This window comes from Streptococcus sp. 3167, assembly GCF_013277175.1.
Taxonomy (GTDB): Bacteria; Bacillota; Bacilli; order Lactobacillales; family Streptococcaceae; genus Streptococcus; species Streptococcus pseudopneumoniae.
In genome coordinates this window covers 1-48,971 of record NZ_VMML01000055.1, presented here as the reverse complement: position 1 = coordinate 48,971, position 48,971 = coordinate 1, and the positions used below count along the sequence as shown (strand labels likewise).

Genomic DNA, 48,971 nt, shown 5'->3' with positions numbered 1-48,971 from the left:
GCTTGATTACGACTAAATAGAAAGGCTTCAAAATAGATTACACCAACCGCAGGCTCAGGCTTGCGGTTTTTTTATTTTACAAAAACACACATTTTGAACGATTAGAAAGCAAAATCACAATCCTATTGTTCAAAAAAGCGTTTACATGAAGAATATGGAGAGGAAATCGTGGTGTATTATTGTCAAAAACGGTGTTTTGTTAAAAATAAAAAACAGTGACCGAAATCACTGCTTATCAGTTGTAGCAAATTCATAAAGTTTTTCCGCTGTGAGAAGTGCCATTTTGTCCATGCTTGTTTTTCCTTTTCTGAGATCAGAAACAGTAGTCCATGGAACTCCAGCACCTTGCGAAATAGTAGATGTAGACATCGAACTGTCTAGCAATTCTTGAATAACTTTTCTCATCTTATTTGTCCTTTTTGTTTTTTAGATAAATATATACATTGATTGCAATTATAAAAATAGCTATTGCGCTGACCATTGCATTTCCTCTTTTCATTTGATAAAATAGAGGTGTGAGGGGCTTTCGCCCCAACCTCTTAGCGTTTACCTTTTTCTTTGACGGGATTTCGGTTTACGCTTTTTGTTTTGCCTTGCGACCGTTATTGCGGTCACTAGACTTGCGATAGCAGTTACCGTTTCAGGAATATTGTCTATTGCCTTTTCAAGTAACCTAAGCCAATCTTCTTTGTTCAATTTCATCACCCCCTTTCCTTATCTTGATTATATTATATCACGGCATACCGAGAAAGTCAAGAGTTTTGATGAAGTTTTTTAAAAAAACAGGGGGCAAAAAAGGGGCAAAAGTGTCGTAAATCTCTGTAAAATGATGTAAAAACATTTATTTAAAAGCTCAAAATATAGCTATTTTAAAAGGTATTGTAAGATATAGTAAAACGATGTAAAGGTATTTGTAAAAGCCGATGAATTATAAAACCACGCATCCTATGTGACTCGTGGTTCTTTTTTATAAACTAGTAGAGTGTTTTGGTTGTACTTTTTGCTCAGGGTCGATGTAGTTGATAGCATTATTGACAGCAGTTGGAGCTTCTCCGAGACCTGTCGCAATCAAGTCAATTTTTCCGTCATAGTAGCAGCAGTCACCGATAGCATAGATACCTGCTTGGCTAGATTCTTGTTTGCTGTTGACAATAATCTTGTAACGATTGAGGTCGAGACCCCAGTTTTTAAGGTTACCGACAGAAGATTTGAAGCCATAGTTGACAAAGAGGTGGTCTAGGTCAATCGTTTCGGTTTCATCAGATTTGACTTTTGTGATTTCAAGTTTATCGAGCGTTTTTCCATCTCCAAGGAGTTGGCTAGGGACGAATGGTGTCTTGATGGTCACAGATGATTCCTGTAAGGCTTGGACACTGTGTTCCAAAGCACGGAAATTATCTCTGCGGTGGACAAGGGTAGTTGGTGTGATTTTTTCAAAAGCCAAAGCCCAATCCACAGCCGAGTCTCCTCCACCAAGAATGGTCACTTTCTTACCAGCATATTGCTGGATGTTGGAAACGTGGTAGTGGATATTTTCATAGCCCTCAACGCCTTCTAGTTCCAGCGGACGTGGTTTGAAGGCACCGCCACCCATAGCGATGATAACTGTTTTAGTCAGGTGACTTCCTTTAGAAGTTGTGATGGCAAATTCTTCTTGTTTTTCAATCTCAAGAACCGTTTCGTTGAGATGAATAGGGGTATCAAAGCTGTTTAGCTGTTCAATCAATCGGTTAGTCAACTCTTCTCCAGTCAGGTTTGGGAAGCCTGGTACGTCTAGGATTTCTTTTTCAGGGTAGAGAATAGCAGGTTGTCCACCTAGCTGGGGAAGAGAGTCAATGATTTGAACCTTGGCTTGACGTAGGTGGGCGTAAAAGGCCGCAAAAAGCCCGACAGGACCACCACCCACAATGGTAATATCATAGAGTTGAGACATAGTTTCTCCTTTGTTTTTTCTAGTCAGTTTATTTTATCATATTTTTGTTCAATGTAAAATGGACTAGGATAGGGAAAAAAATGCCAGAAAATGGTATAATAGGATGAAAGTGTTTTGATAGGGAGGATATCAGGGATGAATTTTCAACAATTATCCAATCTGCAATATTGGACCAGTTTGTTTGCAAGTCCATGGACGATAGCTATCAATCTAATTGATATTTTGATTGTTGCTTATATTTTATACCATTTTACAAAAGCTATTGCAGGAACCAAGATTATGATTTTGGTACGTGGAGTTTTGGTGTTTATTTTAGCTCAAATCCTTGCAAATATGATTGGCTTGACTACGATTTCTTGGTTAATCAATCAAATTATTACTTATGGGGTTATTGCGGCGGTTGTTATCTTCTCTCCAGAGATTCGGACTGGTTTGGAACGTTTGGGAAGAGCGACAGATTTCTTTTCCAATGCCCCTATTAGTGCTGAGGAACAGATGATTCGTGCCTTTGTTAAGTCTGTTGAATACATGAGTCCTCGTAAAATCGGGGCCTTGGTTGCTATTCAGCGTGTACGTACCTTGCAGGAGTATATTTCGACAGGAATTCCCTTGGATGCTAAGATTTCTGCAGAACTTCTCATTAACATTTTTATTCCCAACACTCCCCTACATGATGGTGCGGTGATTATCAAAGAAGAACGTATTGCTGTGACGTCTGCCTATCTGCCCTTGACAAAAAACACAGGGATTTCCAAGGAATTTGGGACCAGACACCGGGCGGCTATCGGTTTATCAGAAGTCTCAGATGCCTTGACTTTTGTCGTATCAGAGGAAACGGGAGGAATTTCGATAACCTATAATGGAAGCTTTAAGCACAACCTAACACTTGATGAATTTGAAACAGAATTACGTGAAATCTTACTTCCAAAAGAGGAAGCGGGTCTTAGTTTTAAAGAACGATTGCTAGGAGGATGGAAACATGAAAAAAAATAGTTTATATATCATATCCTCACTCTTTTTTGCTTGTGTCTTATTTGTCTATGCTACGGCGACGAATTTTCAAAACAGTACCAGTGCTAGGCAGGTAAAAACGGAAACCTATACGAATACAGTAACAAATGTTCCTATTGACATACGCTATAATAGTGATGAGTATTTTATTAGCGGTTTTGCTTCAGAAGTCTCAGTGGTCTTGACTGGTGCAAATCGCCTATCGCTAGCTAGTGAAATGCAAGAAAGCACACGTAAATTCAAGGTTACTGCTGACCTAACAGATGCCAGTGTTGGAACGATTGAAGTTCCTTTGAGCATTGAAGATTTACCCAATGGGCTGACCGCTGTGGCGACTCCGCAAAAAATTACAGTCAAGATTGGGAAGAAGGCTCAGAAGGATAAGGTAAAGGTTGTACCAGAGATTGACCCTAGTCAAATTGATAGTCGGGTACAGATTGAAAATGTCACGGTGTCAGATGAAGAAGTGTCGATTACGAGTGATCAAGAGACATTGGATAGAATTGATAAGATTATCGCTGTCTTGCCAACTAGCGAACACATAACAGGTAATTACAGTGGTTCAGTACCTTTGCAGGCAATCGACCGCAATGGTGTTGTCTTACCGACAGTTATCACTCCCTTTGATACAACAATGAAGGTAACTACAAAACCAGCAGCACCAAGTTCAAGCACATCAAATTCAACTACAAGCAGTTCATCGGAGACATCTTCGTCAACGAAAGCAACTAGTTCAAAAACGAATTAAAAATAGAAAAAGGATTTTATAAAAATGGGTAAATATTTTGGGACTGATGGAGTCCGTGGAGAAGCTAATGTGGAACTTACTCCAGAATTAGCTTTTAAGCTAGGACGTTTTGGAGGCTATGTTCTTAGTCAACATGAAACGGAAGCACCGAAAGTCTTTATAGGACGTGACACACGTATTTCAGGGGAAATGCTAGAATCTGCCTTGGTAGCTGGTCTTCTATCTGTAGGAATTCACGTATACAAACTAGGTGTTCTGGCGACACCAGCAGTAGCTTACTTGGTAAAAACTGAGGGAGCAAGCGCCGGTGTCATGATTTCTGCTAGCCACAACCCAGCCCTTGATAATGGAATCAAGTTCTTTGGCGGTGATGGCTTCAAACTAGATGACGAAAAAGAAGCAGAAATTGAAGCCTTGCTAGATGCTGCGGAAGACACTCTTCCTCGTCCAAGTGCAGAAGGCTTGGGAACCTTGGTAGATTATCCAGAAGGCTTGCGTAAGTATGAAGGCTACCTTGTTTCAACTGGAACTCCTCTTGAAGGAATGAAGGTTGCCTTGGATACAGCTAATGGTGCAGCTTCTACAAGTGCCCGTCAAATCTTTGCAGACCTTGGTGCTCAGTTGACTGTTATAGGGGAAACACCAGATGGTCTTAACATCAACCTTAATGTTGGTTCAACCCACCCAGAAACCCTTCAAGAAGTGGTCAAAGAAAGCGGCTCAGCTATTGGTTTGGCCTTTGATGGAGACAGTGACCGTTTGATTGCTGTTGATGAAAATGGCGACATCGTCGATGGTGACAAGATTATGTACATCATTGGGAAATACCTTTCTGAAAAAGGACAATTGGCTCAAAATACAATTGTGACAACTGTGATGTCTAACCTTGGTTTCCACAAGGCCTTGGATCGCGAAGGTATTAACAAGGTAGTCACTGCAGTTGGCGACCGCTACGTTGTTGAAGAAATGCGAAAATCAGGCTACAACCTCGGTGGTGAACAATCTGGGCACGTTATCTTGATGGACTACAATACAACAGGTGATGGTCAATTATCCGCTGTCCAATTGACAAAAATCATGAAGGAAACTGGTAGGAGCTTGTCAGAGTTGGCAGCAGAAGTAACCATCTATCCACAAAAATTAGTCAATATCCGAGTGGAAAATGCCGTGAAGGAAAAGGCTATGGAAGTGCCAGCTATCAAGGCTATCATCGAGAAGATGGAAGAAGAAATGGCAGGGAATGGTCGTATCTTAGTACGCCCAAGTGGAACAGAGCCCCTCTTGCGTGTTATGGCAGAAGCGCCTACCACAGAAGAAGTTGACTACTATGTTGATACCATCGCAGACGTAGTTCGAGCTGAAATTGGGATGGACTAAAACTTAGAAAACTAGATGAAAATAAAAAATTATGGTACAATAGCTTATAATATTGTAGCCGAGGGAGAAAGATATGAATCTTAAACGTGAACAAGAATTTGTTAGTCAGTATCATTTTGATGCGCGTAATTTTGAATGGGAAAATGAAAATGGAGCTCCTGAAACTAAGGTGGATGTGAACTTCCAATTGCTCCAACATAATCAAGAAAATCAAGTGACTTCCTTGATTGTCATCTTGACATTTATGATTGTATTTGATAAGTTTGTCATCAGTGGAACCATTTCACAGGTAAATCATATCGATGGCCGTATTGTCAATGAACCAAGTGAATTGAGCCAAGAAGAAGTGGAAACTTTGGCTCGTCCATGTTTGAATATGCTCAACCGTTTGACTTACGAAGTAACTGAAATTGCATTAGACTTACCAGGAATCAATTTGGAGTTCTAATATGAAACTAGCTGTTATCACAGATTCTTCTGCCTATCTCAGTGCAGAGACCTTGCAAAGAGAAGATTTGTATGTCTTGGATATTCCTGTCAATATTGATGGTGAGGAGTATGTCGAAGGCATCAATCTGACTGCTGAGGAATTTTACCCAAAAATGGCTCAGGCTTCTGAATTGCCTAAGACCAGTCAACCAAGTATTGCCAAGTTAGATGAGATCTTAACTTCGCTCAAAGAACAAGGTTATACACATGCCTTGGGGCTGTTCCTATCTTCTGGAATTTCAGGTTTTTACCAAAATATTCAGTATATGGTGGATGACTATGAAGGTTTAACCATTGCTTTCCCAGACACTTTGATTACAAGCGCTCCCCTAGGCATCATGGTTGAAAGCGTCTTTAACTGGCGAGATCAGGGCGATGATTTTGCTATCATTCAGGATAAGCTAGCTATTCAAATCAGCCGTACGTCAGCTTTTATCATGGTAGATGACCTGGATCATTTGGTAAAAGGTGGGCGCCTTTCAAATGGGGCTGCCATTTTGGGCAATTTGCTTAGCATTAAGCCAATCCTTTATTTTAACGATCAAGGTGTGATTGAAGTTTACGAAAAAGTTCGTACGGAAAAGAAAGCAACCAAGCGCTTGATTGAAATCATCAAGGAAACAACGGCTTCAGGCCAATATCGGGTCATTGTCATTCATGGGAATGCTCCTGAAAAGGCTGAAGAATTGCGTCACCACTTGATTGAATCTGGAGTGGGTACGGATATTTCACTAGCTACATTTGGTAGTGTCATTGGAACCCACCTAGGAGCAGGAAGTATTGCTCTAGGTTATATTCCAGTGATTTAGTTGGCACTTTTAGACTAGTTAAGATGCCTTGTATCTTAGCAATTGAACACGGACTACCTGCCTCTTGAAAAAAGATGCCTGTCTTGCCTTTCGTGGCAAGTCAGCGTCATTCCCTATTTTTCATGGGCAGCTAAGGTCCTTTGTATCTTGATAATTGAACACGCCTGGGACCCTGTGTGAAAAAGATAGTTCTTCCAAGGAGTAGACACTTCTTGATCAGAATTCCTATTTTCACTTTGTGTTCTTACAGGCCTTGTATCTTAGACAGGAGTAGAGATGAGTATTCGAGTAATTATTGCTGGTTTTAAGGGAAAGATGGGTCAAGCTGCTTGTCAGATGGTCTTGGCTGATCCAGACTTGGACTTGGTAGCAGTTTTGGATCCTTTTGAGTCTGAGTCAGAATGGCAGGGAATTCCTGTTTTCAAGGATAAGGCTGATTTAGCAGGCTTTGAAGCGGATGTTTGGGTAGATTTTACAACTCCAGCTGTTGCCTATGAAAATACACGCTTTGCTCTTGAAAATGGCTTTGCTCCAGTAGTTGGAACGACTGGTTTCACGAGTGAAGAAATTACAGAGCTAAAAGTATTTTCTCGTGCCCAAGATTTGGGTGGCTTGATCGCTCCAAATTTTGCCTTGGGTGCTGTCTTGCTTATGCAATTTGCAAGGCAGGCTGCTAAATATTTCCCCAATGTGGAGATTATCGAGCTCCATCATGACAAGAAAAAGGATGCTCCGAGTGGAACAGCTATTAAAACGGCTGAGTTAATGGCAGAAGTTCGAGAGTCTATTCAGCAAGGTGCGCCTGATGAGGAAGAATTGATTGCAGGTGCCCGTGGTGCTGACTTTGATGGCATGCGGATTCACTCAGTTCGTTTACCAGGCTTGGTAGCCCATCAGGAAGTCATCTTTGGCAATCAGGGAGAAGGATTGACGCTCCGTCATGACTCCTATGATCGCAGCTCCTTCATGACAGGGGTGAATTTGGGAATTAAAGAAGTTGTCAAGCGTCATGAGCTTGTCTATGGATTAGAACACTTATTATGAGATTAACGCAAATGCCTTCTGAATTTCAGAAGGCTTTACCAGTATTAGAAAAAATTAAAGAAGCAGGTTTTGAGGCCTATTTTGTTGGAGGTTCTGTTCGAGATGCCCTTCTCAATCGCCCTATCCATGATGTGGATATTGCGACGTCTTCTTATCCAGAAGAGACCAAGCAGATTTTTCCGCGAACAGCCGATATCGGAATCGAGCATGGAACCGTCTTGGTCTTAGATGGTGATGAGGAGTATGAGGTAACCACCTTTCGGACAGAGGATGTCTATGTGGACTATCGCAGACCCAGTGCGGTTTCTTTTGTTCGCTCGCTAGAAGAAGACCTTAAGCGCCGTGATTTTACAGTCAATGCCTTTGCCTTAGATGAGACAGGAGAAATTGTTGACTTGTTTCATGGTTTAGAAGATTTGGAAAAGCAAGTCTTACGAGCGGTTGGAGTGGCTAGTGAGCGTTTCAACGAAGATGCTCTACGAATTATGCGTGGTTTCCGTTTTCAGGCTAGTCTTGGCTTTGAACTTGAGCCAGAAACCTTTAAAGCTATGAAGACATTGACGCCACTTTTGGAGAAAATTTCTGTGGAGCGTACCTTCGTTGAGTTTGATAAACTCTTGCTGGCTCCATTTTGGAGAAGGGGCTTGGCTTCCATGATTGAGAGTCAAGCTTATGACTATCTCCCTGATCTGGCATCTAGCCAAGACAAACTTAACAGACTGTTTGATTTGGAGACTGATTTCACCTTTGAATCTTCAGAGCAAGCTTGGGCGGCTCTACTGTGGGCTTTGGAGATTGAAAATGCGCAGCCATTTTTGAAAGCTTGGAAGACCTCACGTCAGTTTGCCAAGCAAGTTCAGGATTTGCTGACTATTTTGGCCTTGCGTGAAAAGGGAGAATTGAGGAAGCGCGATTGTTATCGCTTTGACTTGGATTTACTTTTACAGGCTGAAAATCTTCGTCAGGCCCAAGGAAAAGAAGTTAACCCACAAGCTATCACAGAAACCTACCAGAGTCTGACCATTCATGACAAGAAAGAAATTCAGATTAATGGTGGCATTTTGATTAAGGAATATGGCTATCAACCGGGACCAGACTTGGGAGAGATTTTAACAGAGATTGAGTATGCCATTGTCGATGGAGAATTGGAAAATGACCGTCAAGCCATCCATGCTTACCTGAGGGAGAAAAAATGAGTGATTTTATTGTTGAAAAACTAAGTAAATCCGTCGGTGACAAGACCGTTTTTAAGGATATTTCCTTTATCATCCATGACTTGGATAGAATTGGTCTAATCGGTGTCAATGGGACTGGTAAGACCACCCTTTTAGATGTTCTTTCTGGTGTTTCTGGCTTTGATGGGGATGTCAGTCCCTTTTCAGCTAAGAATGATTACCAGATTGGTTACTTGACCCAAGATCCTGATTTTGATGATAGCAAGACGGTCTTGGATACGGTTCTCTCCAGCGACCTCAAGGAAATCCAGCTCATTCGTGAGTATGAATTGATCATGCTCAACTACAGTGAGGATAAGCAGGCTCGTTTGGAACGTGTCATGGCAGAAATGGACTCTCTCCAAGCTTGGGAAATTGAGAGTCAGGTCAAGACGGTTCTTAGCAAGCTGGGGATTCAGGACTTATCTACTCCTGTTGAGGAATTGTCAGGTGGCCTAAGAAGACGGATCCAGTTGGCACAAGTCTTACTTGGCAATCACGACCTTTTGCTTTTGGATGAGCCGACCAACCATCTGGATATTGCGACTATTGAGTGGCTGACCCTCTTTTTGAAAAATTCTAAGAAGACCGTCCTTTTTATTACCCACGACCGTTATTTCCTAGACGCTTTGTCAACTCGGATTTTCGAATTGGATCGCGCAAGCTTGACCGAATATCAGGGCAATTATCAGGACTATGTTCGCCTAAAGGCGGAACAGGATGAGCGTGACGCAGCTCTTCTCCACAAAAAAGAACAACTTTATAAGCAAGAATTGGCCTGGATGCGCAGACAACCGCAGGCGCGTGCAACCAAGCAGCAGGCTCGTATCAATCGTTTCCATGATCTGAAAAAGGATGTTTCAGTAGGCGTTGCTGAGACAGACTTGACCATGAATTTTGAGACTAGTCGGATTGGGAAAAAAGTCATCGAGTTTCAGGATGTTTCCTTCGCCTATGAAAACAAGCCTATTTTGCAAGATTTTAATCTCTTAGTTCAGGCCAAAGACCGTATTGGAATTGTTGGGGACAACGGTGTTGGAAAATCAACCCTGCTCAACCTGATTGCAGGCAGTCTTGAGCCGACAGCAGGACAAGTTGTGATAGGGGAAACTGTTCGCATCGCCTATTTCTCTCAGCAAATTGAGGGCTTGGATGAAAGCAAGCGAGTGATCAATTATCTACAGGAAGTGGCAGAAGAGGTCAAAACCAGCGGTGGTTCTACGACTTCGATTGCAGAGTTGCTGGAGCAGTTCCTTTTCCCACGTTCGACGCATGGAACCTTGATTGAGAAATTGTCTGGGGGAGAGAAAAAACGTCTTTATCTCCTCAAATTGCTTTTGGAAAAACCAAATGTTCTCCTTTTGGACGAGCCGACCAATGATTTGGACATTGCAACCTTAACAGTTTTGGAGAATTTCTTGCAAGGCTTTGCTGGTCCAGTTTTGACTGTTAGTCACGACCGCTATTTCTTGGATAAGGTAGCGACCAAGATTCTGGCTTTTGAAGATGGCAAGATTCGTCCTTTCTTTGGTCATTATACCGACTATCTTGATGAAAAAGCCTTTGAAACAGAGATGGTCAATCAAGTGCAAAAGGCCGAAAAGGAAAAAGTGGTCAAGGTTCGAGAAGACAAGAAACGCATGACCTACCAAGAAAAGCAGGAGTGGGCAAGCATTGAAGGCGATATTGAAGCCTTGGAAAATCGTATCGCTGCTATTGAAGAGGAAATGCAGGCCAATGGTTCTGACTTTGGCAAACTAGCTACTCTTCAAAAAGAACTAGATGAGAAAAACGAAGCACTCCTTGAAAAATACGAACGCTATGAGTATCTCAGTGACTTTGATAGCTAGAAGAATAGAAAAATCCCGTCTCATGACAGGATTTCTCTATTCTTTTTTGGTTTCCTGGTGGAAGACATTTTGCCAAGTTTCATGGCGACGCCAGATACTGGTATGGACAATTCCGTCCAATTTATAGCAGATGAGTTTTGTTTTCTGACTGATAGAAGTAATTTGTATATCCTTGATAGCAGCATTCAAGTCTTTTTCGGCTTTATAAGCCTCTTTATCCATCTGTTCTCCATCCTGACGAATATAGACAAAATCATCAGCTAAGAGTTCTTCCAGTTGATTTCCTTGGTCAATCAATTGTTCACGCATGAGCAATTTTTTATAGACATTGTCTAAAATTTCATCCTCAGGGATAGGCGCTGGCTCAATATGGACATCGGTATCAAAAACCCCAAAACGTTCTTCCAGCATAGACTCGACCTGATCCGCGATTTCATGACTCTCAAAAACAGACAGGTCAGGGTTCATCTCTAGCGTAATATCAAGGTAGATATTGCTACCGTAGGTACGACCTCTTTGCGATTTGACCTTGCTGATTTTGGGAATTTCCATGATAGCCTTTTGATAGTCCTCAAGCAGACGGTCGTCAAAGCCATCCGAAAGACTAAAGGAAGACTCGATAAAGATATCATAGGCAGTCTTCAAGATAAAGAAAGTGATGATAATGGCAACCAGTTTATCCACAATGGGATAATTGAAACTACTAGCTAGGATGGCAATGGTGGTTCCAAGTGAGGTAACAGCGTCAGAAAGATTGTCCTTGGCGGCAGCCTTTAGTGCCTTGGAGTTAGATTTCTTACTGAGGCGAGTATTGTAGAGATAGACCACAAACATGATCGCTGCAGACATAATTCCTAGAGTTGCACCCAGAGAATCAATGACCGTTTCTTCCCGACTGAGAATCTTTTGAATGGTATCCCTTAGAACATCAAAGCCAACATAGAACATGATGATGGAAGTGATTAAGCTAGCCAAATCCTCAATCTTCCAGTGGCCAAAACGGTGGTCTCGGTCAGCAGGCTGGCGTGCCATCCTGATTCCAATCAAGAGGGCCACATTTCCAATGATGTCCGACACGTTGTTGAAACCATCGGCCACCAAACTGGATGAATGAAGAAGATGGCCAGTAGCCAATTTCGCTGCAGACAAGAGCAGGTAGGTTGAAATACTGATAATGGCACCACGTTCAGCTAACTTGAGATTTGAGATAGATTGCTTCATTCAACTTCCTTTCTAGTCATATAGCATTCTACCATTATACTGGTTTTCAAGGGAAAATTCAAATAAGGTAGTTTTTACTCTTTTAAAACTCCCCAAAATTTGGTATAATAGTACTACTCAAGGGAGTAGCTGGCAGAAACCTGTGATAGTGTCGTCATTCCGAATTTTATACTGAAAAGTATGTTTTCCGGCCCTATCTTAAACAGCGAGACTTGTTATGATTAACAGGTCTCTTTTTGTTTGTCGTGAAAAGATGCGATGAGGGAAAAGAGAGTCTGTTTTGCACACAATGTCAAGGAGGAGACACATGTCAAAAGAACAAGAACGCCAAGCGTTTTACACTCAGAGTCCTGAAGAGGTCTTGAAGGCTGTGGATGCGACCGAGCAAGGTTTGTCATCAAGTGAGGCGGAAAAGCGCCTTGCCGAATTTGGCCACAATGAACTCGAAGAAGGCGAGAAACGATCAATCCTGGTCAAATTCATCGAGCAATTTAAGGATTTGATGATTATCATCCTAGTTGCAGCAGCAATCTTGTCAGTCGTGACTTCTGGTGGGGAAGATATCGCAGATGCCATTATCATTTTAGCCGTGGTTATCATTAACGCTGCCTTTGGTGTTTACCAAGAAGGAAAAGCAGAAGAAGCTATCGAAGCCCTCAAATCCATGTCTAGTCCAGCTGCCCGCGTTCTGCGTGATGGGCACATGGCTGAGATTGACTCTAAAGAATTGGTACCAGGCGATATCGTTGCCCTTGAAGCTGGTGACGTAGTACCAGCAGACCTACGTTTGCTAGAAGCCAACTCTCTTAAGATCGAAGAGGCTGCTCTGACAGGTGAGTCTGTACCGGTTGAAAAAGACTTGACAGTCGAGCTTGCGACAGATGCTGGTATTGGTGACCGTGTCAATATGGCCTTCCAAAACTCAAACGTAACCTACGGTCGTGGGATGGGAGTTGTTGTCAATACAGGTATGTACACGGAAGTTGGTCATATCGCGGGCATGCTTCAAGACGCTGATGAGACGGATACACCCCTCAAACAAAACTTGAACAACCTTTCTAAGGTCTTGACCTATGCAATCTTGGTCATTGCCCTTGTTACTTTTGTAGTGGGTGTCTTCATTCAAGGGAAGGATCCACTTGGTGAGTTGTTGACTTCTGTTGCCCTTGCCGTTGCAGCCATTCCAGAAGGACTTCCTGCTATCGTGACCATCGTTCTTTCCCTTGGTACTCAAGTTTTAGCCAAACGACATTCCATCGTTCGTAAGTTGCCAGCAGTTGAAACACTTGGTTCAACTGAAATCATCGCTTCTGATAAGACTGGTACGCTGACCATGAACAAGATGACAGTTGAAAAAATCTTCTACGATGCAGTCCTACATGACTCAGCTGATGACATTGAACTGGGTCTTGAAATGCCCCTCCTTCGTTCAGTTGTCTTGGCCAATGATACGAAAATCGATGTGGAAGGCAACCTGATTGGTGATCCAACCGAAACAGCCTTTATCCAGTATGCCTTGGACAAGGGCTACGATGTCAAAGAATTTTTAGACAAATATCCTCGTATGGCGGAGTTGCCATTTGACTCTGACCGTAAGCTCATGTCAACAGTTCATCCACTTGCAGATGGACGCTTCCTCGTAGCTGTTAAAGGTGCGCCAGACCAACTCTTGAAACGTTGTGTTCTTCGTGATAAGGCTGGGGATATTGCTCCGATTGATGAGAAGGTCACAAACCTCATTCATACAAACAATTCTGAAATGGCCCACCAAGCCTTGCGTGTCCTTGCAGGTGCGTATAAGATTATCGATAGCATTCCAGAAAACCTCACTTCTGAAGAGCTGGAAAATAATTTAATCTTCACTGGTTTGATTGGGATGATTGATCCTGAACGTCCTGAAGCCGCTGAGGCTGTTCGTGTGGCTAAGGAAGCTGGAATTCGTCCAATCATGATTACAGGTGACCACCAAGACACCGCAGAAGCTATTGCCAAACGTTTGGGAATCATTGATGCAAACGATACAGAAGACCACGTTTTAACTGGTGCTGAGCTCAACGAATTATCTGATGAAGACTTTGAAAAAGTTGTTGGTCAATACTCTGTTTATGCCCGTGTGTCTCCAGAGCACAAGGTTCGTATCGTCAAGGCTTGGCAAAAACAAGGTAAGGTCGTTGCCATGACAGGTGACGGTGTCAATGATGCCCCAGCTCTGAAAACAGCAGACATCGGTATCGGTATGGGAATCACTGGTACAGAGGTTTCTAAGGGGGCTTCTGATATGATTCTTGCAGATGATAACTTTGCGACTATTATCGTCGCAGTGGAAGAAGGACGTAAGGTCTTCTCAAACATTCAAAAGACTATTCAGTACCTACTTTCTGCCAATACTGCTGAAGTATTAACCATCTTCCTATCAACCTTGTTTGGTTGGGATGTCTTACAGCCGGTTCATCTTTTGTGGATCAACTTGGTAACGGATACCTTCCCAGCTATCGCTCTTGGTGTTGAACCTGCGGAGCCTGGTGTCATGAATCATAAACCACGTGGACGCAAGGCAAGCTTCTTCTCAGGTGGTGTTTTGAGTTCTATCATTTATCAAGGTGTACTCCAAGCAGCTCTTGTTATGAGTGTTTATGGCCTTGCGATTGCTTACCCAGTTCATGTGGGTGACAATCATGCTATTCATGCAGATGCCCTAACGATGGCCTTTGCAACCCTTGGTTTGATTCAGCTCTTCCATGCCTACAATGTCAAGTCTGTCTACCAATCCATCTTGACAGTTGGCCCATTCAAGTCTAAGACCTTTAACTGGTCCATCTTGGTATCCTTTATCCTTCTCATGGCAACAATCGTTGTAGAACCGCTTGAAGGAATCTTCCACGTAACCAAACTAGACTTGTCACAATGGGGAATTGTTATGGCTGGAAGCTTCTCAATGATTATCATCGTCGAAATCGTTAAGTTTATTCAACGCAAACTCGGTTTTGACAAGAATGCGATTTAAGGGAGGTTTCGGATGTCAGCATATCAATTACCGACCGTATGGCAGGATGAAGCTAGTAATCAAGGAGCCTTTACGGGCTTAAATAAACCAACAGCAGGTGCCCGTTTCGAACAAAACTTGCCAAAAGGAGAACAAGCTTTTCAGCTTTATTCACTGGGAACACCAAATGGTGTGAAGGTCACTATCTTATTGGAAGAATTACTAGAGGCTGGTTTTAAGGAAACGGCTTACGACTTGTATAAGATTGCTATCATGGATGGGGATCAATTTGGTTCAGACTTCGTAAAGCTCAATCCAAATTCCAAGATTCCAGCCTTGTTGGACCAGTCAGGAACTGAAGAAGTAAGAGTCTTTGAATCTGCTCATATTCTCCTTTATCTTGCTGAGAAATTTGGAGCCTTTCTACCAAGTAATCCTGTGGAAAAGGTAGAAGTTTTGAATTGGCTATTCTGGCAAGCTGGGGCTGCACCTTTTCTAGGTGGGGGATTTGGACATTTCTTTAATTATGCCCCTGAAAAATTGGAATATCCTATTAACCGTTTTACGATGGAAGTGAAACGCCAGTTGGATTTATTGGATAAGGAATTGACTCAGAAACCTTATATTGCAGGCAATGACTATACGATTGCAGATATTGCCATCTGGTCTTGGTATGGACAGTTAGTTCAAGGAAAACTTTACCAAGGTTCTGCAAAATTCTTGGATGCCTCAAGTTACCAGAATTTAGTAAAATGGGCAGAAAAAATTGCCAATCGTCCAGCTGTTAAGCGTGGGATGGAAGTAATTTATAAAGAAATTAATACTCTTTGAAAATCTCTTCAAACCACGTCAGCGTCGCCTTGCCGTATATANNAGTGTTTTGAGCAACCTGTGCTAGCTTCCTAGTTTGCTTTTTGATTTTCATTGAGTATAAGTAGCAAAAAAGTCATCTTCGGATGGCTTTTTGCTACAGTTGAGGGAAAGGGCTTGCAGTTATCGGCTTTTGTGCTATAATTGTTATAATATAGTAAAAAACAAGAGGAGTGTGAGGAAGTGGAAAAGAAAATTGTAAAAGATATTTTGTTTTTATCTCAGGTATCTCAGCCGGCAAGTCAGGAAGACCTTTATCTTGCCAGAGATTTGCAGGATACACTCTTAGCAAATCGTGAGACCTGCATTGGTCTAGCTGCCAATATGATTGGGGTGCAAAAGCGCGTGATTATCTTTAATCTTGGCTTGGTTCCCGTGGTCATGTTTAACCCAGTGCTTCTGTCCTTTGAAGGATCCTATGAGGCAGAAGAAGGCTGTTTGTCCTTGGTAGGTGTGAGATCAACTAAGCGTTATGAAACCATAAGGCTTGCCTATCGTGACAGCAAGTGGCAGGAACAGACCATTACCTTGACAGGCTTCCCAGCTCAGATTTGCCAGCATGAGCTGGATCACTTGGAAGGACGAATCATTTAGGAGGAAAGCAAATGAAACGAATAGTCTTTGAACTTATTTTTATCGCAACGACCTGGTATATCTTTTTACCGCCCCTTAACCTGACCAGCTGGGAATTTCTCTTCTTCCTCTGTGGGCATTTGTTAGTTGTGGCAATCTTATTTGGCTTTGGCAAGGGGATAAACCTTGTCAAAACGGTTCATGTGCGCCACGGTAAGGCGGAAGCTGCCTTAAATCTTGAGGGTTTCAAAATCAATCGGTTAGGGAAAATTCTGTTAGCTTCGATTGGAGGAATTCTTCTCTTGGCAGCTTTGGTTTCCTTGGTAACTTCCAGCATGTTTCAGGCTAAAAATTATGCCAATGTAGTCACGGTTACGGAAAAAGACTTTACTGAATTTCCTAAGAGTGACACCAGTAAGGTTCCTATCTTAGATAGAAGTACTGCTGAAAAAATTGGTGACCGCTACTTGGGTTCCCTAACAGATAAGGTGTCGCAGTACGTAGCGGCAGATACCTATACCCAATTGACAATTGATGGGAAACCTTATCGAGTGACGCCACTAGAATACGCAGACCCTATCAAGTGGTTTAACAATCAAGCTAAGGGAATCGGTGAGTATATCAAGGTGGACATGGTAACTGGAAATGCGGATTTGGTGGACTTGAAGACACCAATCAAGTATTCAGACTCGGAGTATTTTAACCGTGATGTCAAACGTCACCTGCGCTTGAAGTACCCGACCAAAATCTTTAAAACTCCATCTTTTGAGGTGGACGATGAGGGCAATCCTTTCTATGTAGCAACGGTTTACCAAAAGCAATTTGGACTTGCGGTTCCTCGTCCTGCTTCAGTCATTATCTTGGATGCTACAAATGGAGAAACCAAGGAATACAGCTTATCAGATGTTCCAGAATGGGTGGATAGGATCTATCCAGCAGAGGAAACCATTGAGCAAATCAACTACAACGGCAAGTACAAGGACGGTTTCTTGAATGCCATGATTTCCAAGAAAAATGTGACCCAGACTACCAATGGCTATAATTACTTGTCTATCGGTAATGACATCTATCTCTACACAGGTGTGACGTCGGCTAATGCGGATGAGAGTAATCTTGGTTTCATCCTTGAAAATATGCGAACAGGAGAAATTACTAAGTATAGCTTGGCTTCTGCGACAGAAGAATCAGCCCGTGAATCAGCAGAAGGTGCTGTTCAGGAGAAATCCTACAAAGCAACCTTCCCAATCCTCATCAACCTCAATGACAAGCCTTTCTACATCATGGGTTTGAAGGACAATGCTGGCTTGGTCAAAGAGTATGCTCTAGTAGACGCAGTCGAGTACCAAAATGTTATCGTAGCTACTACAGTGGAAGAGATGCTCAGCAAGTATGCCAATAAAAACGACCTTGAAATTGACAATGCAACGACAGAAAGCATCAAGGGAGTAGTAGCAGACCTCAAATCAGCTGTTATCAAGGGCGACACCGTCTACTTCTTTAAAGTTGATGGCAAGATTTACAAGGTTAAGGCCTCAGTATCAGATGACCTTCCTTACCTTGAAAATGGTAGAACCTTCGAAGGTCAAGTAGGAAAAGACAGCTATCTCAAGACCTTTAAAGTACAGTAATACTCTGCGAAAATCTCTTCAAACCACGTCAACTTTATCTGCAACCTCAAAGCTGTGCTTTGAGCAACCTGCGGCTAGTTTCCTAGTTTGTTCTTTGATTTTCATTGAGTATAAAAAAGGTTTATTTAAGAAATATATGTTATAATAAAATAAATTAAGACTAATGGAGGACAAAGAAATGGGTTTTTATTTGATGCTTGCTTCAATGCTACTTGGACTGCTCGCTTTGAAGATAGGTTTTTCTCAGTTCAAGGAGAAAAAAGATAAATTCTTATCTATCTTAACAAGTTTAGCTGGCGCAGCCCTTGTTCTCGTGGCTATCTGGTTAGGATGGCCCAAATAAATAGAGAAGCCTCGGTCAAACCGAGGTTTTTCATACTCTTCGAAAATCTCTTCAAACCGCGTCAGCTTCGCCTTGCCGTACTCAAGTACAGCCTGCGGCTAGCTTCCTAGTTTGCTCTTTGATTTTCATTGAGTATCAGATGAATTTCTTGGTTGTGGCTAAAAAATATGCTACACTATCAATATGAAAATTTTAATCCCTACAGCAAAAGAAATGAACACAGACTTGCCGAGTATCGAGGCAACACCTTTAATACCAGAAAGTCAGGCCGTGCTGGATGCCTTGGCCCTCTATTCTGCTAGTCAATTGGAGAGTTTTTATAAGGTATCAGCCGAGAAGGCTGCGGAAGAATGTCAAAATATCCAAGCTTTGAAAAGGCAAACTGCTCAACACTACCCAGCTCTTAAACTTTTTGATGGGCTTATGTACCGCCATATCAAGCGAGATAAGTTGACCGAGGCGGAACAAGCCTATCTTGAAAATCATGTCTTTATTACTTCGGCTTTGTACGGTGTCGTTCCAGCCTTGTCATCTATGGCCCCTCACCGTTTGGACTTTTTGATGAAGTTAAAAGTCGCTGGTAAGACTTTAAAGAGTCATTGGAAGGCAGCCTATGATGAAGCTGTGAAGCAGGAAGAAGTGATTTTCTCCCTCTTGTCGTCCGAGTTTGAGACGGTATTTTCTAAGGAAATCAGAGAAAAAATGGTGATCTTCAAATTTATGGAGGATAGAGGCGGTCAGCTGAAAATTCACTCAACCATTTCCAAGAAAGCGCGTGGTGCCTTCCTGACAGCCCTGATAGAAAATCAAGTACAGACGGTGGAGGAAGCTAGTCGCTTAAGCTTTGCAGGATTTACCTACCGAGAAGATCTGTCCCAGCCACAGGAATTGGTTTTTGTTAAGGAAGTATAGAAATCAGATATTTTGTATTTGGCAATATGTATCATCAGCTATTTTAGTTTATAAATGAGAAAAAAAGCGAACAAGCTAGTCTTCTGAGTGTCAGAAAAGTAGTCTTGTTCGCTTTTATTATGTTAGTTACTTGATCGCATTGACCAAGTCTTCCGCTTGTTTTTCAAGTGAGTTTAGGACTGTTTCTTCAAGAACCAATTTTCCGTCTGCCCAAGCAGAGTCATTGACACGTGCAGCAGTGAAATCACCAACGATTTGTGTACGGATAAATGGCAAGAGGTCTTTGTAAATAGCGAAAAGTTGATCGTGACCGGCATTGGCTACAGATGATACGGTGACAAACTTGTCTTGAAGGGCAGAAGCGCCACGTGTATCAGACAAGTCAAGGGCGCGAGATAGCCAGTCAAGCAAGTTTTTTACTGTTCCAGGGATAGAGAAGTTGTAGACTGGAGAGAAGATCCAGATAGCATCCGCAGCGAGAACCGCTTCACGAGCAGTAGCTACAGCTGGATGAGTTGGAACTTCCAAATCTTGGCTGAAGAGAGGAAGGGCTGAATAATCAAGGTAGCTAACTTCCGCTTTACCAGCAAGTGCTTTCTCAGCTTCGAGCGCCATTTGGTGGTTGAAAGAACCTTGGCGTAGTGATCCGACGATAAATAATACTTTTTTAGACATGATGTGTCTCCTTTTTCTTAAATTTACGAGAATTTTCTCGTTGTTATAAAATATATTACAACAAAGCAAAACAACTTGCAAGAAATTTGCTCAGAGTTTATTTGAAAATTGTAAAATTTCGGAAACTCTAGTCATTTGTGACTGAAAAAGTAAGAACTGTTTCACTTTCAAAATCGGTTTTGTTTGAAGGAAGAAATAAAGTGCGATTGTTCTTGCATTCACTTGTAATAAAGCCCAATAGATGGTAAAATAGACGAGTGAAAAAAAAGACAAAAAAAGCAAAAAATAATCTACTGTGGCAGTATGGTCTAGGGATGACGATTTTGTTTGTGGTTATCAGTGCTTCCTTTCTGTATCTAGTGTTTCTGAGTATGAAACCTTATCAAACAGCTAAAAGTGAAGGAGAAAAATTAGCTCAGCAGTATGCAGGATTAGAGCAGGCTGATCAGGTTGACTTATACAATGGCTTGGAATCCTATTATAGCGTTCTTGGCCGTAATAAAAAACAAGAAGCACTTGCTGTCCTGATTGGAAAAGATGACCACAATATTTACGTTTATCAGCTAAATCAAGGTGTTTCACAAGAAAAAGCAGAAGCTGTTTCGAAGGAAAAAGGAGCTGGCGAGATTGACAAGATTACCTTTGGCCGTTATCAAGACAAACCAATCTGGGAAGTCAAGTCAGGCTCTGATTTTTATCTAGTAGATTTTGAAACAGGAGTATTGGTCAATAAGGAGGGCCTATGAAACTATCCAACCGTGTTTTAGAAATGGAAGAAAGTGTGACCTTGGCTGCTGGAGCTCGTGCCAAAGCACTCAAGTCTGAGGGAAGAGATATCCTGTCTCTAACCTTGGGTGAGCCAGATTTCACTACTCCAAAAAATATCCAAGATGCCGCCATTGCATCGATTCGAGATGGGCGTGCTTCTTTTTATACAGTAACCTCAGGCCTGCCAGAGCTCAAGGCAGCGGTCAATACTTACTTTGAACGCTTTTACGGCTATTCTGTAGCGCCAAATCAAGTGACAGTCGCTGCTGGAGCCAAATATTCTCTCTATACCTTCTTTATGGCTGTGGTCAATCCAGGTGATGAAGTTATCATCCCAACCCCCTACTGGGTAAGCTATGGAGACCAGGTCAAGATGGCAGAAGGTGTGCCAGTCTTTGTTCCTGCTAAGGAAGATAATCACTTTAAGGTGACCGTAGAGCAGTTAGAAGCAGCTCGCACAGACAAGACCAAGGTTTTGGTGCTGAATTCGCCATCCAATCCGACAGGTATGATTTACACCCGTGAGGAACTCTTGGCAATCGGAAACTGGGCTGTAGAAAAGGATATTCTCATTCTAGCAGATGATATCTATGGGCGCTTGGTCTATAATGGTCATGAGTTCACACCGATTTCTAGCCTATCTGAGGCAATTCGCAAGCAAACAGTGGTCATCAATGGTGTGTCTAAAATCTATGCCATGACAGGTTGGCGGATTGGCTATGCCGTTGGAGAAGCAAACATTATTGCTGCCATGTCCAAGATTGCAGGTCAAACAACTTCGAATCCGTCAGCAGTAGCCCAGTATGCAGCAGTTGAGGCTCTATCAGGTGAGCAAGATACTGTAGAAAGCATGCGTCAGGCTTTTGAGGAACGTCTCAATACCATCTATCCCCTTCTTGCTGAGGTGCCAGGATTTGAAGTGCTCAAACCGCAAGGAGCTTTCTATCTCTTCCCAAATGTCAAAAAAGCTATGGAGATGAAAGGCTATACAGATGTGACAGATTTTACAACCGCTATCCTAGAAGAAGCCGAAGTGGCCTTGGTAACAGGAGCAGGATTCGGAGCACCAGAAAATGTCCGCCTCAGCTATGCGACAGACCTAGACACGCTTAAAGAAGCAGTTAAACGCTTGAAAGCATTTATGGGTAGTGAGAATGATTGATCATTTTGAGATTAAGGTAAAGGATTTACAAATTTCAGAAGGATTTTATAAGAGTTTTCTCGCTCCTTTGGGCTATAAATTGGCTTTTAAGACTAGTTCTCTAATCAGTTTTCTTGCCCCGAACAGCCCTCATCCTGGTGGTGATTTTTGGCTGGCTCAGGGGACACAAGATCCTATTCACTTTGCTTTTTTAGCAGAAAATAAGGAAGAAGTTCAGGCTTGTTATGAGGCTGGTTTAGAGGCAGGTGGGCGAGACAATGGGGCTCCTGATTATCGCAGTGAGCATCCGATTTACTACGCTGCTTTTGTGATTGACCCAGATGGGAACAATATAGAAGTGGTTTGCCATAAAGAATAAAAAAGAAAAAGGAAAAATAATGACAAAACGTGTAACGATTATTGATGTAAAAGACTATGTTGGTCAGGAAGTGACGATTGGCGCTTGGGTTGCCAACAAATCAGGAAAAGGGAAAATTGCCTTCTTGCAATTGCGTGATGGAACAGCCTTCTTCCAAGGTGTGGCTTTTAAACCAAACTTTGTCGAAAAATTTGGTGAAGAAGTAGGACTTGAGAAGTTTGATGTCATCAAACGCTTGAGCCAAGAAACGTCTGTTTATGTGACAGGTATTGTCAAAGAGGACGAACGTTCTAAATTTGGCTATGAGTTGGACATCACAGACATCGAAGTGATCGGTGAATCTCAAGACTACCCAATCACACCAAAAGAACACGGTACAGACTTTTTGATGGACAACCGTCACTTGTGGCTCCGTTCTCGTAAGCAAGTGGCCGTGATGCAAATCCGTAACGCTATTATCCATGCAACTTATGAGTTCTTTGACAAGAACGGTTTCATGAAATTTGACAGCCCAATTCTTTCAGGAAATGCGGCAGAAGATTCAACAGAACTCTTTGAAACGGACTACTTCGGAACGCCAGCCTACTTGAGCCAATCAGGTCAGCTTTACCTAGAAGCAGGTGCTATGGCTCTTGGTCGTGTCTTTGACTTTGGTCCAGTTTTCCGTGCTGAAAAATCAAAAACGCGCCGTCACTTGACCGAGTTCTGGATGATGGATGCAGAGTACTCATACTTGACACATGATGAGTCGCTTGACTTGCAAGAAGCTTATGTGAAAGCTCTTCTACAAGGTGTTCTTGACCGTGCGCCTCAAGCCTTGGAAACCTTGGAACGTGATACAGAGCTCTTGAAACGCTACATTGCAGAGCCATTCAAACGTATCACTTACGATCAAGCCATTGACCTCTTGCAAGAACATGAGAATGATGAAGACGCTGACTACGAACATCTTGAGCATGGTGATGACTTTGGTTCACCACATGAAACTTGGATTTCAAACCACTTTGGTGTGCCAACTTTTGTCACGAACTACCCAGCAGCCATCAAGGCCTTCTATATGAAACCAGTTCCTGGAAATCCAGAGCGCGTGCTTTGTGCAGACTTGCTTGCTCCAGAAGGTTACGGAGAAATCATCGGTGGTTCTATGCGTGAGGAAGACTATGATTCCCTTGTCGCTAAGATGGATGAACTTGGCATGGACCGTACAGAGTATGAATTCTACCTTGACCTTCGTAAATACGGTACAGTTCCACACGGTGGATTTGGTATCGGTATCGAGCGTATGGTAACCTTCGCAGCAGGAACAAAACATATCCGTGAAGCCATTCCATTCCCACGTATGTTACACCGTATTAAACCATAAGAACAGGAAAACGCCCATGTGGCGTTTTTTCGAATTCCAGAGTTTTTACTTGCGTAAAAAATTTTTTTCTAGTATAATAGTTTATTGTGAGCGAACCTCACTTACCCCTTGCAAAGTCTTGGGGTCATTAGACCAAAAGGAGGAACATATCAATGGCTAAATACGAAATTCTTTATATCATTCGTCCAAACATTGAAGAAGAAGCTAAAAACGCTTTGGTAGCACGTTTTGACTCTATTTTGACTGACAACGGTGCAACTGTTGTTGAATCAAAAACTTGGGAAAAACGTCGTCTTGCATACGAAATCAAAGATTTCCGTGAAGGACTTTACCACATCGTTAACGTTGAAGCAAACGACGATGCAGCTCTTAAAGAGTTTGACCGTCTTTCAAAAATCAACGCTGACATTCTTCGTCACATGATCGTCAAAACTGACGCGTAAGAAGGTAAACTATGATTAACAATGTTGTACTTGTAGGGCGTATGACACGTGACGCTGAGTTGCGTTATACCCCATCAAATGTAGCAGTTGCGACTTTTACTCTTGCAGTAAACCGTACATTTAAGAGTCAAAATGGCGAACGTGAGGCTGATTTTATCAATGTCGTTATGTGGCGCCAACAGGCTGAAAACCTTGCTAACTGGGCTAAAAAAGGCTCACTTATCGGGGTGACAGGCCGTATCCAGACTCGTAGTTACGATAACCAGCAAGGACAACGTGTCTACGTGACAGAAGTCGTGGCTGAGAATTTCCAAATGTTGGAAAGCCGTAGTGTGCGTGAAGGTCATACAGGTGGAGCTTACTCTGCCCCAACTGCAAACTATTCAGCACCTACAAATTCAGTGCCAGACTTTTCACGTGATGAAAATCCATTTGGAGCAACAAATCCATTGGATATTTCAGATGATGATTTACCATTCTAATGGACAACTAAAATTATAAAGGAGAAAAAACATGGCTCAACAACGTCGTGGCGGATTCAAACGCCGTAAAAAAGTTGATTACATCGCAGCAAACAAAATTGAATATGTTGATTACAAAGATACTGAGCTTCTTAGCCGTTTCGTTTCAGAACGTGGGAAAATCCTTCCTCGTCGTGTAACAGGAACTTCAGCTAAAAACCAACGTAAAGTAACAACAGCTATCAAACGCGCTCGCGTAATGGCTTTGATGCCTTTCGTAAACGAAGATTAAAGAAAAGACCCGGTTGGGTCTTTTTTTCAGGTCCAGTGGACCTCTTTTTCATGAGCTTGAAAACAAGAAAGTGAATTAAGACCCCGACGGGTCTTTTTTCACGAGATAGTTTTTTTCTGACCTTGGCGTGCTATAATAGTAATAGAAAGAGTAAAGGTGGGTAAGTCAAAGATGAATTGTACGATTAGAAATATGATTAAGTCTGATATTGAATCCTTATCTCATGGATTTATGAATCAAGGTTGGCCTGGTAGAGAGGAAATTTTGGCTAGATATTTTCTGGAACAGGAAAGTGGGGAGAGAGAAGTCTTAGTTGCAGAGATTGATGGTGCTGTAGCGGGCTACGTTACCATTTTGCCCTCTGCTAAACATGGTCCTTTTGCAGAAGTCTATCCAGAATTATCAGATTTTAATGTGTTTGAGCCTTTTCGAAATCAAGGGATTGGGAGTCAACTGCTAGAAGAGGCAGAAAATCGAGTTAAGTTTTTTTCAGACAAAGTGACGTTGGGTGTAGGTTTGCACTCAGGCTATGGACCTGCCCAGAGATTGTATATCAGACGGGGCTACATTCCAGATGGGACAGGTGTCTGGTATCGAAATCAACCCTTGGAAATGAATGCTACTATTCAAAATAATGATGATTTAGTTCTGTACTTATCAAAGAAGTTCGAATAAGAGATGGCGAATTTCTTTGAAAATAGGGGATTTAGCTACTTTATGGTATAATGGAAAGAGTTAGATTGAAAGAGGTAGTGAGATGGATGCCAAATTAAGATACAAGGCAAAAAAGATTAAGATTGTCTTTTTTGATATTGATGATACATTGCGGAATTCAAAGACAGGGTTTATTCCAACTACAATTCCCACTGTTTTTAAACAGTTGCGTGAAAAAGGAATTTTAACAGGAATCGCCTCTGGACGTGGCATTTTTGGTGTTGTTCCAGAGATTCGTGATCTCAAGCCTGACTTTTTTGTAACTTTGAATGGGGCTTATATCGAAGATAAAAAAGGTCAGGTCATTTATCAGCATCAGATTGAAAAGTCAGATGTTGAGGAGTATATCTCTTGGGCTAAGCAAGAAGGAATTGAGTATGGCTTGGTTGGGAGTCATGATGCCAAGTTGTCGACTCGCACCGATATGATGAGTGAAGCTATCAATCCAATTTATCCCGACTTAGATGTAGATCCCGATTTCCATGAAAAAGAAGATATCTATCAGATGTGGACTTTTGAAGATAAGGGAGATGACTTGCACTTGCCTGACAGTCTCTCAGACAAACTTCGCATGGTTCGTTGGCATCAACATTCGTCTGATATTGTGCCGATTTCAGGCTCCAAAGCGACGGGGGTGGAAAAGGTTGTGGAACACCTTGGCTTGAAACCAGAGAAGGTCATGGTTTTTGGAGATGGTCTCAATGACTTGGAACTCTTTGATTATGCTGGAATCAGCGTTGCCATGGGAATTTCTCATGATAAAATCAAAGAAAAAGCAGATTATATTACAAAAACATTAGAAGAAGATGGCATTTTTGCTGCCTTAGAAGTATTTGGTATGGTAGAAAAAGAATTGCATTTTCCACAAGTAGACATTGAAACAGTAGAAGGTCCTCTTGCGACTATTAAGACCAATCACGGAGACTTACGTATCAAGCTTTTCCCTGAACATGCTCCTAAAACAGTGGCTAACTTTGTATCTCTTTCAAAAGATGGCTACTATGATGGTGTCATTTTCCACCGTATTATCAAGGACTTTATGATCCAAGGTGGAGACCCAACTGGAACTGGTATGGGTGGCGAGTCAATCTACGGCGAATCTTTTGAGGATGAATTCTCAGAAGAGCTTTACAATATCCGTGGTGCTCTTTCCATGGCAAATGCTGGTCCAAATACCAACGGCAGCCAGTTCTTTATCGTGCAAAACCAACACCTACCTTATTCGAAGAAAGAAATTACTCGTGGTGGTTGGCCAGAACCGATTGCAGAAATCTATGCCAATCAAGGTGGGACACCTCACCTAGACCGCCGTCACACGGTTTTTGGTCAGTTAGCTGATGAAGCATCTTACGCTGTCTTGGATGCCATTGCTGCTGTTGAGACAGGAGCTATGGACAAGCCAGTTGAAGATGTTGTAATTGAAACTATTGAAATCGAGGACTAAGATGAAAATCGGTGATAAGCTAAAGGGGCGTATTACAGGGATTCAGCCCTACGGTGCCTTTGTTGAGTTAGAGACGGGTGATACGGGGCTGATTCACATTTCAGAAATTCGGACAGGATTTATTGAAAATATTCATGAAACCTTGAAAGTCGATGAAGAGGTTCAAGTTCAGGTAGTGGATTTAGATGAATTTACGGGGAAAGCCAGTCTTTCTATCCGCACTTTGGAGGAAGAAAAGTACCAGTTTCCTAGACGGAGACGCTTTTCAAGCGACCGCTTTAACTACGGTTTTGCTCCCTTTCGACGAATGTTACCAATCTGGACTGGAGAAGCCCTGCACCATTTAAAAAAGAAGAAGTAGTTTAGAGTTTTATATTTTTTGTAATGTTAATATAAATTTGCTATAATAGGACCATGGAAGAAGAACAATTATTAAAATCAGGAGAGCGCATTAACCAGCTCTTCTCAACAGATATTAAAATCATTCAAAATAGAGAGGTTTTTAGCTATTCGGTGGATAGTGTTCTCTTGTCACGTTTTCCACGTTTTCCTAAAAAGGGCTTGATAGTGGATTTCTGCGCTGGGAATGGAGCGGTGGGGCTATTTGCTAGCACTCGTACTCAGGCACAGATTTTGGCTGTTGAGATTCAGGAGCGTTTGGCGGATATGGCTGAACGCTCTGTCCGTTTGAATGGTTTGGAAGAGCAGATGGAGGTCATCTGTGATGATTTGAAAAATATGCCTGCTTATATCCAGGGAAGTAAGGTGGATATGATTTTGTGTAATCCGCCCTATTTCAAGGTGGATCCTCATTCAAACCTGAACGAGAGTGAACATTATCTCTTGGCGCGACATGAAATCACGACCAATTTGCAGGAAATCTGTCGTAGTGCCCAGAGTATTCTCAAATCTAATGGGCGTTTGGCCATGGTTCATCGTCCTGATCGACTTCTGGATATTTTGGATACGTTACAACGGCATAATCTAGCCCCTAAGCGTCTGCAATTTGTCTATCCAAAAAAGGAAAAGGAAGCCAATATGCTCTTGATTGAAGCTATCAAGGATGGTTCAACAAGTGGCTTTAAGGTCTTACCACCTCTCATTGTTCACAATGATGATGGCTCTTATACGCCGGAACTCGAAGAGATTTATTATGGATTATAAGGCTTATATGTATGTGCTGGAGTGCCGTGACGGATCCTACTATACAGGCTATACGACTGATGTGAAGAGACGCCTCGCTGTCCATAATAGTGGGAAGGGAGCCAAATACACACGAGTACGCTTGCCAGTCAAACTCATCTATGCTCAAGGTTTTGCCAGTAAGGAAGAAGCCATGTCGGCAGAAGCCCTTCTCAAGCGTAAGAAACGACCACAGAAGGAAAGATTTTTATCTGAAAATCAAGATAGAAATTTACTCAGTTATTTTGAAGAGTAGCGGGGAGTCCTTTGACTCCTCTTACTTTTGTCAAAAAGCGAAAAAAATGCTACAATAAAGAGAATAAACAAAATGAGGTATTATCATGTCTAAGATTCTAGTATTTGGTCACCAAAATCCAGACTCAGATGCCATCGGGTCATCTGTAGCCTTTGCCTACCTTGCAAAAGAAGCTTACGGTTTGGATACGGAAGCTGTTGCTCTTGGAACTCCAAATGAAGAAACAGCCTTTGTCTTGAACTATTTTGGTGTAGAAGCACCGCGTGTTATTACTTCTGCCAAAGCAGAAGGAGCAGAGCAAGTTATCTTGACTGACCACAATGAATTCCAACAATCTGTATCAGATATCGCTGAAGTAGAAGTTTATGGTGTTGTAGACCACCACCGTGTGGCTAACTTTGAAACTGCAAGCCCACTCTACATGCGTTTGGAGCCAGTTGGTTCAGCGTCTTCAATCGTTTATCGTATGTTCAAAGAACATGGTGTAGCTGTGCCTAAAGAGATTGCTGGTTTGATGCTTTCAGGTTTGATTTCAGATACCCTTCTTTTGAAATCACCAACAACACATCCAACAGATAAGATTATTGCTCCTGAATTGGCTGAATTGGCTGGTGTAAACTTGGAAGAGTATGGCTTGGCTATGCTGAAAGCTGGTACAAACTTGGCTAGCAAATCTGCTGACGAATTGATTGACATCGATGCTAAGACTTTTGAACTCAATGGAAATAATGTCCGTGTTGCCCAAGTAAACACAGTGGACATCGCGGAAGTATTGGAACGCCAAGCAGAAATTGAAGCTGCAATGCAAGCTGCCAACACAGCAAACGGCTACTCTGACTTTGTCTTGATGATTACAGACATCGTCAACTCAAACTCAGAAATCCTAGCACTTGGTGCTAATATGGGCAAGGTTGAAGCAGCTTTCAACTTTAAACTTGCAGACAACCACGCCTTCCTTGCTGGTGCCGTTTCACGTAAGAAACAAGTGGTACCTCAATTGACTGAAAGCTTCAATGCTTAAGATTTTGAGTGTCAGTTCAAAATCGGAAAGGATAGTTTGCCTTATATCGAAAGGAGTTTCAGCTCCTTTTTTTCTAGGAGTGAAGCATGTTAGAAAATGGTGATTTAATTTTTGTGAGGGATCTTTCAGATATGGGACAGGCCATCCAGACTTCCACAGGCAACTATAACCATGTTGCCATTTATTTGGATGGGATGATTTACCATGCTAGTGGAAAATTTGGTGTAGTCTGTCAAGAACCAGCAGACTTCTTTGAGCCCAATCATTTGTACGACATCTATGTTTACCCAGAAATGGATATCCATTCGGTGAAGGAAAGAGCTTGTAAACATCTTGGAGCTCCCTACAATGCTTCTTTCTATCCAGATGGAGAAGGTTTTTACTGTTCCCAGTACATGGCAGAAATCCTACCGATTTTTGAAACCATACCCATGAAATTTGGGGATGGGGAGCAGGAGATTAGTGACTTTTGGAGAGAGTATTACAGAGAACTAGGTCTGCCTGTGCCTCTGAACCAAGCTGGGACCAATCCCAGTCAATTGGCAACATCGCCTCTATTACAATGTAAAGAAAGGAATCTTCATGATTCAGATTTTTAATCCATCTCGTTTGACTAGACAGCCATTTTTTAGAGAATTGATCCGCTATCTGGACCAGCATGATGATGTGATTCTACGGGAAATTAAGGCTCAATTTCCAGATGATGCAGTTGATAAACTCATGGAAGAGTATATAAAGGCAGGTTTGATTCTACGAGAAAATAAGCGTTATTACCTTAGTCTTCCTATGCTTGAATCACTCGATAGTCTTGAACTGGATCAAGAGATTTTTGTCAGCGAAGCTAGTCCGATCTATCAAGCCTTGTTACAGAAGAGTTTTGAGACGGAATTGCGCAATCAAACCAATGCAGCTATTTTAGTTGAAAAGACGGACTTTGCGAGATCAAAAATGACCTTGTCTAATTATTTCTACAAGGTCAAACATCAGTATCCTTTGACAGAAAAACAGCAGGAACTCTATGACATTTTAGGAGATGTTAATCCTGAGTATGCCCTCAAATACATGACAACTTTTTTGCTAAAATTTCTCAAAAAAGATCAACTGATGCAGAAACGCCGAGACATCTTTGTGGATAGTTTGGTCGTCCTAGGTTATATAGTCCAAAATGAAGATGGAAAGTATGAGTTGGCTGTCGATTTTGACAAGGAGAGATTAACTTTCTATTTAGTGTGATTGCTTTTTCTGAGCACATTGTTTGACTTTATCTATCGATAAGTTTATACTAATGTAACCGATAACACATATCGGAATAAAACTAAAGGAGACAATCATATGTCACTTGAAAACAAATTGGAACAAGCAACAGGCGTTGTCAAAGAAGGTTTTGGTAAAGTTACTGGAGACAGCAAGACAGAACTTGAAGGAGCTGTTGAAAAAACAGTTGCTAAGGCAAAAGACGTTGTAGAAGACGCTAAAGGTGCTGTAGAAGGTGCCGTTGAAGGTTTGAAAAACGTTTTTACTAAATAATAGTAAAAAATCAGGGGTTTTATTTTCCCTTGATTTTTTCTATTCTTATAAATAATTTTCTGCTACGGCTGCATCTCCTGGATAGGCTTCTTTCTTTCCTTGGACGATTTGGTAGCAATCAGCTCCCTTACCAGCAATAATGACAGCATCTAATTCGTGATTTGTGATAGCCATAGCTGCCTTGATGGCCTCTTGGCGATCCGCAATTTTTTCAACAGGATGATTGATGTAGCTACTGATTTCATCTGCAATGGCCATTGGGTCTTCATAGTTGGGGTCATCAGCAGTCAAAAAGACTTGAATCTCAGGATGTTGATTGAGGAGGAGGCCAAAGTTCTTACGACGACTTTCTCCCTTGTTTCCTGTTGAACCCAGAACCAAAGCAATCTTTCCAGTTTGATGAGTTTCAACCACATTGATGAGTTTTTTCAGACTATCCCCATTGTGGGCGTAATCGATGAATACCTTGGCTCCATTTTTCTGAGTCAGGACTTCCATACGACCAGGAACGCGGGTTGCAGCAATTCCTTTTTTGATGTCCTCAAGACTAGCTCCGAGACGGAGGCAAGCAAGTCCAGCAGCAACGGCATTTTCTTGGTTGAAGTTGCCAATGAGTTGGATATCATAATCTCCAGCGAGTTTACCTGTAGCTGAAAAACTAAAGGCTTTGGAATTCTCGATTTGATTATTTGATTGGCTACCATAGAAATCATGGTCTTGATCTGCCACTTGTTCTTTTAAGACAGAAAAGTGGTCCATGTCACTATTAATGATGACTGCTCGGCTATTTTCCATCAAGAGACGTTTGTGGTAGAAGTAGTCTTCAAAGCTAGGGTGTTCAATAGGGCCGATATGGTCTGGGCTGATATTGAGGAAAACTCCCACATCAAAGGTTAGACCATAGACACGTTTGACCAGATAGGCTTGGCTGGAGACTTCCATGATGAGGTGGGTACGGTCATTTTGCACAGCTTGATTCATCATGTCAAAGAGGTCAATACTCTCAGGAGTTGTCAATGCAGACTTAAAGAAAGTCTTGCCATCTAAAGTTGTATTCATAGTCGAGAGCATAGCAGGTCGATGCCCTTGAGATAAGATGTTATAAGCGAAATAGGCTGCTGTTGTCTTACCCTTAGTACCAGTAAAGGCAAGGAGTTTGAGTTTTTCCTGTGGATTACCATAGAACTCCATGGCAATCAAACTCATGGCTTTCTTTATATCGTTCACAATGATGACAGGGATACCGACTTCGTAGTCTTTTTCAGCTACATACCAAGCTAAGCCTTGTGTTATAGCAGAAAGAAGGTATTCTTTTTTAAAGGCAGCACCTTTTGCAAAAAAAAGAGTGTCTTCTTTTACTTTTCGGCTGTCGTAACTAATGCTATCAAAAACAACTTTGCTGTAGTTGTAGTGATAATGTCCTTGGTCGATAATCTCGCGGAAGAGACCATCTTTCTTTAATATATCTAATACGGTTTCAATCTTTATCATACTTTCTATTGTAAACCGAAAGTCGCAAATTTACAAGTAACAAGGAAAAGTTTATAATGGAAGATAAGGAGTGTTTCCTAGTTATCAAAATTGAATGAGGAATCTATGTCGCACGAAAACAATCACCAGCAGGCCCAGATGTTACGGGGGACTGCTTGGCTAACGGCTAGTAACTTTATCAGTCGCCTGCTTGGGGCCATCTATATTATCCCTTGGTACATCTGGATGGGATCTTATGCAGCTACGGCAAATGGTCTCTTTACCATGGGCTACAATATCTATGCCTGGTTCTTGCTGGTTTCAACAGCAGGGATTCCAGTTGCGGTGGCCAAGCAAGTTGCCAAGTACAATACCATGCGAGAAGAAGAGCATAGCTTTGCCCTGATTCGGAGCTTTTTAGGATTTATGACAGGACTTGGCCTCGTTTTTGCTTTAGTTTTGTATCTCTTTGCTCCTTGGCTAGCAGACTTGTCTGGCGTGGGCAAAGACTTGATCCCAATCATGCAAAGCTTGGCTTGGGGAGTCTTGATTTTCCCGTCTATGAGTGTTATCCGAGGATTTTTCCAAGGGATGAATAATCTCAAACCTTATGCCATGAGCCAAATTGCTGAGCAGGTCATTCGTGTTATCTGGATGCTCCTAGCAACCTTTATCATTATGAAACTTGGTTCAGGAGATTACCTAGTAGCGGTTACCCAATCCACCTTTGCTGCCTTTGTCGGCATGGTAGCTAGTTTTGCAGTTTTGATTTATTTCCTTGCCCAAGAAGGCTTACTCAAAAGAGTCCTTGAAACAGGGGATAAGATTAACAGCAAGCATCTTTTGATCGATACCATTAAGGAAGCCATTCCTTTTATCTTGACAGGGTCTGCCATCCAGCTCTTCCAGATTTTGGACCAGCTGACCTTTATCAATAGTATGAGCTGGTTTACCAACTACAGCAATGAGGACTTGGTTATCATGTTTTCTTATTTCTCAGCCAATCCTAATAAAATCACGATGATTTTGATTTCTGTTGGGGTTTCGATTGGGAGTGTAGGCTTGCCGCTTTTGACAGAAAACTATGTCAAGGGGGACTTGAAGGCAGCTTCTCGTCTCGTTCAGGACAGTCTCACCCTACTCTTTATGTTCTTGCTACCAGCAACGGTTGGAGTGGTTATGGTAGGAGAACCTCTTTATACAGTCTTCTATGGCAAGCCAGACAGTTTGGCTATGGGCTTATTTGTCTTTGCAGTTTTGCAGTCTATTATTTTAGGCTTGTACATGGTCTTGTCCCCCATGCTTCAAGCCATGTTCCGCAACCGCAAGGCCGTTCTCTATTTTATCTATGGTTCTATTGCCAAGCTGGTCTTGCAACTGCCTACCATCGCCCTTTTCCACAGTTATGGTCCCTTGATTTCAACAACCATCGCTCTTATCATTCCTAACGTCTTGATGTATCGGGATATTTGTAAAGTAACGGGTGTTAAGCGCAAGGTGATTGTGAAGCGAACCATTTTAATCAGTTTGCTGACCCTAGTCATGTTTCTGTTAATAGGAACCATCCAGTGGCTGTTAGGATTTTTCTTCCAACCAAGTGGACGTTTGTGGAGCTTCTTTTATGTAGCTCTTGTCGGTGCCATGGGGGGTGGACTCTACGGATTCATGAGTCTCTATACTCGTCTCTTAGATAAGGTTATTGGACAGGCCAAAGCTGCCCAGTTGCGAGCAAAATTTAAGTTTTCTTAAGATAGCATTTATAAATAAAAGGAATAAGTTGAACAATCTTTTAGGAGAACTTGAAACTTATTCCTTTTTTTAGCGTCAAAACAGCTAAAATTATCTTTTAAGAGTAGAAGATGAGGCCTTTTTCGATTTTTTTGGACAAAAACATTGACTAAACAAACTAAACGTTGTATAATAAAACAAATCTTTAAATCAGGAGGTTCTGGAAATGAAAAAGTCTAAGAGCAAATATCTAACCTTGGCAGGTCTTGTCCTGGGTACAGGAATTTTATTGAGCGCGTGTGGAAATTCTAGCACAGGATCAAAAACCTATAACTATGTTTATTCAAGTGATCCATCTAGTTTGAACTATCTAGCAGAAAACCGCGCAACAACAAATGATATTGTGACCAACCTGGTAGATGGTCTCATGGAAAATGACCAATATGGGAACTATGTGCCATCCTTGGCAGAGGATTGGAGTGTTTCTAAGGACGGTTTGACCTATACCTACAAACTTCGTAAGGATGCCAAGTGGTTTACTTCTGAGGGAGAAGAATATGCTCCTGTAACTGCCCAAGATTTTGTGACAGGTTTGCAATATGCGGCTGATAAAAAATCAGAAGCCTTGTATCTAGTGCAGGACTCTGTTGCAGGTTTGGATGACTATATCACTGGTAAAACAAGCGACTTTTCAACTGTCGGTGTCAAGGCTCTTGATGACCAAACGGTTCAATACACCTTGGCTCGACCAGAACCTTACTGGAACTCAAAAACGACATCAACCATTCTTTTCCCAGTCAATGCGGATTTCCTAAAATCAAAAGGGGATGATTTTGGCAAGGTAGACCCTGCTAATATTTTGTACAGTGGACCTTTCTTGATGAAAGCTTTTGTTTCAAAATCTGTCATCGAATACAAGAAAAATCCTAACTACTGGGATGCTAAAAATGTCTTTGTAGATGATGTTAAATTGACCTACTATGATGGTAGTGACCAAGATGCTCTTGTTCGTAATTTTACAGACGGAGCCTATAGCTACGCTCGTCTCTATCCAAATAGTTCAAGTTTTGAAGGGATTAAAGAAAAATACAAAGATGATATCATCTACAGTATGCAGACTGCTACGTCTTATTACTGGAATTTTAACCTAGATAGACAAGCTTATAAATTTACTTCTAAGACGACCGACATTGAAAAGAAATCAGCTCAGGAAGCAGTTCTTAATAAAAACTTCCGTCAAGCTATTAACTTTGCCTATGATCGTACAGCCTATGGGGCTCAAACTCAGGGAGAAGACGGAGCGACTAAGATTTTGCGTAACTTGGTTGTTCCTCCAACCTTTGTAAGTATCAAGGGAAAAGACTTTGGTGAAGTAGTAGCCTCTAAGATGGTCAATTATGGTAAGGAATGGCAAGGTATCAACTTTGCGGATGGTCAAGACCCTTATTACAATCCTGAGAAAGCCAAGGCTAAATTTGCTGAGGCCAAGAAAGAGCTAGAAGCTAAGGGAGTTCAATTCCCTATTCATTTGGATGCGACAGTTGACCAAGCTTCTAAGAAGGGGATTCAAGAAGTAAGCTCTATGAAGCAATCTATTGAAGCAGCTTTAGGTACGGAGAACGTCGTTATTGATATCCAACAGTTATCAACAGAGGACTATCATAACTCAAGTTACTTTGCTCAAACAGCAGCTCAAAAAGATTATGACCTTTACAATGGTGGTTGGGGTCCTGACTACTTAGATCCATCAACCTATCTTGATATCTTTAGTGTCAAGAATGGTGGGGTTCTACAAAATCTTGGACTCGAGCCTGGTGAAGCCAACGACAAGGCTAAGGCAGTTGGACTTGACACTTATACTCAAATGTTGGAAGAGGCTAATAAGGAGCAAGACCCAGCCAAACGTTATGAGAAATATGCTGATATTCAAGCATGGTTGATAGATAGTTCTCTAGCGATTCCAAATGTTTCATTAGGTGGAACGCCTAGCTTGAGAAAAACAGTTCCTTTCTCAGCACCTTATTCATTGGCTGGTAATAAAGGGGTTGAATCATATAAATACCTCAAAGTACAAGATAAGATTGTCACAACAGACGAATATGCAAAAGCCAGAGAAAAATGGTTGAAAGAAAAAGAAGAATCCAATAAAAAAGCCCAAGAAGAATTGGCAAAACATGTCAAATAAAATCTAATTGTAGATAAGTTTGTGTAAGAAGTCTTTGTGCTTAAAAACGCATAATATCAGGTATATAAAATCCTAGATGTTATGCGTTTTGTTATAGGAAGATTTATTAGATTTTATCCTCAAATTGAGTTATTCCCGACTTTATCCGTTGAAATATTATAAGGAGTATTTATGAAATTAAAATTATTAAGAGTAGATACTAAGGTGATTATGGGGAGTTTCTTACTTGTTCTGTCTAGTCTACTTGCTTTGTTGCTTCCCCTTATCTTAAAGGGTTTAATAGATGGGAGTTCTATTGAAAATATAGGTTCCAAAGTATTTCAATCGTTTTTGATTTTTATTGGTCAAGCCTTGTTTTCTTCTATTGGTTACTATCTGTTTAGTCAATCGGGTGAAAAAAAGATAGCAAAAATCAGGAAAAAAGTGATAGAGGGGTTGATTTATGCAGAGAAATCCTTCTTTGATAAGAGCCAAAGTGGGGAGTTGACTTCTGCCATTGTCAATGACACGAGTGTCATTCGTGAGTTTTTAATTACGACTTTCCCAAATATTATTTTGAGTTTAGTTATGGTACTTGGTTCCATCATAGTCTTATTTAGTCTTGATTGGAATCTTTCTCTACTTTTATTCATCACTCTTCCTTGTATGATGTTTATTATCTTGCCCCTTTCCAATATCAGTGAAAAGTATAGTCGTCGTTTACAAGAGGAAATCGGATTTTTAACAGGGCAATTGACTGAAAAGATTCAAGAACATGAATTAATTAAGACTAACCAAGCAGAGAAAAGTGTACAGGATGTTTTGGATAATTGTATTGAAAGGGTACAAAACAATTCACTGAAATCAGATAGGATTACTTCTTTTGAGACCCCGTTTGCTCTCTTATTTATCTTTGCGACTATAGCTGTGATGCTAACCTATGGGGGTTATCGGGTCAGCGCAGGATATATATCTGTGGGAACCTTGGTTTCGTTTTTGATTTACCTCTTTCAATTACTTAATCCTATTAGTAATATAGCTAATTTTGTAACTGTTTATTCTAGGAGTAAGGGATCTTCAGTTGCACTGGAGAACTTGCTTGCAGTTCCTAAAGAAAAATTTGAGGGAGGAAAATCGGTATCAGGACAAGGGTTGAATTTTAACCATGTCTATTTTGGTTATGATGAAAATCGACCTGTCTTAAAGGATATTACTTTCTCCATTTTCAAGGGGCAAAAAATTGCTTTTGTTGGACCATCTGGATCAGGAAAATCAACGATTGTGCGTTTGTTAGAGCGGTTTTATAAACCGCTTTCAGGAGATATTCTAATGGAGCAATCAAGTATATATGATTTTAACTTAAAAGAATGGAGAAGTAAAATCGCTTGGGTTTCACAAAATAATGCAGTCTTATCTGGCAGTATTCGTGACAATCTTTGTCTCGGTTTGAATCGCTTAGTAACTGATGATGAATTGATGAAAGTGCTAGACTTAGTATCACTAGGTGATGAGATTCGCTCCATGAAAGAGGGACTAGATACTGAGGTTGGTGAACGCGGACGACTCTTGTCAGGGGGACAAAGCCAAAGACTTCAAATAGCTAGAGCCTACTTAAAAGATGCTGAAATTCTTATATTTGATGAAGCCACTGCTAATCTTGATGCGGATTCTGAGTATGCGATTATCAGTAGCCTCTATTCTGTACTAAAGGAGAAGACAGTTGTGATTATAGCGCATCGTTTGTCAACGGTAAAAGATGTGGATTGTATTTTCTTCTTAGAGGAGGGGAAAATCACTGGCTCAGGAACTCATAAGGAACTACTGGAAAATCATGAGCGTTATGCTCGTTTTGTGCAGGAGCAAATGATAGAGTGAAGGTGTCTTTTGAGATTCACCATTTTATAGTCTATTAAAGGGAGCAGGAAAAACTCCCTTTTTATATAGTTTGAAACTATAGCTAGCTCTTGAAAAGAAGAAAATGAGTTGATGAAAATAAGTGGTACAATAGTTACTATAGATTTGGAGGTATTGTATGAGCAAGGAATTACACATTAACACAATTTTGGCCCAGGCGGGCATTAAGTCAGATGAAGCGACAGGTGCATTGGTGACACCGCTCCATTTTTCAACGACCTATCAGCATCCAGAGTTTGGTCGATCTACTGGGTTTGACTATACGCGCACTAAAAATCCAACTCGTAGTAAGGCTGAGGAAGTCTTGGCGGCTATTGAGTCAGCAGACTATGCCCTAGCGACTAGCTCAGGGATGTCAGCTATTGTACTGGCCTTTAGCGTCTTTCCAGTAGGAAGTAAGGTCTTGGCAGTGCGTGATCTTTACGGTGGTTCTTTTCGCTGGTTTAACCAAGTGGAGCAGGAAGGTCGTTTCCATTTTACCTATGCCAATACAGAAGAAGAGTTGATTGCCGAGTTAGAAAAGGATGTGGATGTTCTCTATATCGAAACCCCAACCAATCCCTTAATGTTGGAATTTGATATCGAAAAACTAGCAAAATTGGCTCATGCTAAGGGTGCCAAAGTGGTGGTGGACAATACCTTCTATAGCCCTATCTACCAACGTCCGATTGAAGATGGAGCAGATATGGTTCTCCATTCAGCAACCAAGTATCTAGCAGGCCACAATGATGTCTTAGCTGGAGTGGTTGTGACCAATAGTTTAGAACTATACGAGAAGCTTTTTTACAATCTCAATACAACAGGGGCAGTCTTGTCCCCATTTGACAGCTACCAGTTGCTTCGTGGTCTCAAGACCTTGTCTCTTCGTATGGAGCGTTCAACAGCTAACGCCCAAGAAGTGGTTGCCTTTTTGAAGGATTCTCCAGCAGTCAAGGAGGTTCTCTATACTGGTCGTGGGGGGATGATTTCCTTTAAAGTAGTCGATGAAACGCGCATTCCTCATATTTTGAACAGTCTCAAGGTCTTCTCGTTTGCGGAAAGTTTGGGTGGGGTAGAAAGTCTCATTACTTATCCAACGACGCAAACTCACGCTGATATTCCAGCAGAAGTGCGCCATTCTTATGGTTTGACAGATGACCTCTTGCGCTTGTCAATTGGGATTGAGGATGCTAGAGATTTGATTGCAGATTTGCGCCAAGCTTTAGAAGGATAAGACAAAGATGGGAAAATATGATTTTACAAGCCTGCCCAACCGTTTAGGGCACCATACCTATAAATGGAAAGAAACAGAAACGGATAGTGAAGTTCTACCAGCTTGGATAGCGGATATGGACTTTGTGGTCTTGCCTGAAATCCGCCAAGCCGTGCAAACTTACGCAGACCAACTGGTTTATGGTTATGCCTATGCCAGTGAAGACTTAATTAAGGAAGTTCAAAAGTGGGAAGCTACACAATACGGTTACAACTTTGACAAAGAGGCTCTTGTTTTTATCGAGGGTGTGGTACCAGCCATCTCAACAGCTATTCAAACCTTTACAAAAGAAGGCGAGGCGGTTTTAATTAACACGCCTGTCTACCCACCCTTTGCTCGCAGTGTCAAGTTGAACAATCGTAGATTGATTACTAATTCCTTAGTGGAAAAGGATGGTCTGTTTGAGATTGACTTTGACCAACTTGAAAAGGATTTGGTGGAAGAGGAGGTTAAACTCTATATTTTTTGCAACCCTCACAATCCTGGTGGACGTGTTTGGGAAAAAGAAGTGTTGGAGAAGATTGGCCAACTCTGCCAAAAACACGGTGTTTTGTTAGTTTCAGATGAGATTCACCAAGATTTGACCCTCTTTGGTCACAAACACCAGTCTTTCAATACCATCAATCCTGCCTTCAAAAATTTTGCTATCGTCTTGAGCAGTGCCACTAAAACCTTTAACATTGCTGGGACAAAAAATTCCTATGCCGTCATTGAAAATCCTAAGTTGAGAGTGGCTTACCAGAAACGCCAGTTGGCTAATAATCAGCATGAAATTTCAGGCTTGGGCTATTTGGCGACAGAAGCTGCCTATCGATACGGTAAAGATTGGTTAGAGGAACTTAAGCAAGTCTTTGAAGACCATATCAATTATGTGGTGGATCTATTTGGAAAAGAGACTAAAATCAAGGTCATGAAACCGCAAGGTACCTACTTGATTTGGCTTGACTTTTCAGCCTATGACCTGACTGATGAAACATTGCAAGAGTTGTTGAGAAATGAAGCCAAGGTTATCCTCAACCGTGGTTTGGATTTTGGAGAGGAAGGAAGTCTCCATGCCCGCATCAATATAGCTATGCCCAAATCTCTGTTGCAAGAAGTCTGTCAGCGGATTGTGGCTACTTTTGCCAAATGTTAAAAATCCAGCCTTCTAGGAGAAAAGTCTTCCTAGAAGGCTATTTTCATAGGCGAAAATATGGTATAATAAACAGATAAGGTAAAGGTGAAAATATGGCTAAATTGATTCCGGGGAAAGTTCGTATCGAAGGTGTTGCCCTTTATGAAACTGGTAAGGTTGATATCATCAAGGAAAAGAACAATCGGCTCTATGCTCGCGTTGCAGAAGAAGAACTGCGCTATAGTTTAGAGGATGATTTGGTTTTTTGTGCCTGTGATTTTTTTCAAAAGAGGGGCTACTGTGTGCATTTGGCAGCGCTAGAGCATTTTCTGAAAAATGATGAGCGTGGTCAGGAAATCTTGTGGAGTCTGGAAGAAGGTCATGAAGAAAAAGAGGCCGTTGAAACCAAGGTGACCTTGGGTGGCAAGTTTTTGGATCGAATTTTATCTCCAAAATCAGAATGCGCCTATGAGTTATCAGCTGTGGGTCAGGTGGAAGCAGGAACCAATCATATCTTGTGGACTCTGAGAATCGGCCAAATCAATAGCCAAAAATACTATGTCATTCGGGATATTCCACTTTTTTTAAGGATTGTCGAGCAGAGAAAGTCGTATATGATTGGCAAGATTTATGAGGAGTCTCTTTCTTGGGAAGCTTTTGATGAGGCCAGCCAAGAACTTTTGACTTTCTTGCACGGACTAACGGAGGAAGGGCTGGTTCCAGACCTCTTTTTCCAAAACCAAGGTCGGCACCTCTTTTTCCCTCTGACCTTTTTTGAGCAGGGTGTGAATTTACTGATGGCCTTGCCCCATTTTCAATTTGACCATCAAGTGGATAGCTACCAAACCCTGCTTTTTCAGGATATGCATGCTGATGCCAATCTATTTGCCTTTACAGTAACAGAATACTCGGACTATTTTGAAATGGAAATCAGTGAGAGTCCTAGGGTCAATGTCTTTTATCAGGGAGCAGTACTTTTCCATAAAGGTCAGGTTTATTTTTTAACAGACCAGCAGATGCGTCTTCTCAAGGAAATTAAAGTGTTACCTGTGGGTCAACAAGGAAAGAAATACCTGCAATTTGATAGCAGTGATCGAGACAAATTGGCCTCCTGTCTGACTCTTTTTATCCAGATGGGTACCGTTTCAGCTCCAGAACGTCTACAAATCAAAACTTTTGCGCCCTCTTTTTACTTTGACAGGGAAGAAGATAATCGGATTCGTTTAGAAATTCAGTTTGATTATGGAAATAGACAGGTATCTAGCCGACAAGAGCTAGAAGAATTACCATTTTCAAGTGACACGGACTTAGAAGAAAGAATTTTCCAAGTCTGTTTGGCTGCGGGCTTTGAAGCAGATTTTCAATCTTGGCGTCAGGCCTTAAAAGCAGAGTCTGTCTATCATTTCTTCCATGAAATCATTCCAGTCTTTGAAAAACTTGGAAATGTTGATTTATCAGACAAGTTAGAAGAGTTTTATAGTCTAGCAAGCCCTCAAGTGCAGATTACTTCCAAGGGAGGTCTCTTGGAAATTCAATTTGATTTTCAAGATATAGCCCAAGAGGAAATTGACCAAGCTATGCAGGCCTTGGTTGATAATCGAGATTTTTATATTGATTCGTCTAATAAAGTCTACTTTTTCGATGAAGAAACCAAGAAAATTCGTCAAAATCTACAGGAGCTGGGGCAATTTGAATTAAAAGATGGCTCCTTGCAGGCTCGGAAATCCTTGGCTTATAGTTTAGCTCATCTCTTTGAAGGACGTGACCGTGTTTCTTTTTCACAAGAATTCCAGAATCTGGCTCACGATTTGACGCATCCAGAGGACTTCCCTAGACAAGCAACTCAGGTTCAGGCTGACTTACGAGATTATCAGGAAAAGGGAATCAGCTGGCTACAGATGCTCCATCACTATGGTTTTGGTGGGATTTTGGCTGACGATATGGGACTTGGTAAAACCCTGCAGACCATTGCTTTTTTGACCAGTCAAGTGACAAAAGAAAGTCGAGTCTTGATTTTAGCACCGTCAGGTTTGATTTACAACTGGGCAGATGAGTTTCAGAAATTTGCCCCACAGTTGGATGTGGCTGTTGTTCATGGTTTGAAAGCTAGTCGTGAGGAGATTCTTGCTGAAAGCCATCAAATCTATGTGACGAGCTATGCTACCTTCCGTCAGGACAGTGAGCTTTATCAGGGGATGGCCTTTGACTTCCTTTTCTTAGATGAGGCTCAGGTCATGAAGAACGCCCAGACCAAGATTGCCCAGACCTTGAGACAGTTTGTGGTGCCGTCAGTTTTTGCTCTGTCAGGGACACCGATTGAAAACCATCTAGGTGAGCTGTGGTCTATTTTCCAAATCGTCATGCCAGGACTTTTGCCAAGCAAGAAAGAATTTATGAAATTGCCAGCTGAACGCGTGGCTCAGTTTATCAAGCCTTTCGTGATGAGGCGCAAGAAAGAAGAAGTTCTGACCGAATTGCCAGACTTAATAGAAGTAGTTTATAAGAATGAACTGGAAGACCAGCAAAAGGCTATCTACCTAGCCCAGTTGCAACAGATGAGAGATAGATTGGCTCAAGTATCAGATCAGGAATTTCAGCGAAGTCGTGTGGAAATCTTGTCTGGTCTGATGCGCTTGCGCCAAATCTGTGACACCCCTGCCCTCTTTATGGAGGATTATCAGGGAGCTAGTGGCAAACTGGATAGTCTCCGAGACCTGCTGGTACAGGTGGTAGACGGTGGACACCGTGTCTTGATTTTCTCTCAGTTCAAGGGAATGTTGGAGAAAATAGAACAAGAACTGCCAGACTTGGGCATGACTTCCTTTAAAATTACAGGTTCAACTCCAGCCAAGGAAAGACAAGACATGACCAAGGCCTTTAACCAAGGGGAAAGAGATGCCTTTCTGATTTCCCTCAAGGCTGGTGGTGTCGGTCTGAACCTGACAGGTGCTGATACAGTGATTTTGGTTGACCTTTGGTGGAATCCTGCGGTGGAAGCGCAAGCTATTGGCCGTGCCCATCGGATGGGTCAGGAAGAAACGGTTGAGGTCTATCGCTTGGTGACCAGGGGAACCATTGAAGAAAAAATTCAGGAACTCCAAGAACAAAAGAAACATCTGGTGTCACAAGTATTGGATGGAACAGAGTCACGTGGCAGTCTCAGCCTAGCAGAAATTAGAGAAATTTTGGGAATTTCTGAAGCCAGCACTTGAAAAATCAAGACAATACGCTATAATGAAGTGTTGAAAGGAAATAGAAAATGAAACAAGAACGATTTCCATTGGTGTCAGATGACGAGGTCATGCTGACTGAGATGCCAGTCATGAACTTGTACGATGAGTCTGATCTGATCAGTAATATCAAGGGTGAGTATCGAGATAAAAATTATTTAGAATGGTCTCCTATTACTGAAGAGGCGCCAGTAAAACCGATTGAAAAGCAAGTCGAGAAACCTAAAAAAGCTCCTTTAGGGGTAAAAAAAGAAGGAAAGAGCTATGCGGAGGTGGCGCGTGAAGAAGCGCGTGCAGACTTGAAAAAGAAACGCTCTGCTAACTATCTAACTCAGGATTTCAGCCGTGCGAGACGTCATTCTAAATCAGGCCTTGTTAGACAGGGCAGTCAACCGACAGCGCCTTTCCAAAAGGAAAATCCTGGTGAATTTGTCAAATATAGCCAAAAATTGACCCAGTCTCATTATATCTTGGCGGAAGAAGTTCATTCTATCCCTACCAAGAATGAAGAAGTGTCAGCACCTGCTCCAAAGAAAAACAACTATGATTTTCTAAAGAAGAGCCAAATCTACAATAAAAAAAGTAAACAAACAGAACAAGAACGTCGGGTTGCCCAAGAGTTGAATCTGACCAGAATGACAGAATAGGGGAGAAAACATGCCAAAGACATATCATTTTATCGGAATTAAGGGATCAGGGATGAGTGCCTTGGCCTTGATGTTGCACCAAATGGGGCATAAGGTACAGGGATCAGATGTTGAGAAGTACTACTTTACTCAACGTGGTCTTGAGCAGGCAGGAATTACTATTCTTCCTTTTGATGAAAAGAATCTAGACGGTGATATGGAAATTATCGCTGGAAATGCCTTTCGTCCAGATAACAACGTCGAAATTGCCTATGCAGACCAAAATGGTATCAGCTACAAACGTTACCATGAGTTCCTAGGTAGCTTTATGCGTGACTTTGTTAGCATGGGAGTAGCAGGAGCGCATGGAAAAACTTCAACGACAGGTATGTTGTCTCACGTCTTGTCTCACATCACAGACACCAGCTTCTTGATTGGAGATGGGACAGGTCGTGGTTCGGCCAATGCCAAATATTTTGTCTTTGAATCTGACGAATATGAGCGTCACTTTATGCCTTACCACCCAGAATACTCTATTATCACCAACATTGACTTTGACCATCCAGACTATTTCACAAGTCTAGAGGATGTTTTCAATGCTTTTAACGACTATGCTAAACAAATTACCAAGGGTCTTTTTGTCTATGGTGAAGATGCAGAATTGCGTAAAATTACGTCTGATGCACCAATTTATTATTATGGTTTTGAAGCAGAAGGTAATGACTTTGTAGCTAGTGAGCTTCTTCGTTCTACGACTGGTTCAACCTTCACCGTTCATTTCCGTGGACAAGACTTGGGGCAATTCCACATCCCAACCTTTGGTCGTCACAATATCATGAATGCGACAACCGTTATTGGTCTTCTTTACACAGCAGGATTTGATTTGAACTTGGTGCGTGAGCACTTGAAAACATTTGCTGGTGTTAAGCGTCGTTTCACTGAGAAAATTGTCAATGATACAGTGATTATCGATGACTTTGCTCACCATCCAACAGAAATTATTGCGACCTTGGATGCGGCTCGTCAAAAATACCCAAGCAAGGAAATTGTAGCAGTCTTCCAACCGCATACCTTTACAAGAACCATTGCCTTGTTAGATGACTTTGCCCACGCTTTAAACCAAGCAGATGCTGTTTACCTAGCGCAAATTTATGGGTCAGCTCGTGAGGTAGACCATGGAGATGTCAAGGTAGAAGACCTAGCTAATAAAATCAACAAGAAACACCAAGTGATCACTGTTGAAAATGTTTCACCACTCCTTGACCATGACAATGCTGTCTATGTCTTTATGGGAGCAGGAGATATCCAAACCTATGAATATTCATTTGAACGACTCTTGTCTAACTTGACAAGCAATGTTCAATAGGTTATTCTCATGGAAATTCCAATTAAGATCATTCAGGCAAGTCAGTCTGATTTGGCTGAGATAGAGGCACTTCAAACTTCGTCTTTTCCGGCTGAAAAGCAGCAACCTTCCCATATCTTAGAAGAAAGTATCCGTAAGTGTGCGGATACCTTTCTTCTAGCTAGGGATGAAAACCAACTTTTAGGCTATATTCTATCAAGTCCCCAGTCAGACAATCCGCAATGTCTAAAAGTAGATTCTTTAGTCATTGAGTCTGACCATCAGAGACAAGGATTGGGAACACTTCTTCTTGCGGCTTTGAAAGAGGTGGCAGTTGAGCTGGATTACAAAGGGATTCGTTTGAAGAGTCCTGATGAGCTGCTTTCCTATTTTGAAATGAGCGGTTTTATTGATGAAGAAACTTCCCTTTATGAAACTAGCCAGGGTTTTAGTATGATTTGGTTTAATCCCTATTATCTGGAGGTACAATGAAGATCAGACAAGCAAGATTAGAAGATTTAGAACGTATCGTTGAGATTGAACTAGAAAATTTCTCGGTAGAAGAAGCTATTCCTCGATCTGTTTTTGAATCGCATTTGCGAGAAATTCAGACCTCTTTTCTGGTTGCGGAAAAAGTAGGTAGAATCATGGGGTACATAGAAGGGCCAGTTGGACCACACCGCCATCTGCAAGACCAGTCCTTTACAGAAGAAATAAAAGACTATAGTCATGAGCCTGGTGGTTATATCTCTGTGACCTGTCTTTCTATTGCCAAAGAAGCACAGGGCCTCGGACTTGGACAAAAATTACTAATAGCCTTGAAAGAAGTTGCTCTTGAAGATAAGAGAGATGGCATTAACCTAACCTGTCATGACTATCTCATCGCCTACTATGAAAAGCACGGATTTGTCAATGAAGGCTTGTCCCAGTCAACCTTTGCAGGGGAAACCTGGTATGATATGGTTTGGGAAACGAAAAAATAAGCTAGGAAAAGTATCATAGGTTGCTTTTCTTGGACTTTTAAGATATAATATTATGGATTGTCAACAAGGAGGAAAAACTTTTGAGTGAAAAGTCAAGAGAAGAAGAGAAATTAAGCTTTAAAGAGCAGATTCTGAGAGATTTAGAAAAAGTAAAAGGCTATGATGAAGTTCTGAAAGAAGATAAGGCAGTAGTTCGCACTCCTGCAAATGAACCTTCAGCTGAAGAACTCATGGCTGATTCCTTGTCAACGGTAGAGGAAATTATGAGAAAAGCTCCTACTGTGCCTACTCACCCAAGTCAAGATGTACCAGCTTCTCCAGCAGATGACCTTCAAAGAGAAACTCCTGGTGTTCCAAGTCATCCAAGTCATCCAAGTCAAGATGTACCTTCTTCTCCAGCGGAAGAAAGTGGTTCAAGACCAGGACCAGGTCCTGTTAGACCTAAGAAACTTGAAAGAGAATACAATGAAACCCCAACAAGGGTAGTTGTTTCCTATAAGACGGCAGAGAAAAAAGCAGAACAAGCAGGTCCAGAAACACCTACGCCTGCTACAGAAACAGTGGATATCATCAGCGATACACCACGTCGTAGCCGTAGAGAAGGAGCAAAACCCGTTAAGCCTAAGAAAGAGAAGAAGTCACATGTGAAAGCCTTTGTGATTTCATTCCTTGTATTCCTTGCCTTGCTCTCAGCAGGTGGTTACTTTGGTTACCAGTATGTTCAGTCATCTTTACAGCCTGTGGATGCTTCATCGAAACAATATGTGACGGTTGGAATTCCAGAAGGTTCAAACGTTCAAGAAATCGGTACGACGCTTGAAAAAGCTGGTTTGGTAAAGCATGGTCTGATTTTTAGCTTTTATGCCAAGTATAAAAATTATACCGACTTGAAAGCAGGTTACTACAATTTGCAAAAGAGTATGAGTACAGAAGACTTACTCAAAGAGTTGCAAAAAGGTGGAACAGATGAACCACAAGAACCTGTCCTTGCGACTTTGACAATTCCAGAAGGTTATACTTTGGATCAGATTGCTCAAGCGGTAGGTCAATTGCAAGGTGACTTCAAAGAGCCTTTGACAGCGGATGCTTTCCTAGCAAAAGTTCAAGATGAGACGTTTATCAGTCAAGCAGTAGCCAAATATCCTACTTTATTGGAAAGTTTGCCTGCAAAAGATAGTGGTGCGCGTTATCGTTTGGAAGGATACCTTTTCCCAGCTACTTATTCTATCAAGGAAAGCACAACTGTTGAGAGCTTGATTGATGAGATGTTAGCTGCTATGGATAAGAACCTATCTCCTTACTATAGTACTATCAAATCTAAAAACTTGACTGTCAATGAGTTGTTGACCATTGCTTCCTTGGTCGAAAAAGAAGGTGCCAAGACAGAAGATCGTAAGCTCATTGCAGGTGTATTCTACAATCGTTTGAATCGTGATATGCCACTTCAAAGTAATATTGCAATCTTGTATGCCCAAGGAAAACTGGGGCAAAATATCAGCTTAGCTGAGGATGTTGCGATTGATACCAACATTGATTCACCTTATAATGTTTATAAAAATGTAGGTCTCATGCCTGGTCCAGTCGATAGTCCAAGTCTGGATGCGATTGAGTCAAGCATCAATCAAACTAAGAGCGATAACCTCTACTTTGTAGCAGATGTCACAGAAGGCAAGGTCTACTATGCTAATAATCAAGAAGACCACGATCGCAATGTCGCTGAACATGTCAACAGCAAATTAAACCAAACAAACTAAAATTATGTGATACTTCACATAATTTTCTTTAGAAAATATTATTAGAAGAAAGTTGAGAAAAATGGCAGAAAAAACATATCCTATGACCCTTGAGGAAAAGGAAAAACTTGAAAAAGAATTAGAAGAATTGAAATTGGTTCGTCGACCAGAAGTGGTAGAACGCATTAAGATTGCCCGTTCATACGGTGACCTTTCAGAAAACAGTGAGTACGAAGCAGCTAAGGATGAACAAGCCTTTGTCGAAGGACAAATCTCTAGCTTAGAAACAAAAATCCGCTATGCTGAAATCGTCAATAGCGACGCAGTTGCCCAGGACGAAGTAGCGATTGGTAAAACAGTCACCATCCAAGAAATTGGTGAGGACGAAGAAGAAGTTTATATTATCGTAGGTTCAGCGGGTGCGGATGCCTTTGCAGGTAAAGTTTCAAATGAAAGCCCAATTGGACAAGCCTTGATTGGCAAGAAAACAGGTGATACAGCAACCATTGAAACGCCTGTTGGTAGCTATGATGTAAAAATCTTGAAGGTTGAAAAAACAGCCTAAAAACAGAAAAAGGAGTGGGGAGGCGATGTACTTCACTCACTCCTTTTTCCATTTTGCTACTCTTCGAAAATCTCTTCAAACCACGTCAGCGTCGCCTTGCCGTATATATGGTTACTGACTTCGTCAGTTCTATCTACAACCTCAAAACCATGTTTTAATACTCATCTACTTTCAAA

Annotated in this window: 48 protein-coding genes and 1 pseudogene; 43 read left to right on the top strand and 6 right to left on the bottom strand. The window is 41.6% G+C overall.

Going from position 1 to position 48,971, the window contains the following annotated elements; translation table 11 throughout:
• Positions 1-225: 225 nt before the first annotated feature.
• From HT678_RS08500 to HT678_RS08490, 3 genes are all read right to left on the bottom strand, one after another.
• Positions 226-405: a hypothetical protein gene (locus HT678_RS08500; protein ID WP_001233346.1), complete on the bottom strand. Its 180-nt coding sequence runs from the start codon at positions 403-405 to the stop codon at positions 226-228.
• Positions 406-546: 141 nt separating this feature from the next.
• Complete coding sequence (locus HT678_RS08495; RefSeq protein WP_001030863.1) at positions 547-696, bottom strand: hypothetical protein; 150 nt, start codon at positions 694-696, stop codon at positions 547-549.
• Positions 697-967: 271 nt separating this feature from the next.
• Positions 968-1,933, bottom strand: coding sequence for an NAD(P)/FAD-dependent oxidoreductase (locus HT678_RS08490; protein WP_172924840.1), 966 nt, complete (start codon positions 1,931-1,933; stop codon positions 968-970).
• Positions 1,934-2,068: 135 nt separating this feature from the next.
• Between HT678_RS08490 and cdaA the strand changes: the two genes are divergently transcribed.
• The 8 genes from cdaA (at position 2,069) to HT678_RS08450 (ending at position 10,475) form a co-directional block, all read left to right on the top strand.
• Complete coding sequence (cdaA, locus tag HT678_RS08485; protein ID WP_001011065.1) at positions 2,069-2,926, top strand: diadenylate cyclase CdaA; 858 nt, start codon at positions 2,069-2,071, stop codon at positions 2,924-2,926.
• Positions 2,913-3,692 carry a CdaR family protein gene (locus tag HT678_RS08480; protein WP_000742288.1) on the top strand — a complete coding sequence of 260 codons (780 nt, stop codon included), beginning with the start codon at positions 2,913-2,915 and terminating at the stop codon, positions 3,690-3,692. Before cdaA ends, HT678_RS08480 begins: the two co-directional genes overlap by 14 nt.
• Before the next feature lie 24 nt (positions 3,693-3,716).
• Positions 3,717-5,069, top strand: a complete 1,353-nt coding sequence (gene glmM / locus HT678_RS08475; protein ID WP_000521436.1) for a phosphoglucosamine mutase — start codon at positions 3,717-3,719, stop codon at positions 5,067-5,069.
• Between the two features lie 73 nt (positions 5,070-5,142).
• Positions 5,143-5,517, top strand: a complete 375-nt coding sequence (locus tag HT678_RS08470) for a DUF1149 family protein (protein WP_001050094.1) — start codon at positions 5,143-5,145, stop codon at positions 5,515-5,517.
• 1 nt (position 5,518) lies between these two features.
• Positions 5,519-6,367, top strand: coding sequence for a DegV family protein (locus HT678_RS08465; RefSeq protein WP_000762177.1), 849 nt, complete (start codon positions 5,519-5,521; stop codon positions 6,365-6,367).
• 276 nt (positions 6,368-6,643) lie between these two features.
• Entirely contained in the window at positions 6,644-7,411 is a 768-nt protein-coding gene (dapB, locus tag HT678_RS08460) for a 4-hydroxy-tetrahydrodipicolinate reductase (protein ID WP_000027869.1), read from the top strand.
• Positions 7,408-8,607, top strand: coding sequence for a CCA tRNA nucleotidyltransferase (locus HT678_RS08455; protein ID WP_345890412.1), 1,200 nt, complete (start codon positions 7,408-7,410; stop codon positions 8,605-8,607). The genes dapB and HT678_RS08455 overlap by 4 nt, the downstream gene beginning before the upstream one ends.
• Positions 8,604-10,475, top strand: coding sequence for an ABC-F family ATP-binding cassette domain-containing protein (locus tag HT678_RS08450; RefSeq protein WP_119948212.1), 1,872 nt, complete (start codon positions 8,604-8,606; stop codon positions 10,473-10,475). The genes HT678_RS08455 and HT678_RS08450 overlap by 4 nt, the downstream gene beginning before the upstream one ends.
• A gap of 36 nt (positions 10,476-10,511) precedes the next feature.
• Here the strand turns inward: HT678_RS08450 and mntE are convergent, their stop codons facing one another.
• Complete coding sequence (mntE, locus tag HT678_RS08445) at positions 10,512-11,696, bottom strand: CDF family manganese efflux transporter MntE (protein WP_119948211.1); 1,185 nt, start codon at positions 11,694-11,696, stop codon at positions 10,512-10,514.
• 307 nt (positions 11,697-12,003) lie between these two features.
• Between mntE and HT678_RS08440 the strand changes: the two genes are divergently transcribed.
• The 6 genes from HT678_RS08440 (at position 12,004) to yaaA (ending at position 19,005) form a co-directional block, all read left to right on the top strand.
• Complete coding sequence (locus tag HT678_RS08440) at positions 12,004-14,700, top strand: cation-translocating P-type ATPase (RefSeq protein WP_172924838.1); 2,697 nt, start codon at positions 12,004-12,006, stop codon at positions 14,698-14,700.
• Positions 14,701-14,712: 12 nt separating this feature from the next.
• Positions 14,713-15,510, top strand: a complete 798-nt coding sequence (gene yghU / locus HT678_RS08435) for a glutathione-dependent disulfide-bond oxidoreductase (protein ID WP_001277397.1) — start codon at positions 14,713-14,715, stop codon at positions 15,508-15,510.
• Between the two features lie 222 nt (positions 15,511-15,732).
• The gene (locus HT678_RS08430; RefSeq protein WP_000412227.1) at positions 15,733-16,143 is read left to right on the top strand and encodes a peptide deformylase; all 411 of its coding nucleotides are present in this window, start codon (positions 15,733-15,735) and stop codon (positions 16,141-16,143) included.
• 11 nt (positions 16,144-16,154) lie between these two features.
• Positions 16,155-17,750, top strand: coding sequence for a hypothetical protein (locus tag HT678_RS08425; protein ID WP_000822860.1), 1,596 nt, complete (start codon positions 16,155-16,157; stop codon positions 17,748-17,750).
• 178 nt (positions 17,751-17,928) lie between these two features.
• Positions 17,929-18,093: a YczI family protein gene (locus tag HT678_RS08420; RefSeq protein WP_000508264.1), complete on the top strand. Its 165-nt coding sequence runs from the start codon at positions 17,929-17,931 to the stop codon at positions 18,091-18,093.
• A 183-nt stretch (positions 18,094-18,276) separates the two neighbouring features.
• Positions 18,277-19,005, top strand: a complete 729-nt coding sequence (gene yaaA, locus HT678_RS08415; RefSeq protein ID WP_172924837.1) for a peroxide stress protein YaaA — start codon at positions 18,277-18,279, stop codon at positions 19,003-19,005.
• A gap of 126 nt (positions 19,006-19,131) precedes the next feature.
• Here yaaA and HT678_RS08410 read toward each other — a convergent pair whose 3' ends face one another.
• Positions 19,132-19,680 carry an NADPH-dependent FMN reductase gene (locus HT678_RS08410; protein ID WP_000039623.1) on the bottom strand — a complete coding sequence of 183 codons (549 nt, stop codon included), beginning with the start codon at positions 19,678-19,680 and terminating at the stop codon, positions 19,132-19,134.
• A gap of 257 nt (positions 19,681-19,937) precedes the next feature.
• Between HT678_RS08410 and HT678_RS08405 the strand changes: the two genes are divergently transcribed.
• The 16 genes from HT678_RS08405 (at position 19,938) to HT678_RS08330 (ending at position 30,671) form a co-directional block, all read left to right on the top strand.
• The gene (locus HT678_RS08405) at positions 19,938-20,426 is read left to right on the top strand and encodes a DUF5590 domain-containing protein (protein WP_172924354.1); all 489 of its coding nucleotides are present in this window, start codon (positions 19,938-19,940) and stop codon (positions 20,424-20,426) included.
• Positions 20,423-21,610, top strand: coding sequence for a pyridoxal phosphate-dependent aminotransferase (locus HT678_RS08400; protein WP_000777796.1), 1,188 nt, complete (start codon positions 20,423-20,425; stop codon positions 21,608-21,610). Before HT678_RS08405 ends, HT678_RS08400 begins: the two co-directional genes overlap by 4 nt.
• Positions 21,603-21,968 carry a VOC family protein gene (locus HT678_RS08395; protein WP_000565214.1) on the top strand — a complete coding sequence of 122 codons (366 nt, stop codon included), beginning with the start codon at positions 21,603-21,605 and terminating at the stop codon, positions 21,966-21,968. Before HT678_RS08400 ends, HT678_RS08395 begins: the two co-directional genes overlap by 8 nt.
• A 16-nt stretch (positions 21,969-21,984) precedes the next feature.
• Positions 21,985-23,331, top strand: coding sequence for an asparagine--tRNA ligase (asnS, locus tag HT678_RS08390; RefSeq protein ID WP_161802379.1), 1,347 nt, complete (start codon positions 21,985-21,987; stop codon positions 23,329-23,331).
• Between the two features lie 152 nt (positions 23,332-23,483).
• Positions 23,484-23,774 carry a 30S ribosomal protein S6 gene (rpsF, locus tag HT678_RS08385; protein ID WP_001151784.1) on the top strand — a complete coding sequence of 97 codons (291 nt, stop codon included), beginning with the start codon at positions 23,484-23,486 and terminating at the stop codon, positions 23,772-23,774.
• Positions 23,775-23,785: 11 nt separating this feature from the next.
• Entirely contained in the window at positions 23,786-24,256 is a 471-nt protein-coding gene (gene ssbA / locus HT678_RS08380) for a single-stranded DNA-binding protein SsbA (RefSeq protein ID WP_000609606.1), read from the top strand.
• Positions 24,257-24,287: 31 nt separating this feature from the next.
• Positions 24,288-24,527 carry a 30S ribosomal protein S18 gene (gene rpsR / locus HT678_RS08375; RefSeq protein WP_000068664.1) on the top strand — a complete coding sequence of 80 codons (240 nt, stop codon included), beginning with the start codon at positions 24,288-24,290 and terminating at the stop codon, positions 24,525-24,527.
• Between the two features lie 171 nt (positions 24,528-24,698).
• The gene (locus HT678_RS08370; RefSeq protein WP_031222773.1) at positions 24,699-25,202 is read left to right on the top strand and encodes a GNAT family N-acetyltransferase; all 504 of its coding nucleotides are present in this window, start codon (positions 24,699-24,701) and stop codon (positions 25,200-25,202) included.
• A gap of 82 nt (positions 25,203-25,284) precedes the next feature.
• Complete coding sequence (locus HT678_RS08365; protein WP_000339018.1) at positions 25,285-26,685, top strand: bifunctional Cof-type HAD-IIB family hydrolase/peptidylprolyl isomerase; 1,401 nt, start codon at positions 25,285-25,287, stop codon at positions 26,683-26,685.
• Position 26,686: 1 nt separating this feature from the next.
• Entirely contained in the window at positions 26,687-27,046 is a 360-nt protein-coding gene (locus tag HT678_RS08360; RefSeq protein WP_000689596.1) for a S1 RNA-binding domain-containing protein, read from the top strand.
• A 53-nt stretch (positions 27,047-27,099) separates the two neighbouring features.
• Positions 27,100-27,849, top strand: a complete 750-nt coding sequence (locus HT678_RS08355) for a tRNA1(Val) (adenine(37)-N6)-methyltransferase (protein ID WP_000390770.1) — start codon at positions 27,100-27,102, stop codon at positions 27,847-27,849.
• Complete coding sequence (locus HT678_RS08350) at positions 27,839-28,123, top strand: GIY-YIG nuclease family protein (protein WP_023940249.1); 285 nt, start codon at positions 27,839-27,841, stop codon at positions 28,121-28,123. Before HT678_RS08355 ends, HT678_RS08350 begins: the two co-directional genes overlap by 11 nt.
• Before the next feature lie 85 nt (positions 28,124-28,208).
• A complete protein-coding gene (locus HT678_RS08345) occupies positions 28,209-29,144 on the top strand; it encodes a manganese-dependent inorganic pyrophosphatase (RefSeq protein ID WP_023940247.1) in 936 nt (311 codons plus the stop codon).
• Positions 29,145-29,230: 86 nt separating this feature from the next.
• On the top strand, positions 29,231-29,743 hold the full coding sequence (locus HT678_RS08340; protein ID WP_023940246.1) for a YiiX/YebB-like N1pC/P60 family cysteine hydrolase: 513 nt from the start codon (positions 29,231-29,233) through the stop codon (positions 29,741-29,743).
• Positions 29,727-30,377 carry a DUF1803 domain-containing protein gene (locus HT678_RS08335; protein ID WP_079247576.1) on the top strand — a complete coding sequence of 217 codons (651 nt, stop codon included), beginning with the start codon at positions 29,727-29,729 and terminating at the stop codon, positions 30,375-30,377. Before HT678_RS08340 ends, HT678_RS08335 begins: the two co-directional genes overlap by 17 nt.
• 99 nt (positions 30,378-30,476) lie before the next feature.
• Positions 30,477-30,671, top strand: coding sequence for a CsbD family protein (locus HT678_RS08330; protein ID WP_000051203.1), 195 nt, complete (start codon positions 30,477-30,479; stop codon positions 30,669-30,671).
• Between the two features lie 45 nt (positions 30,672-30,716).
• Here HT678_RS08330 and HT678_RS08325 read toward each other — a convergent pair whose 3' ends face one another.
• Complete coding sequence (locus HT678_RS08325; protein WP_101514584.1) at positions 30,717-32,162, bottom strand: UDP-N-acetylmuramoyl-L-alanyl-D-glutamate--L-lysine ligase; 1,446 nt, start codon at positions 32,160-32,162, stop codon at positions 30,717-30,719.
• A 105-nt stretch (positions 32,163-32,267) separates the two neighbouring features.
• On the opposite strand from HT678_RS08325, the gene HT678_RS08320 reads away from it, so the two are divergent.
• The 13 genes and pseudogenes from HT678_RS08320 (at position 32,268) to greA (ending at position 48,795) form a co-directional block, all read left to right on the top strand.
• Entirely contained in the window at positions 32,268-33,890 is a 1,623-nt protein-coding gene (locus HT678_RS08320) for a polysaccharide biosynthesis protein (RefSeq protein ID WP_050138142.1), read from the top strand.
• 205 nt (positions 33,891-34,095) lie between these two features.
• The gene (locus tag HT678_RS08315) at positions 34,096-36,054 is read left to right on the top strand and encodes a peptide ABC transporter substrate-binding protein (protein WP_000748867.1); all 1,959 of its coding nucleotides are present in this window, start codon (positions 34,096-34,098) and stop codon (positions 36,052-36,054) included.
• A 171-nt stretch (positions 36,055-36,225) separates the two neighbouring features.
• Positions 36,226-36,999, top strand: a pseudogene (locus HT678_RS11575) (ABC transporter ATP-binding protein); the annotation flags it as partial.
• A gap of 186 nt (positions 37,000-37,185) precedes the next feature.
• Positions 37,186-37,908 (top strand): ATP-binding cassette domain-containing protein, encoded by a 723-nt coding sequence (locus HT678_RS11570; protein ID WP_025170631.1) that lies wholly within the window; start codon positions 37,186-37,188, stop codon positions 37,906-37,908.
• Positions 37,909-38,065: 157 nt separating this feature from the next.
• Positions 38,066-39,160, top strand: coding sequence for a cystathionine gamma-synthase (locus HT678_RS08305; RefSeq protein ID WP_023933152.1), 1,095 nt, complete (start codon positions 38,066-38,068; stop codon positions 39,158-39,160).
• Between the two features lie 7 nt (positions 39,161-39,167).
• Complete coding sequence (locus HT678_RS08300; protein WP_172924836.1) at positions 39,168-40,334, top strand: MalY/PatB family protein; 1,167 nt, start codon at positions 39,168-39,170, stop codon at positions 40,332-40,334.
• A 92-nt stretch (positions 40,335-40,426) separates the two neighbouring features.
• Positions 40,427-43,525 carry a DEAD/DEAH box helicase gene (locus HT678_RS08295; protein ID WP_001096284.1) on the top strand — a complete coding sequence of 1,033 codons (3,099 nt, stop codon included), beginning with the start codon at positions 40,427-40,429 and terminating at the stop codon, positions 43,523-43,525.
• A 47-nt stretch (positions 43,526-43,572) separates the two neighbouring features.
• Complete coding sequence (locus HT678_RS08290) at positions 43,573-44,190, top strand: hypothetical protein (protein ID WP_000808233.1); 618 nt, start codon at positions 43,573-43,575, stop codon at positions 44,188-44,190.
• Between the two features lie 10 nt (positions 44,191-44,200).
• On the top strand, positions 44,201-45,535 hold the full coding sequence (gene murC, locus HT678_RS08285; RefSeq protein ID WP_001127123.1) for a UDP-N-acetylmuramate--L-alanine ligase: 1,335 nt from the start codon (positions 44,201-44,203) through the stop codon (positions 45,533-45,535).
• Between the two features lie 9 nt (positions 45,536-45,544).
• Entirely contained in the window at positions 45,545-46,006 is a 462-nt protein-coding gene (locus HT678_RS08280; protein WP_000405299.1) for a GNAT family N-acetyltransferase, read from the top strand.
• On the top strand, positions 46,003-46,497 hold the full coding sequence (locus tag HT678_RS08275; protein WP_000702440.1) for a GNAT family N-acetyltransferase: 495 nt from the start codon (positions 46,003-46,005) through the stop codon (positions 46,495-46,497). Before HT678_RS08280 ends, HT678_RS08275 begins: the two co-directional genes overlap by 4 nt.
• Before the next feature lie 80 nt (positions 46,498-46,577).
• Positions 46,578-48,251, top strand: a complete 1,674-nt coding sequence (gene mltG, locus HT678_RS08270; RefSeq protein WP_172924835.1) for an endolytic transglycosylase MltG — start codon at positions 46,578-46,580, stop codon at positions 48,249-48,251.
• Between the two features lie 61 nt (positions 48,252-48,312).
• Positions 48,313-48,795 (top strand): transcription elongation factor GreA, encoded by a 483-nt coding sequence (greA, locus tag HT678_RS08265; RefSeq protein WP_000818760.1) that lies wholly within the window; start codon positions 48,313-48,315, stop codon positions 48,793-48,795.
• The last annotated feature ends 176 nt before the right edge of the window (positions 48,796-48,971 follow it).

What these genes read in the sequence shown, in the direction of transcription:
- HT678_RS08500 (WP_001233346.1), bottom strand. Translation starts at nt 405, where the DNA reads ATGAGAAAAGTTATTCAAGAATTGCTAGACAGTTCGATGTCTACATCT.
- HT678_RS08490 (WP_172924840.1), bottom strand. Translation starts at nt 1,933, where the DNA reads ATGTCTCAACTCTATGATATTACCATTGTGGGTGGTGGTCCTGTCGGG.
- cdaA (WP_001011065.1), top strand. Translation starts at nt 2,069, where the DNA reads ATGAATTTTCAACAATTATCCAATCTGCAATATTGGACCAGTTTGTTT.
- HT678_RS08480 (WP_000742288.1), top strand. Translation starts at nt 2,913, where the DNA reads ATGAAAAAAAATAGTTTATATATCATATCCTCACTCTTTTTTGCTTGT.
- glmM (WP_000521436.1), top strand. Translation starts at nt 3,717, where the DNA reads ATGGGTAAATATTTTGGGACTGATGGAGTCCGTGGAGAAGCTAATGTG.
- HT678_RS08470 (WP_001050094.1), top strand. Translation starts at nt 5,143, where the DNA reads ATGAATCTTAAACGTGAACAAGAATTTGTTAGTCAGTATCATTTTGAT.
- HT678_RS08465 (WP_000762177.1), top strand. Translation starts at nt 5,519, where the DNA reads ATGAAACTAGCTGTTATCACAGATTCTTCTGCCTATCTCAGTGCAGAG.
- dapB (WP_000027869.1), top strand. Translation starts at nt 6,644, where the DNA reads ATGAGTATTCGAGTAATTATTGCTGGTTTTAAGGGAAAGATGGGTCAA.
- HT678_RS08455 (WP_345890412.1), top strand. Translation starts at nt 7,408, where the DNA reads ATGAGATTAACGCAAATGCCTTCTGAATTTCAGAAGGCTTTACCAGTA.
- HT678_RS08450 (WP_119948212.1), top strand. Translation starts at nt 8,604, where the DNA reads ATGAGTGATTTTATTGTTGAAAAACTAAGTAAATCCGTCGGTGACAAG.
- mntE (WP_119948211.1), bottom strand. Translation starts at nt 11,696, where the DNA reads ATGAAGCAATCTATCTCAAATCTCAAGTTAGCTGAACGTGGTGCCATT.
- HT678_RS08440 (WP_172924838.1), top strand. Translation starts at nt 12,004, where the DNA reads ATGTCAAAAGAACAAGAACGCCAAGCGTTTTACACTCAGAGTCCTGAA.
- yghU (WP_001277397.1), top strand. Translation starts at nt 14,713, where the DNA reads ATGTCAGCATATCAATTACCGACCGTATGGCAGGATGAAGCTAGTAAT.
- HT678_RS08425 (WP_000822860.1), top strand. Translation starts at nt 16,155, where the DNA reads ATGAAACGAATAGTCTTTGAACTTATTTTTATCGCAACGACCTGGTAT.
- HT678_RS08420 (WP_000508264.1), top strand. Translation starts at nt 17,929, where the DNA reads ATGGGTTTTTATTTGATGCTTGCTTCAATGCTACTTGGACTGCTCGCT.
- yaaA (WP_172924837.1), top strand. Translation starts at nt 18,277, where the DNA reads ATGAAAATTTTAATCCCTACAGCAAAAGAAATGAACACAGACTTGCCG.
- HT678_RS08410 (WP_000039623.1), bottom strand. Translation starts at nt 19,680, where the DNA reads ATGTCTAAAAAAGTATTATTTATCGTCGGATCACTACGCCAAGGTTCT.
- HT678_RS08400 (WP_000777796.1), top strand. Translation starts at nt 20,423, where the DNA reads ATGAAACTATCCAACCGTGTTTTAGAAATGGAAGAAAGTGTGACCTTG.
- HT678_RS08395 (WP_000565214.1), top strand. Translation starts at nt 21,603, where the DNA reads ATGATTGATCATTTTGAGATTAAGGTAAAGGATTTACAAATTTCAGAA.
- rpsF (WP_001151784.1), top strand. Translation starts at nt 23,484, where the DNA reads ATGGCTAAATACGAAATTCTTTATATCATTCGTCCAAACATTGAAGAA.
- ssbA (WP_000609606.1), top strand. Translation starts at nt 23,786, where the DNA reads ATGATTAACAATGTTGTACTTGTAGGGCGTATGACACGTGACGCTGAG.
- rpsR (WP_000068664.1), top strand. Translation starts at nt 24,288, where the DNA reads ATGGCTCAACAACGTCGTGGCGGATTCAAACGCCGTAAAAAAGTTGAT.
- HT678_RS08370 (WP_031222773.1), top strand. Translation starts at nt 24,699, where the DNA reads ATGAATTGTACGATTAGAAATATGATTAAGTCTGATATTGAATCCTTA.
- HT678_RS08365 (WP_000339018.1), top strand. Translation starts at nt 25,285, where the DNA reads ATGGATGCCAAATTAAGATACAAGGCAAAAAAGATTAAGATTGTCTTT.
- HT678_RS08360 (WP_000689596.1), top strand. Translation starts at nt 26,687, where the DNA reads ATGAAAATCGGTGATAAGCTAAAGGGGCGTATTACAGGGATTCAGCCC.
- HT678_RS08355 (WP_000390770.1), top strand. Translation starts at nt 27,100, where the DNA reads ATGGAAGAAGAACAATTATTAAAATCAGGAGAGCGCATTAACCAGCTC.
- HT678_RS08350 (WP_023940249.1), top strand. Translation starts at nt 27,839, where the DNA reads ATGGATTATAAGGCTTATATGTATGTGCTGGAGTGCCGTGACGGATCC.
- HT678_RS08345 (WP_023940247.1), top strand. Translation starts at nt 28,209, where the DNA reads ATGTCTAAGATTCTAGTATTTGGTCACCAAAATCCAGACTCAGATGCC.
- HT678_RS08340 (WP_023940246.1), top strand. Translation starts at nt 29,231, where the DNA reads ATGTTAGAAAATGGTGATTTAATTTTTGTGAGGGATCTTTCAGATATG.
- HT678_RS08335 (WP_079247576.1), top strand. Translation starts at nt 29,727, where the DNA reads ATGATTCAGATTTTTAATCCATCTCGTTTGACTAGACAGCCATTTTTT.
- HT678_RS08330 (WP_000051203.1), top strand. Translation starts at nt 30,477, where the DNA reads ATGTCACTTGAAAACAAATTGGAACAAGCAACAGGCGTTGTCAAAGAA.
- HT678_RS08325 (WP_101514584.1), bottom strand. Translation starts at nt 32,162, where the DNA reads ATGATAAAGATTGAAACCGTATTAGATATATTAAAGAAAGATGGTCTC.
- HT678_RS08320 (WP_050138142.1), top strand. Translation starts at nt 32,268, where the DNA reads ATGTCGCACGAAAACAATCACCAGCAGGCCCAGATGTTACGGGGGACT.
- HT678_RS08315 (WP_000748867.1), top strand. Translation starts at nt 34,096, where the DNA reads ATGAAAAAGTCTAAGAGCAAATATCTAACCTTGGCAGGTCTTGTCCTG.
- HT678_RS08305 (WP_023933152.1), top strand. Translation starts at nt 38,066, where the DNA reads ATGAGCAAGGAATTACACATTAACACAATTTTGGCCCAGGCGGGCATT.
- HT678_RS08300 (WP_172924836.1), top strand. Translation starts at nt 39,168, where the DNA reads ATGGGAAAATATGATTTTACAAGCCTGCCCAACCGTTTAGGGCACCAT.
- HT678_RS08295 (WP_001096284.1), top strand. Translation starts at nt 40,427, where the DNA reads ATGGCTAAATTGATTCCGGGGAAAGTTCGTATCGAAGGTGTTGCCCTT.
- HT678_RS08290 (WP_000808233.1), top strand. Translation starts at nt 43,573, where the DNA reads ATGAAACAAGAACGATTTCCATTGGTGTCAGATGACGAGGTCATGCTG.
- murC (WP_001127123.1), top strand. Translation starts at nt 44,201, where the DNA reads ATGCCAAAGACATATCATTTTATCGGAATTAAGGGATCAGGGATGAGT.
- HT678_RS08280 (WP_000405299.1), top strand. Translation starts at nt 45,545, where the DNA reads ATGGAAATTCCAATTAAGATCATTCAGGCAAGTCAGTCTGATTTGGCT.
- HT678_RS08275 (WP_000702440.1), top strand. Translation starts at nt 46,003, where the DNA reads ATGAAGATCAGACAAGCAAGATTAGAAGATTTAGAACGTATCGTTGAG.
- greA (WP_000818760.1), top strand. Translation starts at nt 48,313, where the DNA reads ATGGCAGAAAAAACATATCCTATGACCCTTGAGGAAAAGGAAAAACTT.